Source organism: Enterobacter sp. PL_is514 (assembly GCF_055816715.1).
This window is the reverse complement of the sequence record NZ_JBVPGN010000029.1, coordinates 1-56,057: the sequence shown is the minus strand read 5'-3', so window position 1 is coordinate 56,057 and position 56,057 is coordinate 1. Positions and strand designations below refer to the sequence as shown.

At 56.8% G+C, this 56,057-nt stretch carries 59 protein-coding genes (1 of these 59 running past the window's edge); 40 read left to right on the top strand and 19 right to left on the bottom strand.

What is annotated here, in order from left to right; all coding sequences use genetic code 11:
* The 5 genes from pckA to AC0TNG_RS08760 form a co-directional block, all read right to left on the bottom strand.
* Positions 1-643, bottom strand: the start of a protein-coding gene (gene pckA, locus AC0TNG_RS08780; RefSeq protein WP_023309493.1) for a phosphoenolpyruvate carboxykinase (ATP). 977 nt of this gene lie to the left of the window's left edge; 643 of the gene's 1,620 nt are visible here — the first part of the coding sequence; it begins with the start codon at positions 641-643; its stop codon lies beyond the left edge, outside the window.
* 359 nt (positions 644-1,002) lie between these two features.
* Positions 1,003-1,887 carry an Hsp33 family molecular chaperone HslO gene (gene hslO / locus AC0TNG_RS08775; RefSeq protein WP_161495995.1) on the bottom strand — a complete coding sequence of 295 codons (885 nt, stop codon included), beginning with the start codon at positions 1,885-1,887 and terminating at the stop codon, positions 1,003-1,005.
* A 17-nt stretch (positions 1,888-1,904) separates the two neighbouring features.
* On the bottom strand, positions 1,905-2,306 hold the full coding sequence (hslR, locus tag AC0TNG_RS08770) for a ribosome-associated heat shock protein Hsp15 (protein WP_023333710.1): 402 nt from the start codon (positions 2,304-2,306) through the stop codon (positions 1,905-1,907).
* Complete coding sequence (gene yrfG / locus AC0TNG_RS08765) at positions 2,303-2,986, bottom strand: GMP/IMP nucleotidase (protein ID WP_045330459.1); 684 nt, start codon at positions 2,984-2,986, stop codon at positions 2,303-2,305. The genes hslR and yrfG overlap by 4 nt, the downstream gene beginning before the upstream one ends.
* A 67-nt stretch (positions 2,987-3,053) precedes the next feature.
* Complete coding sequence (locus AC0TNG_RS08760) at positions 3,054-5,189, bottom strand: intracellular growth attenuator family protein (RefSeq protein ID WP_473701811.1); 2,136 nt, start codon at positions 5,187-5,189, stop codon at positions 3,054-3,056.
* 321 nt (positions 5,190-5,510) lie between these two features.
* On the opposite strand from AC0TNG_RS08760, the gene nudE reads away from it, so the two are divergent.
* The gene (gene nudE / locus AC0TNG_RS08755) at positions 5,511-6,071 is read left to right on the top strand and encodes an ADP compounds hydrolase NudE (RefSeq protein WP_023333707.1); all 561 of its coding nucleotides are present in this window, start codon (positions 5,511-5,513) and stop codon (positions 6,069-6,071) included.
* Positions 6,072-6,151: 80 nt separating this feature from the next.
* On the opposite strand, the gene mrcA is transcribed toward nudE, so the two are convergent.
* Positions 6,152-8,704, bottom strand: coding sequence for a peptidoglycan glycosyltransferase/peptidoglycan DD-transpeptidase MrcA (mrcA, locus tag AC0TNG_RS08750; protein ID WP_473712960.1), 2,553 nt, complete (start codon positions 8,702-8,704; stop codon positions 6,152-6,154).
* Between the two features lie 120 nt (positions 8,705-8,824).
* Here mrcA and AC0TNG_RS08745 point away from each other — a divergent pair, with 120 nt between their 5' ends.
* From AC0TNG_RS08745 to trpS, 12 genes are all read left to right on the top strand, one after another.
* On the top strand, positions 8,825-9,601 hold the full coding sequence (locus tag AC0TNG_RS08745) for a DNA utilization protein HofM (protein ID WP_473712959.1): 777 nt from the start codon (positions 8,825-8,827) through the stop codon (positions 9,599-9,601).
* Entirely contained in the window at positions 9,598-10,092 is a 495-nt protein-coding gene (locus AC0TNG_RS08740; protein ID WP_032648332.1) for a PilN domain-containing protein, read from the top strand. The genes AC0TNG_RS08745 and AC0TNG_RS08740 overlap by 4 nt, the downstream gene beginning before the upstream one ends.
* A gap of 3 nt (positions 10,093-10,095) precedes the next feature.
* Positions 10,096-10,551: a HofO family protein gene (locus tag AC0TNG_RS08735; RefSeq protein ID WP_032645260.1), complete on the top strand. Its 456-nt coding sequence runs from the start codon at positions 10,096-10,098 to the stop codon at positions 10,549-10,551.
* Positions 10,541-10,945 carry a HofP DNA utilization family protein gene (locus tag AC0TNG_RS08730; protein WP_032645261.1) on the top strand — a complete coding sequence of 135 codons (405 nt, stop codon included), beginning with the start codon at positions 10,541-10,543 and terminating at the stop codon, positions 10,943-10,945. The genes AC0TNG_RS08735 and AC0TNG_RS08730 overlap by 11 nt, the downstream gene beginning before the upstream one ends.
* Entirely contained in the window at positions 10,857-12,095 is a 1,239-nt protein-coding gene (gene hofQ / locus AC0TNG_RS08725) for a DNA uptake porin HofQ (protein WP_473712956.1), read from the top strand. The genes AC0TNG_RS08730 and hofQ overlap by 89 nt, the downstream gene beginning before the upstream one ends.
* Positions 12,096-12,381: 286 nt before the next feature.
* A complete protein-coding gene (aroK, locus tag AC0TNG_RS08720) occupies positions 12,382-12,903 on the top strand; it encodes a shikimate kinase AroK (RefSeq protein ID WP_003861630.1) in 522 nt (173 codons plus the stop codon).
* A gap of 57 nt (positions 12,904-12,960) precedes the next feature.
* Positions 12,961-14,049, top strand: coding sequence for a 3-dehydroquinate synthase (gene aroB, locus AC0TNG_RS08715; protein ID WP_473712954.1), 1,089 nt, complete (start codon positions 12,961-12,963; stop codon positions 14,047-14,049).
* A 92-nt stretch (positions 14,050-14,141) separates the two neighbouring features.
* Complete coding sequence (gene damX / locus AC0TNG_RS08710; protein ID WP_061716371.1) at positions 14,142-15,458, top strand: cell division protein DamX; 1,317 nt, start codon at positions 14,142-14,144, stop codon at positions 15,456-15,458.
* 67 nt (positions 15,459-15,525) lie between these two features.
* On the top strand, positions 15,526-16,338 hold the full coding sequence (gene dam / locus AC0TNG_RS08705; RefSeq protein ID WP_024907922.1) for an adenine-specific DNA-methyltransferase: 813 nt from the start codon (positions 15,526-15,528) through the stop codon (positions 16,336-16,338).
* Positions 16,339-16,379: 41 nt separating this feature from the next.
* Complete coding sequence (gene rpe, locus AC0TNG_RS08700; protein WP_024907923.1) at positions 16,380-17,057, top strand: ribulose-phosphate 3-epimerase; 678 nt, start codon at positions 16,380-16,382, stop codon at positions 17,055-17,057.
* Positions 17,050-17,811, top strand: a complete 762-nt coding sequence (gph, locus tag AC0TNG_RS08695) for a phosphoglycolate phosphatase (protein ID WP_024907924.1) — start codon at positions 17,050-17,052, stop codon at positions 17,809-17,811. Before rpe ends, gph begins: the two co-directional genes overlap by 8 nt.
* Positions 17,804-18,808, top strand: coding sequence for a tryptophan--tRNA ligase (gene trpS / locus AC0TNG_RS08690; protein WP_148769869.1), 1,005 nt, complete (start codon positions 17,804-17,806; stop codon positions 18,806-18,808). The genes gph and trpS overlap by 8 nt, the downstream gene beginning before the upstream one ends.
* 143 nt (positions 18,809-18,951) lie before the next feature.
* Here the strand turns inward: trpS and AC0TNG_RS08685 are convergent, their stop codons facing one another.
* The 4 genes from AC0TNG_RS08685 to nirB all read right to left on the bottom strand — a co-directional run bounded on the left by AC0TNG_RS08685 (position 18,952) and on the right by nirB (position 23,640).
* Complete coding sequence (locus AC0TNG_RS08685) at positions 18,952-19,122, bottom strand: YhfL family protein (protein WP_008503029.1); 171 nt, start codon at positions 19,120-19,122, stop codon at positions 18,952-18,954.
* A 143-nt stretch (positions 19,123-19,265) separates the two neighbouring features.
* On the bottom strand, positions 19,266-20,639 hold the full coding sequence (gene cysG / locus AC0TNG_RS08680; protein WP_024907926.1) for a siroheme synthase CysG: 1,374 nt from the start codon (positions 20,637-20,639) through the stop codon (positions 19,266-19,268).
* 134 nt (positions 20,640-20,773) lie between these two features.
* Positions 20,774-21,100, bottom strand: a complete 327-nt coding sequence (gene nirD / locus AC0TNG_RS08675; protein ID WP_008503027.1) for a nitrite reductase small subunit NirD — start codon at positions 21,098-21,100, stop codon at positions 20,774-20,776.
* A complete protein-coding gene (gene nirB / locus AC0TNG_RS08670; protein WP_233396107.1) occupies positions 21,097-23,640 on the bottom strand; it encodes a nitrite reductase large subunit NirB in 2,544 nt (847 codons plus the stop codon). Before nirB ends, nirD begins: the two co-directional genes overlap by 4 nt.
* 239 nt (positions 23,641-23,879) lie before the next feature.
* Between nirB and AC0TNG_RS08665 the strand changes: the two genes are divergently transcribed.
* Complete coding sequence (locus AC0TNG_RS08665; protein WP_024907928.1) at positions 23,880-25,181, top strand: cytosine deaminase; 1,302 nt, start codon at positions 23,880-23,882, stop codon at positions 25,179-25,181.
* Between the two features lie 18 nt (positions 25,182-25,199).
* On the opposite strand, the gene tsgA is transcribed toward AC0TNG_RS08665, so the two are convergent.
* Entirely contained in the window at positions 25,200-26,384 is a 1,185-nt protein-coding gene (gene tsgA, locus AC0TNG_RS08660) for an MFS transporter TsgA (RefSeq protein WP_021242206.1), read from the bottom strand.
* Between the two features lie 278 nt (positions 26,385-26,662).
* Between tsgA and ppiA the strand changes: the two genes are divergently transcribed.
* The 4 genes from ppiA to argD all read left to right on the top strand — a co-directional run bounded on the left by ppiA (position 26,663) and on the right by argD (position 29,827).
* Positions 26,663-27,235 carry a peptidylprolyl isomerase A gene (gene ppiA, locus AC0TNG_RS08655; protein ID WP_023309471.1) on the top strand — a complete coding sequence of 191 codons (573 nt, stop codon included), beginning with the start codon at positions 26,663-26,665 and terminating at the stop codon, positions 27,233-27,235.
* Positions 27,236-27,341: 106 nt separating this feature from the next.
* Positions 27,342-27,926, top strand: coding sequence for a putative adenosine monophosphate-protein transferase Fic (locus AC0TNG_RS08650; protein WP_048989692.1), 585 nt, complete (start codon positions 27,342-27,344; stop codon positions 27,924-27,926).
* 30 nt (positions 27,927-27,956) lie between these two features.
* A complete protein-coding gene (gene pabA / locus AC0TNG_RS08645) occupies positions 27,957-28,520 on the top strand; it encodes an aminodeoxychorismate synthase component 2 (RefSeq protein WP_048989691.1) in 564 nt (187 codons plus the stop codon).
* 86 nt (positions 28,521-28,606) lie between these two features.
* Complete coding sequence (argD, locus tag AC0TNG_RS08640) at positions 28,607-29,827, top strand: bifunctional acetylornithine/succinyldiaminopimelate transaminase (protein ID WP_473712951.1); 1,221 nt, start codon at positions 28,607-28,609, stop codon at positions 29,825-29,827.
* Here the strand turns inward: argD and AC0TNG_RS08635 are convergent.
* Together AC0TNG_RS08635 and crp are read right to left on the bottom strand one after the other, a co-directional pair.
* Positions 29,824-31,911 (bottom strand): YccS/YhfK family putative transporter, encoded by a 2,088-nt coding sequence (locus tag AC0TNG_RS08635; RefSeq protein ID WP_473712991.1) that lies wholly within the window; start codon positions 31,909-31,911, stop codon positions 29,824-29,826. The genes argD and AC0TNG_RS08635 overlap by 4 nt on opposite strands.
* A 57-nt stretch (positions 31,912-31,968) precedes the next feature.
* Positions 31,969-32,601 carry a cAMP-activated global transcriptional regulator CRP gene (gene crp / locus AC0TNG_RS08630; protein ID WP_000242758.1) on the bottom strand — a complete coding sequence of 211 codons (633 nt, stop codon included), beginning with the start codon at positions 32,599-32,601 and terminating at the stop codon, positions 31,969-31,971.
* 311 nt (positions 32,602-32,912) lie between these two features.
* Here crp and AC0TNG_RS08625 point away from each other — a divergent pair, with 311 nt between their 5' ends.
* Entirely contained in the window at positions 32,913-33,317 is a 405-nt protein-coding gene (locus AC0TNG_RS08625; RefSeq protein WP_008503018.1) for an OsmC family protein, read from the top strand.
* Between the two features lie 66 nt (positions 33,318-33,383).
* On the opposite strand, the gene AC0TNG_RS08620 is transcribed toward AC0TNG_RS08625, so the two are convergent.
* From AC0TNG_RS08620 to AC0TNG_RS08610, 3 genes are read right to left on the bottom strand one after another with little or no spacing between them, the layout of a single operon-like run.
* Positions 33,384-34,253, bottom strand: a complete 870-nt coding sequence (locus tag AC0TNG_RS08620; RefSeq protein ID WP_008503017.1) for a phosphoribulokinase — start codon at positions 34,251-34,253, stop codon at positions 33,384-33,386.
* 30 nt (positions 34,254-34,283) lie between these two features.
* The gene (locus AC0TNG_RS08615; protein WP_008503016.1) at positions 34,284-34,502 is read right to left on the bottom strand and encodes a YheU family protein; all 219 of its coding nucleotides are present in this window, start codon (positions 34,500-34,502) and stop codon (positions 34,284-34,286) included.
* Entirely contained in the window at positions 34,499-35,521 is a 1,023-nt protein-coding gene (locus AC0TNG_RS08610; RefSeq protein ID WP_024907935.1) for a hydrolase, read from the bottom strand. The genes AC0TNG_RS08615 and AC0TNG_RS08610 overlap by 4 nt, the downstream gene beginning before the upstream one ends.
* Positions 35,522-35,749: 228 nt before the next feature.
* Here AC0TNG_RS08610 and mdcA point away from each other — a divergent pair, with 228 nt between their 5' ends.
* From mdcA to mdcH, 8 genes are all read left to right on the top strand, one after another.
* Positions 35,750-37,405 (top strand): malonate decarboxylase subunit alpha, encoded by a 1,656-nt coding sequence (gene mdcA / locus AC0TNG_RS08605; protein WP_032648362.1) that lies wholly within the window; start codon positions 35,750-35,752, stop codon positions 37,403-37,405.
* A complete protein-coding gene (locus AC0TNG_RS08600; RefSeq protein ID WP_024907937.1) occupies positions 37,405-38,262 on the top strand; it encodes a triphosphoribosyl-dephospho-CoA synthase in 858 nt (285 codons plus the stop codon). Before mdcA ends, AC0TNG_RS08600 begins: the two co-directional genes overlap by 1 nt.
* Before the next feature lie 9 nt (positions 38,263-38,271).
* Positions 38,272-38,571, top strand: coding sequence for a malonate decarboxylase acyl carrier protein (mdcC, locus tag AC0TNG_RS08595; RefSeq protein WP_024907938.1), 300 nt, complete (start codon positions 38,272-38,274; stop codon positions 38,569-38,571).
* Positions 38,564-39,397, top strand: a complete 834-nt coding sequence (locus AC0TNG_RS08590) for a biotin-independent malonate decarboxylase subunit beta (protein ID WP_024907939.1) — start codon at positions 38,564-38,566, stop codon at positions 39,395-39,397. Before mdcC ends, AC0TNG_RS08590 begins: the two co-directional genes overlap by 8 nt.
* The gene (mdcE, locus tag AC0TNG_RS08585) at positions 39,397-40,197 is read left to right on the top strand and encodes a biotin-independent malonate decarboxylase subunit gamma (protein WP_148768917.1); all 801 of its coding nucleotides are present in this window, start codon (positions 39,397-39,399) and stop codon (positions 40,195-40,197) included. Before AC0TNG_RS08590 ends, mdcE begins: the two co-directional genes overlap by 1 nt.
* A gap of 128 nt (positions 40,198-40,325) precedes the next feature.
* On the top strand, positions 40,326-41,285 hold the full coding sequence (locus tag AC0TNG_RS08580) for an AEC family transporter (protein ID WP_024907941.1): 960 nt from the start codon (positions 40,326-40,328) through the stop codon (positions 41,283-41,285).
* A 2-nt stretch (positions 41,286-41,287) separates the two neighbouring features.
* Positions 41,288-41,905 carry a malonate decarboxylase holo-ACP synthase gene (locus AC0TNG_RS08575; RefSeq protein ID WP_473712950.1) on the top strand — a complete coding sequence of 206 codons (618 nt, stop codon included), beginning with the start codon at positions 41,288-41,290 and terminating at the stop codon, positions 41,903-41,905.
* On the top strand, positions 41,905-42,801 hold the full coding sequence (mdcH, locus tag AC0TNG_RS08570; protein WP_473701817.1) for a malonate decarboxylase subunit epsilon: 897 nt from the start codon (positions 41,905-41,907) through the stop codon (positions 42,799-42,801). The genes AC0TNG_RS08575 and mdcH overlap by 1 nt, the downstream gene beginning before the upstream one ends.
* Before the next feature lie 62 nt (positions 42,802-42,863).
* Here the strand turns inward: mdcH and AC0TNG_RS08565 are convergent, their stop codons facing one another.
* Both AC0TNG_RS08565 and AC0TNG_RS08560 read right to left on the bottom strand, forming a co-directional pair.
* Positions 42,864-43,796 (bottom strand): LysR family transcriptional regulator, encoded by a 933-nt coding sequence (locus AC0TNG_RS08565; protein ID WP_061716386.1) that lies wholly within the window; start codon positions 43,794-43,796, stop codon positions 42,864-42,866.
* Between the two features lie 15 nt (positions 43,797-43,811).
* Positions 43,812-45,716, bottom strand: a complete 1,905-nt coding sequence (locus AC0TNG_RS08560; RefSeq protein ID WP_061716387.1) for an ABC transporter ATP-binding protein — start codon at positions 45,714-45,716, stop codon at positions 43,812-43,814.
* A gap of 138 nt (positions 45,717-45,854) precedes the next feature.
* Here AC0TNG_RS08560 and kefG point away from each other — a divergent pair, with 138 nt between their 5' ends.
* From kefG to slyD, 4 genes are all read left to right on the top strand, one after another.
* The gene (kefG, locus tag AC0TNG_RS08555; RefSeq protein ID WP_014885493.1) at positions 45,855-46,406 is read left to right on the top strand and encodes a glutathione-regulated potassium-efflux system ancillary protein KefG; all 552 of its coding nucleotides are present in this window, start codon (positions 45,855-45,857) and stop codon (positions 46,404-46,406) included.
* Positions 46,406-48,211 carry a glutathione-regulated potassium-efflux system protein KefB gene (kefB, locus tag AC0TNG_RS08550; RefSeq protein WP_024907946.1) on the top strand — a complete coding sequence of 602 codons (1,806 nt, stop codon included), beginning with the start codon at positions 46,406-46,408 and terminating at the stop codon, positions 48,209-48,211. The genes kefG and kefB overlap by 1 nt, the downstream gene beginning before the upstream one ends.
* Before the next feature lie 13 nt (positions 48,212-48,224).
* A complete protein-coding gene (locus AC0TNG_RS08545; protein ID WP_010436300.1) occupies positions 48,225-48,425 on the top strand; it encodes a YheV family putative zinc ribbon protein in 201 nt (66 codons plus the stop codon).
* A 94-nt stretch (positions 48,426-48,519) separates the two neighbouring features.
* A complete protein-coding gene (slyD, locus tag AC0TNG_RS08540) occupies positions 48,520-49,104 on the top strand; it encodes a peptidylprolyl isomerase (protein ID WP_473712948.1) in 585 nt (194 codons plus the stop codon).
* Between the two features lie 51 nt (positions 49,105-49,155).
* On the opposite strand, the gene AC0TNG_RS08535 is transcribed toward slyD, so the two are convergent.
* On the bottom strand, positions 49,156-49,374 hold the full coding sequence (locus AC0TNG_RS08535) for a protein SlyX (RefSeq protein WP_473712990.1): 219 nt from the start codon (positions 49,372-49,374) through the stop codon (positions 49,156-49,158).
* Positions 49,375-49,612: 238 nt separating this feature from the next.
* Between AC0TNG_RS08535 and fkpA the strand changes: the two genes are divergently transcribed.
* The 9 genes from fkpA to AC0TNG_RS08490 all read left to right on the top strand — a co-directional run.
* The gene (fkpA, locus tag AC0TNG_RS08530; protein ID WP_023309460.1) at positions 49,613-50,431 is read left to right on the top strand and encodes an FKBP-type peptidyl-prolyl cis-trans isomerase; all 819 of its coding nucleotides are present in this window, start codon (positions 49,613-49,615) and stop codon (positions 50,429-50,431) included.
* A gap of 166 nt (positions 50,432-50,597) precedes the next feature.
* Positions 50,598-51,320: a helix-turn-helix transcriptional regulator gene (locus AC0TNG_RS08525; RefSeq protein WP_003861697.1), complete on the top strand. Its 723-nt coding sequence runs from the start codon at positions 50,598-50,600 to the stop codon at positions 51,318-51,320.
* Positions 51,320-51,706, top strand: a complete 387-nt coding sequence (gene tusD / locus AC0TNG_RS08520) for a sulfurtransferase complex subunit TusD (protein WP_048992404.1) — start codon at positions 51,320-51,322, stop codon at positions 51,704-51,706. The genes AC0TNG_RS08525 and tusD overlap by 1 nt, the downstream gene beginning before the upstream one ends.
* Positions 51,706-52,065 carry a sulfurtransferase complex subunit TusC gene (gene tusC, locus AC0TNG_RS08515; protein ID WP_024907950.1) on the top strand — a complete coding sequence of 120 codons (360 nt, stop codon included), beginning with the start codon at positions 51,706-51,708 and terminating at the stop codon, positions 52,063-52,065. Before tusD ends, tusC begins: the two co-directional genes overlap by 1 nt.
* Positions 52,066-52,072: 7 nt before the next feature.
* Entirely contained in the window at positions 52,073-52,360 is a 288-nt protein-coding gene (tusB, locus tag AC0TNG_RS08510) for a sulfurtransferase complex subunit TusB (protein WP_024907951.1), read from the top strand.
* A 124-nt stretch (positions 52,361-52,484) separates the two neighbouring features.
* Positions 52,485-52,859 carry a 30S ribosomal protein S12 gene (rpsL, locus tag AC0TNG_RS08505; RefSeq protein WP_000246815.1) on the top strand — a complete coding sequence of 125 codons (375 nt, stop codon included), beginning with the start codon at positions 52,485-52,487 and terminating at the stop codon, positions 52,857-52,859.
* A 96-nt stretch (positions 52,860-52,955) separates the two neighbouring features.
* On the top strand, positions 52,956-53,426 hold the full coding sequence (gene rpsG, locus AC0TNG_RS08500; protein WP_004106370.1) for a 30S ribosomal protein S7: 471 nt from the start codon (positions 52,956-52,958) through the stop codon (positions 53,424-53,426).
* A gap of 96 nt (positions 53,427-53,522) precedes the next feature.
* On the top strand, positions 53,523-55,637 hold the full coding sequence (fusA, locus tag AC0TNG_RS08495; protein ID WP_008503004.1) for an elongation factor G: 2,115 nt from the start codon (positions 53,523-53,525) through the stop codon (positions 55,635-55,637).
* A gap of 69 nt (positions 55,638-55,706) precedes the next feature.
* Positions 55,707-56,057: GTP-binding protein (locus AC0TNG_RS08490; RefSeq protein WP_171048787.1), on the top strand; the 351-nt coding region annotated here is incomplete at its 3' end.

Genomic DNA, 56,057 nt, shown 5'->3' with positions numbered 1-56,057 from the left:
ACATCCCTTTCTTCATTTCGCCGCCGTACCAGGTACCGCCGATCAGCTGGATACGCTCGGTCAGGTTGAAGGCAACAAAGTTTTCGGAGTTCAGACCCTGCTCTTTCCACTGTGGGTTGGTGCATTTCGCGCCGTTCATCACGATGAAATCAGGGGTGAAGTCCTGCAGCTCTTCGTCGGTTGGACGAATAAACATGTTTTTCACGAAATGCGCCTGCCAGGCCACTTCGGTGATAAAACGTACGGAGAGACGGGTGTCGGCGTTAGCGCCGCAGAAAGCGTCGACAATAAACAAACGCTTGCCGGAAAGTTGATGGGTGACGAGCCCTTTCAGGTGCTGCCAGGTTTCCGGAGAGAGCGGTTTGTTGTCGTTCTTCCCTTTGCCCTTGTCAGCCCACCACAGCGTATCGCGGGTGGTTTCGTCTCGGACGATATACTTATCTTTCGGCGAACGACCGGTAAAGATACCGGTATCGACGGCGATAGCACCAAGATTCGTCAACACACCACGCTCGTATCCTTCCAGTGCTGGATTGAGCTCTTCCTGATACAGCGTATCGTAGTCGGGGTTGTAGACGATTTCCTGGACGTCGTGAATACCATAAGCCTTGAGATCTTGCGGGGTTAAACCAGTAACACGCATATCACTGCTCCTTAGCCAATATGTACTGCCTGAAATTGTAGGGTTTTTCTGGGGTTGTTTACCGCGACGGGGCTCATAGATTCATGCATCTGGACAAAACCCTTACTAACGGAAAACGCTGCGACTCCAGTCACAGCGCAGGCGGATTATCGCAGGAATCGCTTTTTGGGTGGGGAAAATGTTCCGAAAAGGTTAAAGACTGGTGATTTTATCGGAAGGAATGTGAATGTAATCGCATACACGTAAGAAAATTACGTAAGAGTTACACAGGGAAAACGATTCAGCTTGGGTGGAGTTTTTACCCTCACCCCAGCCCTCTCCTCAAAGGGGAGAGGGTTATAGGGTGAGGGGAAAGAGGTTTAGTGAACCTGTGGATCTGCCGGGGAGGCGTTATTGCGGATCTCTGCGATATCCATTGAATTGAACACATAGTGCGTACCGCAGTAGTCACAGTGCATATCAATTTCACCGTCTTCCGCCATGATGCTGTCGATCTCTTCATCCGGGAGGGTTTTCAGTGCGCCAGCGCAGCGTTCGCGGGAGCAGGTGCACTTAAATTCCACGGACTGCGGGTCGTAAACGGTCACTTCTTCTTCGTGGTACAGACGCCACAGCACGTCAGTCGCTGACAGGTTGAACAACTCTTCCGCTTTGATGGTTTCTGTCAGCGTCGCCAGGTGCTCAAAGTCATTGGTCTGTGCGTCCTGCGCAGGCAGAACCTGCAGCAGCATACCGCCCGCAGCAGGCTGACCGTCCACTTCACCGGTGCGGATGAACAGGCGCGTCGGCAGCTGTTCAGAACGCATGAAGTAATCTTCCAGGCAGGCCGCCAGGGTATCGCCTTCCAGACCCACCACGCCCTGATAGCGCTCACCTTCCTCAGGGGAGATGGTGATCACCAGGTAGCCATTACCCACCAGCGTTTTGAGGTCTGCATTTTCAGGCACGTCGCCCTGAACGCGCGCGACGCCGCGCATCTGCTGCTGGTTATTGCCGTTGATGACCGCCAGCGTCATCGGGCCGTCACCCTGCAGCTGCACGGTGATATCACCGGCAAACTTCAGCGTCGCCGTCAGCAGGCTGGTGGCAACCAGCAGTTCGCCCAACAGGGTCTTCACCGGCAGCGGGTAGTTGTGGTTTTCCAGAATCTGTTTCCAGGTTTCAGATACGGTGACCAGCTCGCCGCGCACGGCGAATTGTTCAAACAGATAGCGGTGTAATTGGTCGTGTTGGGCCATTTTCATCTCTCGTGCGGGTGAGGTTATTCAGTCTCACCGTGTTTAAATTTCATCAGGTCGCGGCGCTCTTTTTTATCCGGTCGCCGGTCCGGGTGAGGCATCGTCAGCGCGTTCATTTTGCGCGCCAGCGCGGTCTTCTCGCGCTTTTCAATGCTCTCCGCCGTCTCTTCATAAAGCAGTACGGCTTCCGTTGCGGGTCGACGTTGTTCGGTAATGGCTTTAATCACTACCGTACGTTCATCGTTGCCCTGACGCAGCGTTAAGGTGGCATTCAGCTCAACCAGCTTGCTCGGTTTGCTGCGCTGGCCGTTGTAATGCACTTTTCCGCCGTCAACCATCTCGCGGGCAAGGGCGCGCGTTTTATAAAAACGCGCCGCCCACAGCCATTTATCCAGTCTTACCCCGTCAGAGGGTTTTTCTTTCATGGCGTCTCCTTCACGGTCAGTGAGGGGATCATCTGGCGATAGTCGTTCAGTCCAGGGTGGCGCAGATAGCTTTTTTCAGCCAGGCCAGAGTCAGGATTGGTAACGCCCAAACAGTAGCGGATGCCAAACTTTGCCGCGGAATCCAGAATGGGCTCGCTGTCATCAATGAACAGCGTACGTTCTGGCTGCAAACCCGTCTCTTCCTTCACCGCATGCCACAACCGCTGATCCTCTTTCGGATAACCAAATGTGTGGGTGGAAAGTAATAAATCAAGGTGCGACGCCAGACCCGTATGCTCCAGCTTCACCGCCAGATTATGTGGATGCGCGTTGGTCAGTAAAATACGGCGCTTGCCGCTTGCTTTCAGCGCATCCAGGAACGGAACCGTATCCTCGCGCAATACGGCGCGTGGACCCTGGGCGGTGGTCATGGCACAAATATCCAGACCGAGGCGTTCGCTCCAGTAGTCAAGACAGTACCAGTTTAGCGTATGTTGGACCGCGCTATATTGCGAACGAATGAATGCCTGCGCTTCTGCCGGGGAGATCCCCTGCTGCTCGCCATAGGTTTCAGGAACCAGCGTTTGCCAGAAATAGTTATCAAAGGCGAGATCGAGCAGCGTGCCGTCCATATCCAGCAGAACGGTATCAACCTCCTGCCAGGCGATATCAAGGTGCATAAGGGGGAACTCCAGCCAGAAGAAACGTGCGCGACAGGGTAGCACATCTTGTCGCGCAACGACGTTATCAGATCAGGCTCTCAGACGAGGGGATCAGCTTAGGATTGAGGCAGTTTTCATAATACTGCTGGATGTCGGCAAGCCGGGTGCGCGAGCGCTGGTAGCGGCGCAGGGCCATAAAACCGTTCCAGAAAATGGCAATCAGCATCACGGTCATCAGCAAAGAGGTGCCAACGTAACGCCACAGCCCTGCGCTATCCGGCATCCGGTGCAGGCCGATATGGCGAGTGCCGTTGGCATCGGTGTACAGGCTTGTGACAATCCCTTCGGCGCTGAACGGCGTTTGCATCAGCATCTGTGCCAGGCGCTGGAATTGGCTCCACTGCTCCTGCGCCGGGTAGTCATAAAGCGCAACCTGCGGGTAAGGCTGATCGACCAGGTCGCTGCCTTCATCGCTGACGATCACAAACCCGCCCGGTGCCGGGCTGTTCAGCGCCTGAGCCGCACGGGTGGTCTCGCGCATCATGAACGGCGAGGTGGAGGTGGCGACCAGGTTATCCAGCGATTCAGCGCTCACCGGACGCAGCAGCACGTTAACACCGTCCAGTCGTCCCGCTTCGGCGCGTTTCACCAGCGAGTCCCAGTCTTTACTGTTACCCAGGTTTACCAGGGCGTTTTTAAGACGTATACACTCATCCTGAGAGGAGCATAAATCCTGCGTTTTCAGGACGATGTCACCAAAATCATCCAGCAGAACCATGCCTGATTTCTGAATGGCCGAGCGCAGCGCGGGGCTGACGCGCGAGTCATCGTCCGTTTTCGGGTGCAGCTGGCGGTTCACCGTCTGGGTAAGGGCCGTGGCTTTATTCACCACTTCGGATTCCGGCAGCGGCAGCGGCGGCGCGTCGTTCCAGATAATTTGCGAGCAGTCGAACGGCATAAACGGCGAATTCTGGCGGGTGTTCCACGCCCCCGGGGTGTGAATATTACACATCCCGGTACCCTTCAGGCGCAGCGTGTCCCCCACGCGCACACCGGCTTCATCCAGCTTGTTGACGCTGGTCGCTTCGATGGTTTGCGCCCCTTTGATCCACGACAGGGTGAATTTGATGGGCATATCCAGCGGCACGAAAAGCAGCAGCATGACTAAGACCAGCGCCGCGCCTCCGGCAATGACCGTGCTGCGAAGCCAGTGCTGAAGCGGGAAATTTTTCACTTCATCATGCAGGGACAAGAAGCGCCCCTGACGCACAACATGTCGGTCAAGGTAAATATCAATATCGGTTTTCTGACCCAGGTCCTGCGCAATCCACGGTTGCCAGTGGCGCGGGTAGATCAGGTCGATAATACCGAGCGAAATATTATTGAGATGTTCCTGATCGTTTTCACCGAACAGGCCCCAGCGCTTTGGCGTACCGCGCAGGCAGTGGATCTCACGCAACGAGGTTTTGGCCGGTGGGGCAAAGAGACCCCAAAGCCCGGCCGCCAGCAGCAGCACCGCGCCTCCCGCCAGCCAGGGGACAAACACATCCGGCGTCAGCAGGCAGACAAAAAAGAGCAGGAAGGCGGAGACGATCAGAAGCGCTTCACGAATGCCGTCCGGGCGGCTCAGGGCGTACTCTTCATGCGTCTCCTGGCGAATATTCAGCAGTTCGATCTGCTCAGTCTCTTCGCCACGAATGGAAGCCTGCGTTGAACTCGCACGTTCCAGCGCAAAACGCGGGGCTTCCTGAAGGTATTCATTCAGCGTGTGGCCGTTAAGCGAGATAACCAGGGGCAACGAATCGGTGTGAATCAGCTCAACGCTGTTTTCGTCATTAATGTATTGCTCCCAGGACGGAGGGAGATGCACTTCGACGGAATCCAGGTAATAGCGCCATTTGTTGGGGTCATCAGTGGTGATGCCATAGCGCGTGATGGAGCGCGTCACGCAGAGCACGGTATCACTTTGCGCATTGAGCTTTAGCGCGACGGGTGCGGCGGTAGCTCCCGTTGGCCCAGGCGTGAGCTGAGAACGGTTCAGGATTTCGAGATAGTTTTCAACTGCATCGCGCTCGTCTTGCGTGAGTTTACGCGTGGTCGCGCCCGCAAATGCATTTAAAAAGGGCAGACGATAACGGCGCTGTACGCGGCGCCTGTACATCCACCCTGCAACCAATGCGCCGGCCAGCATAGCAGCGAGAACAATCAAAATGGTGCTCATGCTTTCCCCATCTTACTTATCTTACAGGTGTAGTCAGTAGCACCTTTACATTGAATGAGTGTCTGTGGTTGGCTATCGGCAAGTATGGAGTCGAACTTGAGCATTCTGAAGCGCATCCCAGTGACCGGTGATGATAGCAAAGCCTGTTATGGCGCGATATCAGCAAATTCCTGGAAACATTTCAACCTCTTGACATTTGTTTTGAATTGAGGATTGATTCCTGCTACGTTGCACAAATGTAAATACAGAACAATTGACATTGCCGAAACCGTGCGGCGTATCGCACAATAACCCCAGTTCTCACTGCTAAGACCCATCACGATGAGCAAACCACTACAAAAACCCACCATTCTGAATGTTGAAACTGTCGCCAAATCGCGGCTGTTTAATGTTGAAAGTGTGGACCTGGAGTTCAGCAACGGTGTGCGTCGCGTTTATGAACGTATGCGCCCCTCGTCGCGCGAAGCGGTGATGATTATTCCCATTATCGACGATCATCTGATTTTGATCCGCGAATACGCTGTGGGAACGGAATCTTACGAGCTTGGGTTCTCGAAAGGGCTTATCGATCCGGGTGAAACCGTCTTTGAAGCGGCAAACCGCGAGCTGAAAGAAGAGGTCGGTTTCGGGGCGAATGAGCTTTCATTCCTGAAAAAACTGAGCATGGCGCCGTCTTATTTTTCCAGCAAAATGAATATTGTGGTCGCTGAAGATCTCTATCCTGAATCGCTCGAAGGGGATGAGCCGGAGCCGCTGCCGCAGGTTCGCTGGCCGCTGGCGCATCTGATGGACCTGCTGGAAGACCCTGACTTTAACGAGGCTCGCAACGTGAGCGCGCTGTTCCTGGTTCGGGAGTGGCTGAAGGGGCAGGGGCGGCTGTAGGCCATAAAAAAAGCCGGGTGACGGCTTCGCCTTACCCGGCCTACGATGCTTTGCCCGGTTTTTACCGGGCATTTTTATGTTTAGAACAGCTCGTGCGTTTCGCCGTTGTCAATGATCTCTGTACCCACCTCGTGCACCGCCTGTGTGGTTGGCTGGGTGCCCTCAATGAAATACTCTTCGCGACTGTTACCGCCGTTGGCGAGCTGACCCGTACTGCGGTCGATATTGACCGTCACCACACCTGGCGGTGGCGTCAGCGGCTGCTCCGGCACGCCTTCAAGAACGAACTTCATATAGGCGTCCCAGGCTGGTTGCGCGCTCTTCGCTCCGCCTTCGTAGCCGGAAATCTGATCTTTAATCGCGCCGGAGGCCGTGGTACGACCTAAGTCGCGGCGGTGATCGTCGAAGCCGATCCAGACCGATGTCACCACGCCCGGCCCGTAACCGGAGAACCACGCGTCTTTCGAGCTGTTGGTTGTCCCCGTTTTACCGCCGATATCATGGCGCTGCAAATCACGTCCTGCACGCCAGCCGGTACCCTGCCAGCCCGGTTCACCGAAGATGTTGGTGTTCAGCGCGCTTTTGATCAGGAACGACAGCGGCGTGTTGATCACATGCGGGGCATACTGCTGCGCACCGGTCTGCGCCACCAGCGCCTGGTTCGCCTGTTCCAGCTGCGGCTGCGGCACAACGCCGTTCTGCTGCTCCTGCGACACGGCCGGGTCTTCCATGTCCTTGTTTTCAAGCACGTCGGATTTCGGCGTATTGCCATAAATGACTGGAATATCGCAGTCAGGGCAGGCAATTTTCGGCTTCGCTTCAAACAGCACGCCGCCCTGGTCGTTCTCGATCTTGCTGATGAAGTACGGATCAATCAGGAAGCCGCCGTTGGCCATCACCGAGTACCCGCGTGCAACCTGAAGCGGCGTAAAGGAGGCTGAGCCCAACGCCAGCGACTCGGTGCGAACGATATTCTGCGCCGGGAAGCCGAAGCGCTGCAGATACTCTGCGGCATAGTCGACGCCCATCGCGCGCATGGCACGCACCATCACCACGTTTTTCGACTGTCCCAGGCCCTGACGAAGACGAATAGGACCGGCATACTCCGCAGGGGAGTTCTTCGGCTGCCAGTCGGAACCGGCACCGGCATCCCAGCGGGAAATTGGCACGTCGTTCAGGATGCTGGCGAGGGTCAAGCCCTTATCCATCGCTGCCGTGTAGAGGAACGGTTTGATATTGGAACCGACCTGGCGCAGCGCCTGGGTGGCGCGGTTAAATTTGCTCTGGTTGAAATCAAACCCGCCGACCAGGGCCAGGATGGCGCCGTTCTGCGGGTTGATAGAGACCAGGGCCGAGTTGACGTCCGGCACCTGCGCCAGCCACCAGGATTCACCTACCTTGCGCACCCAGATTTGCTGCCCGGTTTGTACCGCATCGGTCACTTTACGCGGCGTTGCGCCCTGCAGCGTATCCGAGCGGTACGGACGCGCCCAGCGGATACCGTCTATACGCAGGGAGACGGAGGTTCCGTCCGCGAGCGTTGCAACGGCTTCCTGGGGATCGGCCTGCGTCACCACGGCAGGAAGGAGCGGGCCATAGGTTGGCAACGCCTTCAGCGTACTGGTGATTTTTTTGCTGTCCCACGCGCTTTCGCCCACTTTCCACAGCACGTTTGACGGGCCGCGATAACCGTGACGCATATCGTAGTCCATCACGTTGTTGCGTACCGCTTCCTGCGCCGCCTGCTGCACTTTACGGGTGACGGTGGTGTACACGCGATAGCCATCTTCATAGGCCTTGTCGCCATAACGATTCACCATCTCCTGGCGAACCATCTCGGTCAGGTAAGGGGAGGCGAAGGCGATCTCAGGGGCGTGGTAGTTAGCGTCAATGACATCGTTACGCGCCTGCTCGTACTCGCTCTGGCTGATGTAGCCTTCGCTCAGCATACGTGACAGGACGACGTTCCGACGCGCGGTGGCGCGATCGAGCGAGTAGAGCGGGTTAAACGTGGACGGCGCTTTTGGCAGACCGGCAATGGTTGCCATTTCGCTTAAGGTGAGTTGCTCAACAGGCTTACCGAAGTACACCTGTGCGGCAGCCCCCACGCCATAAGCGCGGTAGCCCAGGTAGATTTTGTTGAGGTACAGCTCAAGGATTTCGTCTTTGCTCAGCAGCTGTTCAATACGGATCGCAAGGAACACCTCTTTGATCTTACGTATCAGCGTCTTTTCAGGGCTGAGGAAGAAGTTACGCGCCAGCTGCTGCGTAATGGTACTCGCTCCCTGAGAGGCGTGACCAGAGAACAGCGCAATGCTCGCGGCGCGGAAAATCCCCACAGGATCGACACCGTGGTGCTCGTAAAAACGGCTGTCCTCCGTGGCGATAAAGGCTTTCACCATCACGGGGGGAATTTGGTTTAAGGTCAGCGGAATACGACGCTTCTCGCCATACTGCGCCATGAGCTCGCCATCGGCGCTATAGACTTGCATCGGGATCTGGAGTCGCACATCGCGAAGCGTGGCGACATCAGGTAGCTGTGGCTCAATATATTTGTACAAACCGTAAATCGAGCCTGCTCCCAGCAGAATGCAACAGACTGCAAGGATGAATAAATACTTTACGAACTTCACCGGAGATTTCCCATTTGGTTTCACTTGGGCAGTTTCTAAACAATCGCGCGGTAGTATAAAGGCAAGCCTGATTCATTGATATAGCCGTCAGGGTGACGGGCGATAAGGAGATCGTGAAGCATGGCTTTCAAAACATGGCAAACGGGCATTCATATTCAACAGGATAGGGTACTGATCGTCGCACTGGCCCGGGAGAAGTCCGGCTGGTGTTTGCGGCGCTGGTGGGCAATCCCGCTGGCTGAAGGCATCATTCGTGACGGCAAAATTTATCAGCCAGAACAGCTGGTTGATGCGTTACGCGACTGGCGAAAAACGCTGCCGCACTACCACCGGGCGTTCCTCTCTTTCCCGACAGCCCGCACCCTGCAGCGGTCGCTTGCCCGCCCGACCGTTGCGCTGCGCGACAGCGAGCAGCTCTCATGGCTTGGCGCCGCGCTCGCCCGCGAACTGGAGATGTCTGCCGATACGCTCTGTTTCGATTACGTGCAGGATACGTTCAGCAATACCTTTCAGGTGACAGCCGCACAAAACAACGAGGTCGACACCCTTCTGGCGCTGGCGAAGACGCTGCGTTTGCGGCTGATGACCATTACGCCGGATGCCAGCGCTCTGGCGAATCTTCTTCCTGCGGTGACACCAGCGACGTGCATCGCCTGGCGGGACGAGCGGCAGTGGCTCTGGGCAATGCGCCACCAGTGGGGACGACGCTTTACCACAGAAGCAGACAATGTGGCTGAGCTGTCGGCACTGCTGGCGCTTGGTCCGGATGACATCGCGCTGTTTGATAGCCGACGTGACCCGTGGGAAATCCTCGAGCGCTGCCATGCCCCGCTGCCGGACTGCGGCGCTGATTATACCGTAGCGCTGGCGCTGGCCATGAGCGAGGTGCCCGGATGAGCATCATGAACTTTCTGCCCTGGCGTCAGCAGCGACGCGCGCGATGCCTGCGTTTCTGGGGCGCAATGTGTGTCGGCACCGTACTGTTAATCTTCATGGCCATTTTCTGTCTGCGGATGAACCCTCTTATGAGGCTGCACGCTCTGCAAACGGATCTGACGGGCATGCAGGCCGTGCAGCATGTGCTTCTCTCCCGGCAGAGACTCGCCTCACAGGCGCAGCTGCCAGCGCAGGAAATTCAACGACGTGCATGGCAACCGGTGCTGGAAGCCCTTTCCCGCACCATTCCGGCACAGGTCTGGCTGACAGAGCTGCGCTATCAGCCTCCTGCTCTGATGCTGAGCGGGTATGCCATAACCCTGCCGGCCCTGTCTGCTCTGCGCGATGCGCTTGGCCAAATAGCGGGTTTTACGCCCGGGACGGCGGGTGAGCTTCGGCGGGACAGCCAGGGGCGCTGGATGTTCACGCTTCAGCTTAAAAGCGAGGGGTAACGCGTGGATACCCTGTTAGAACGCTGGTGCGAAAGCCGTCCCTGGTATCGGGTGCTCTTCTGGTGTCTGGGGAGTCTCCTGGCAGGACTGGCCGCGTGGGGTACCTTGCTCAGACCGGTAGACAGGCAGTGTGCTGAACGACAGCGCCAGCTGATTCAGGACACGAGAGCTAACGCAGCGTTATGGCCTGCCGTCAGAAAGGTGCCGTTTCGTCCTGAAACGCCGGAATCACGGGAATTGATATCTTTTTCCCCGCTCGATTTTCAGGGTGATAACACGACGCTGATTCACTGGAAGCCGCTGCAGAACGGAGGGGAACTGATGCTGGAGGTTGAGTGGCAGGCGCTTCCGGCGCTTTTTTCCCGGCTGGCGCAGCGGGATGTGCAGATCGCCGCTTTTGCGATTGTGCCACAAGGCACGGCGTTGCGCCTGCGGCTGGAGCTGGCACATGCGAAATAGCGCGCGATATTTGCTGGTTTGCTCAGCGCTGCTATTGACCGGCATGCGCGATCCGTTTCACCCCCCGGACGATCCCTGCGCCATTGGCGAGCTGGCGCAGTGGCACTATCGCGGCATGGTGGGAGGACAGCAGGCTATCGGCATTTTACAGGATGGGCAAAAGCGCTGGTACCGGCTGAAAACGCATGAGCGCTTCCCGGCAGGCTGGACGATAACAGCCATCAATGCAACGGAACTGGTTGTTGATGTGGGTGACACATGTGAACCAGAAAAATGGACGTGGCAACGAGAAGGAACGGATAAGAATGAATTTACGGATAATGCTGTGGCTGCTGGCGTTCAGCCATCCGCTGTGGGCCGCCGCGCCAAAACCGGTCACGCTGGTGGTGGATGACGTTCCTGTGGTCCAGGTGTTACAGGCCCTGGTCGCACAGGAGAACCGTAATCTGGTGGTCTCGCCTGATGTCAACGGCACGATTTCGCTCAACCTGATGCGCGTCCCCTGGCGGCAGGCGTTACGGACGGTAGTCTCCAGTGCCGGACTTGTCCTGCGCGAGGACGCGGGCATTTTTTACGTGCATACCGCCGCCTGGCAGCGTGAACAGCAGGAACGTTCAGAACAGGAGCGGGCGCGTCGACAGCTTGATGCGCCGCTGGTGTCTCACACTATCCCTTTTTCCTATGCCGATGCCGGAGAGCTGCAAAAAGCCGCGGAAAAACTCCTGAGCCCGAAGGGGAGTTTATCCGTCGACAAACGCACCAACCGCCTGCTGATCCGGGATAACCAGACGGTGGTGGAGACGCTGCAGCGCTGGGCCGCTCAGATGGATATTCCCGTCGAACAGATCGAGCTGGCGGCGCACATTGTGACCATTAATGAAAAAAGCCTGCGTGAGCTGGGAGTGAAGTGGAATCTCGCCGACGCCACCGACGCGGGCAAGGTTGGCCAGTTCACCACGCTTGGCAGCGATCTTTCCGTCGCCAGCGCCACCAGCCACGTGGGTTTTAACATCGGACGGATCAATGGTCGGCTGCTGGATCTGGAGCTCTCTGCGCTGGAGCAAAAACAGCAGGTCGATATCATCGCCAGCCCGCGGCTGCTGGCCTCGCATATGCAGCCGGCCAGTATCAAGCAGGGGAGTGAGATCCCGTATCAGGTCTCAAGCGGTGAAAGCGGCGCCACCTCCGTTGAGTTTAAGGAAGCGGTATTAGGGATGGAGGTCACGCCGGTGGTGTTACCGGGAGGGCGCGTGCGCCTGAAATTGCACATCAGCGAAAATATGCCGGGACAGGTTCTGCAGCAGGCGGACGGCGAAACGCTGGCGATTGACAAACAGGAGATAGAAACCCAGGTGGAGGTAAAAAGTGGAGAAACGCTGGCGTTGGGCGGAATTTTTTCGCAGAAGAACAAAACCGGCAGTGACAGCGTGCCGGGGCTGGGAAAAATCCCCTGGATTGGTCAGCTTTTTCGCCATGACGGGAAAGACAACGAACGGCGTGAGTTAGTGGTGTTTATTACACCACGTCTGGTCGGTATTCGCTGACGGGTAACGATCCCCGCAATGAATTTGCATTCAGTTTGTTGCAGATGTTTGACGTGGGGCATGAATTAGCATACAAGGAGTACCGATTTGAGTTGGACTTACGTCTTATTACCATATGCGCCCGGCGCGGTGATTTAATCAGTTGCCAAACAAGCCGGAGTATTGAGATAATTTTTAGTCTGACTCTCGCTCTATTGCATATGAGGTTTCAGTTCATGTCCTGCTACGCCGGGTGTCTGCGCAGCGGGGATTACCATTAACGAATAGTCTTAGTAGTACCGATAAAATGGCAGAGAAACGCAATATCTTTCTGGTTGGGCCTATGGGTGCCGGCAAAAGCACTATTGGGCGTCAGTTAGCTCAACAACTCAATATGGAATTTTACGATTCTGATCAAGAGATTGAGAAACGAACCGGAGCTGATGTGGGCTGGGTTTTCGACGTAGAAGGCGAAGAAGGTTTCCGTGACCGAGAAGAAAAAGTGATCAACGAACTCACGGAAAAACAGGGCATCGTTCTGGCAACAGGCGGCGGCTCTGTGAAATCTCGCGAAACCCGCAACCGTCTCTCCGCCCGTGGCGTAGTGGTCTATCTTGAGACGACTATCGAGAAACAGCTGGCACGTACGCAGCGCGATAAAAAGCGCCCGCTGCTGCAGGTTGAAACGCCACCACGCGAAGTTCTGGAAGCGTTGGCCGATGAACGCAATCCGCTGTATGAAGAGATTGCCGATGTGACCATTCGTACTGACGACCAGAGCGCTAAAGTGGTTGCAAACCAGATTATTCATATGCTGGAAAGCAACTGATTCTGGCTTTATATACACTCGCCTGCGGGTAAAAGCATTAAAGGTGGATGTCGCGTCATGGAGAGGATTACAGTTACTCTCGGGGAACGTAGTTACCCTATCACCATCGCGGCTGGTTTGTTTAACGACCCAGCTTCCTTTTTACCACTGAAAGCGGGTGATCAGGCGATGCTGGTCACCAATGAGACGCTGGCTCCGCTTTATCTCGACCGCGTACGCCACCTGCTTGAGCAGGCGGGCGTAAAAGTCGACAGTGTGATTCTCCCCGATGGCGAGCAGTATAAAAGCCTGACGGTACTGGATACCGTCTTTACCGCATTGCTGCAAAAACCACACGGTCGCGATACAACACTGCTTGCCCTGGGCGGCGGTGTTGTTGGCGATATGACCGGTTTTGCGGCCGCAAGCTATCAACGTGGCGTCCGTTTTATTCAAATCCCGACCACGTTGCTGTCCCAGGTCGACTCCTCTGTCGGTGGCAAAACGGCAGTCAACCATCCGCTCGGTAAAAACATGATTGGCGCCTTCTACCAGCCCGCATCGGTGGTGGTGGATCTCGACTGTCTGAAAACGCTGCCGAAGCGCGAGCTGGCTTCTGGTCTGGCGGAAGTGATCAAATACGGCATTATTCTGGATGGCGAGTTCTTTAGCTGGCTTGAAGAGAATATGGATGCGCTGCTGGGCCTGGATGAGGCTAAACTGGCATACTGCATTCGTCGTTGCTGTGAGCTGAAAGCAGAAGTTGTTGCCGCAGACGAGCGTGAAACGGGCTTACGTGCTTTACTGAATCTTGGGCATACGTTTGGTCACGCGATTGAAGCCGAAATGGGCTACGGTAACTGGCTGCACGGTGAAGCCGTTGCGGCCGGCATGGTGATGGCGGCTCGCACCTCCGAACGTCTCGGGCAGTTCAAGCCGGAAGAGACGGCACGCATCATTGCGCTGCTTGCGCGTGCAGGTTTGCCGGTAACCGGGCCGCAGGAGATGTCGGCGCAAGCGTATTTACCCCACATGATGCGCGATAAAAAAGTATTGGCAGGCGAGATGCGTCTTGTACTCCCGCTTGCAATAGGGAAGAGTGAAGTGCGCGGCGGAGTGCCGCACGATGTCGTTCTTGGCGCTATCGCTGACTGTCAGCAGGCGTAACAACTAGAAAGGTCAGGCCACTGTCGCAGGTGGTCGTTTAGCTTCAGGTGAAATGCAAAGTCGTTGGCATAAGCCTTTGAGTGGGGTGTTAAATGGATGAATTCAAACCAGAAGACGAGCTGAAACCCGATCCCAGCGATCGTCGTACTGGTCGTTCTCGTCAATCTTCAGAACGTGATAACGAGCCGCAGATCAACTTTGACGATGTTGATCTGGATGCAGACGATCGTCGCCCTTCGCGCAGCCGCAACGCGCACGAGGAGCGAGCAGAAGAGGATTATGAGTCCGAAGAAGATTCAATGGACGAACAGCCTGTAGAGCGTCGCCCGCGTAAACGTAAAAAAGCCGCTACGCCTAAACCGGCGTCCCGCCAGTACATCATGATGGGCCTTGGCGTTCTGGTGCTTGTGCTGCTGATTGTCGGCATTGGCTCCGCGCTTAAAGCACCATCAACGAACTCAACCGAGCAAACGGCTTCCGCTGAGAAGAGCATCAACCTGTCCGGTAACGATGCGTCCAATCAGGCGAATGGTGCGCAGCCTGCTCCGGGTACCACTTCCGCAGAGCAGACCGCAGGGAACACCACAGCGCCGCAGGATGTTTCTCTGCCGCCTGTTTCTTCAACCCCTGCTCAGGGTCAGTCACCTGCTACGCCTGAAGGCCAGCAGCGCGTAGAAGTTCAGGGAGACCTGAACAATGCGCTGACGCAGCCGCAGAACCAGCAGCAGGTTGATAACGTCGTGGTTAACTCTACGCTGCCAACTGAACCTGCAACCGTTGCCCCGGTTCGCGGTGGTAACGCTCAGCCGCAAGCGGCCGCGACGGAAACCAAGCCGCGCCAGACGCAGACTGCGGCACGTCCTGAACGTAAGCAGGCGGTGATTGAGCCTAAGCGTGAAACCAAACCTCAGGCAGTCGTTAAAGCGCCTGAAGTGAAAGCCGTACCGGCACAGCCGAAACATACCGAAACGGCCGCGGTGAGCGAGCCAGCTAAAGCGCCCGTCACGCAGACTGCGCCGAAAGCCACGGCGACCACCACGGCACCGGCTGCCACAGCTGCGCCTGCAGCAACGGCTCCAGCAGCCACGGCAACAGCCTCCAGCAGCGCAGCAGGTAAAACTGCAGGTAACGTTGGCTCGCTGAAGTCTGCGCCATCCAGCAACTACACGCTGCAGCTGAGCAGTTCGTCTAACTATGACAACCTCAACAGCTGGGCGAAGAAATCAAATCTGAAAAACTACGTTGTTTATCAGACGACCCGTAACGGTCAGCCGTGGTATGTGCTGGTGAGCGGTGTTTATTCGTCCAAAGATGAAGCAAAACGTGCCGTAGCGGCGCTGCCAGCTGATGTTCAGGCGAAAAACCCATGGGCGAAGCCGATTCATCAGGTTCAGGCCGATCTGAAGTAATGTTTAAAGCGCAGGATGCTGTCGGAGCTTTCTCCACAGCTGGAGAAGGTGTAATCAGTTAGTCAGCATGAAAAAAAATCGCGCTTTTCTGAAATGGGCAGGGGGGAAATACCCCCTGCTCGATGATATTAAAAAGCACCTGCCTAAAGGCGAGTGTCTTATCGAACCTTTCGTGGGTGCAGGATCGGTGTTCCTCAACACCGATTTTTCTCGTTATATCCTGGCGGATATCAACAGCGACCTTATCAGCCTCTATAACATCGTTAAGCTGCGTACCGATGAGTATGTCGCCGAGGCGCGCAAACTGTTTACGCCCGAGAACAATAACCCGGACGTTTACTACCAGTACCGCGCGGAGTTTAACCAGAGCCAGGACCCGTTCCGCAGAGCCCTGCTGTTCCTCTACCTCAACCGACATGGTTACAACGGCCTGTGCCGGTATAACCTGCGCGGGGAATTTAACGTGCCTTTTGGCCGCTATAAGCGCCCGTATTTTCCGCAGGACGAGCTGTATCACTTTGCCGAAAAAGCGCAGAACGCAGAGTTTCATTGCCTCTCCTATGAAGAGTGTATGGAACTGGCAGGCGTAAACTCGGTGGTTTACTGTGACCCGCCTTACGCGCCGCTGTCTGCGACGGCGAACTTCACCGCCTATCACACCAACAGCTTCAGCCCGGCCGAACAGGCTCGTCTGGCGGAGATGGCGGAAAAGCTGGTCAGCAAAAGAATTCCGGTGTTAATTTCGAATCACGATACCCCTGATACGCGCGAATGGTACAAAGCCGCGAAGCATTTTCAGGTTAAGGTGCGGCGTAGCATTAGCAGCAACGGCGGCACACGTAAAAAGGTGGACGAACTCCTGGCTCTTTATCGCCCCTGAGCCGTTTTGCCCGCCGGTAAACACATTTCAAGGAGAAGCGGATGAAACAGTTTTTGATTGCTCCCTCAATTCTGTCGGCCGATTTTGCCCGTCTGGGTGAAGATACCGCCAAAGCTCTCGCGGCTGGCGCAGATGTCGTCCATTTCGACGTGATGGATAACCACTACGTTCCGAATCTGACCATTGGTCCAATGGTGCTCAAGGCATTGCGTAACTATGGCATTACCGCGCCGATCGACGTTCACCTGATGGTGAAACCGGTTGACCGCATCGTGCCTGACTTCGCCGCGGCGGGTGCCAGCATCATCACCTTCCATCCGGAAGCCTCTGAACACGTCGACCGCACGCTGCAGCTGATCAAAGAGAACGGCTGTAAAGCAGGTCTGGTGTTTAACCCGGCCACGCCGCTGAGCTATCTCGACTATGTCATGGACAAGCTGGACGTGATCCTGCTGATGTCCGTTAACCCGGGCTTTGGCGGCCAGTCGTTTATCCCCCACACGCTGGATAAGCTGCGTGAAGTCCGCCGTCGTATTGACGAGTCAGGCTACGATATTCGTCTGGAAGTGGACGGCGGTGTGAAAGTGAATAACATTGGTGAAATTGCGGCAGCGGGCGCGGATATGTTCGTTGCCGGTTCAGCCATTTTCGACCAACCGGATTACAAAAAAGTCATTGATGAAATGCGCCGCGAGCTGGCGAAGGTAAGTCATGGATAAATTACAGGCTATTCGGGGTGTGGCATTCGACCTCGACGGTACGCTGGTCGACAGCGCGCCGGGCTTAACGAGCGCCGTAGATCAGGCGCTGTACGCACTTGAGCTGCCCGTTGCAGGTGAAGAACGCGTGGTAACGTGGATTGGCAACGGCGCCGATGTTCTGATGGAGCGTGCGCTGACGTGGGCTCGCCAGGAGCGCGCGTCGCAGCGTTCCGCGCAGGGTAAACCGAGCGTCGATCACGCGGATATTCCTAAGGATGAGCAGCTGCGTATTCTGCGCAAACTGTTCGATCGTTTCTACGAAGAGACCGTCGAGGAGGGCAGTTTCCTGTTCCCGGACGTTCAGGAAACGCTGAGCGCGCTGCACGCGAAGGGCATCCCGCTGGGGCTGGTGACCAACAAGCCAACCCCGTTCGTTGCGCCTCTGCTGGAAGCGCTCGATATCGCGAAGTATTTCTCCGTGATTGTGGGCGGCGATGACGTGCAGAACAAAAAGCCGCATCCGGAACCGCTTTTGCTGGTGGCAGGAAAATTATCCTTAACGCCCGCGGAGCTGCTCTTTGTCGGGGATTCGCGCAATGATATTCTGGCTGCCCGAGCGGCAGGGTGTCCTTCCGTCGGATTAACCTATGGCTACAACTACGGTGAGGCCATCACGCTAAGTGAGCCGGATGTGGTCTTCGACCACTTCAAAGATTTGTTGCCCGCACTCGGGCTTTCGCACAGTGAACATCAGGAATTGAATAATGACTAAGCCCATCGTTTTTAGTGGCGCACAGCCTTCAGGTGAATTGACCATTGGTAACTACATGGGTGCGTTACGTCAGTGGGTCAGCATGCAGGATGACTACCATTGCATCTACTGCATCGTCGATCTCCATGCGATTACCGCGCGTCAGGATCCTGAGAAGCTGCGCAAAGCCACTCTCGATACGCTGGCGCTCTACCTGGCCTGCGGCATCGATCCTGAGAAAAGCACCATCTTCGTTCAGTCTCACGTGCCGGAGCACGCGCAGCTGGGCTGGGCGCTGAACTGCTACACCTATTTCGGCGAGCTGAGCCGCATGACCCAGTTCAAGGATAAATCCGCGCGCTACTCTGAAAACATCAACGCCGGTCTGTTTGACTATCCGGTGCTGATGGCGGCAGACATCCTGCTGTATCAAACCAACCAGGTGCCGGTGGGTGAAGACCAGAAGCAGCATCTTGAGCTGAGCCGCGATATCGCCCAGCGCTTTAACGCGATCTACGGTGATGTGTTCAAAGTGCCAGAGCCGTTTATTCCAAAATCCGGTGCGCGCGTGATGTCGCTGCTGGAGCCGACCAAAAAGATGTCCAAGTCTGACGATAACCGCAACAACGTTATCGGCCTGCTGGAAGACCCGAAATCCGTCGTCAAAAAGCTCAAGCGTGCGGTCACCGACTCCGACGAGCCGCCGGTAGTGCGTTACGACGTGCAGAACAAAGCGGGCGTCTCCAACCTGCTGGATATCCTCTCCGGCGTGACCGGCCAGAGCATTCCTGAGCTGGAACAGCACTTCGAAGGCAAGATGTACGGCCACCTGAAAGGCGAAGTGGCAGACGCCGTTTCCGGGATGCTGACCGAGTTGCAGGAGCGCTATAACCGCTATCGCAACGACGAAGCCTTCCTGCAGAAGGTAATGAAAGAGGGCGCGGAAAAAGCCAGCGCGCGCGCGTCCGAAACCCTGAAAGCGGTATACAACGCGATTGGGTTTGTGGGTAAACCTTAAGTAAAAGCAAAACGGTAACCACGTTACCGTTTTTAGGGTTTGTTCCCTCTCCCTGTGGGAGAGGGTCAGGGTGAGGGCATCAGGCCGCACTTCCCTAAACAAAAAAACCGGGACATCCCGGTTTTTTTACGCCTGTAAAACGCTTACTGCTGCGCCGCCGGGCCGCAACCGCCGATGATCTTCGAAATGGAGATCGCCGGGTGCAGCAGATAATCGTAGCTGCAGTTATTTTTGGTGTTCTGTACGTGACCGGTGCAGGCAGTCAGCGTCGATAACAGGCCAACCAGAACGGCGGCTTTTGCCAGTTTGAACATACGCATTCCTTGTCTTAAAAACGAAAATTGGATGTAACTCAAGGGAATAAAGGGAAAAGTTCCACTTCGGGGCGGTATGTTATCGACAGCGGTAAGAGGGGAGTAGTCCGCTTAAGGACTACTCCGGGAAGGAAGAATATGCGTTAGTGATTCGAGAACCAGTTCAGCCTGTCGCGCAGTTCAACCACGCGGCCCACCACAATCAGCGCCGGGCTTTCAATCTGCTGCGCCAGCTCACCGAGCTGCGTCAGCACGCCATCCACCACGCGCTGCGTAATGGCGGTGCCGTTTTCGACCAGCGCGACGGGCATATCCGCATTCATACCGTGCTCCAGCAGCTTCGCCTGGATCGTGGCGGCCTGGTTCAGCCCCATGTAGAACACCAGCGTCTGCTTTTCGGCGGCCAGATTATGCCAGTCCAGCTCGCTGCCGGTCTTCAGGTGGCCCGTCACCAGACGCACGCTCTGGGCGTAATCCCGGTGGGTCAGCGGAATGCCAGAGTACGCTGAGCAGCCGGATGCTGCCGTAATGCCCGGCACGACGGAGAACGGAATGCCCGCGTCGCACAGGGTTTCCAGCTCCTCGCCGCCGCGACCAAAGATAAACGGATCGCCGCCCTTAAGGCGCACTACGCGCTTACCTTTCTGCGCCTCGCGCAGCAGGATCTGGTTAATCTCCTCCTGCGGCACGCAGTGGTAGCCCGCCCGTTTGCCCACGAAGACGCGGTCGGCATCGCGGCGTACCAGGTTCATGATGTCATCGGAGACCAGACGGTCATAGACCACGATATCCGCCTGCTGGATCTGCTGTAGTCCTTTCAGCGTCAGCAAACCCGCATCTCCAGGGCCTGCGCCTACCAGCACCACTTCACCGCGATGGTCCAGCGGTTCGCTCAGCAGCTGTTCGGTCGTCTCTTCAACGGCTTTGGTATCCTGATTCGCCAGCGACTGCGCCAGCCTGTCGTTCACAAAGAATTTTTCCCAGAAGCGACGGCGCTCGCCCACTGTCGAGAAGGTTTGCTTCACGCGGGAGCGGAGTTGCCCGGCATAATGCGCAATCTGACCAAGATGCTGGGGCAACAGGGCTTCCAGTTTTTCCCGCAGCAGACGCGCGAGAACCGGTGAACGCCCCCCGGACGATACCGCAATCATCAGCGGCGAGCGGTCGATAATCGACGGCATGATAAAGCTGGCCTCTTTCGGCGCATCCACCACGTTGCAGAAGATACGGCGCGCTTCGCAGGCATCGCTCACGCGCTGGTTCACTTCATCGTCATCCGTCGCGGCAATGGTCAGCCAGCAGGTATCCAGCAGGGATTCATTAAACGCGCCCTGTTCCAGCGTGAGCATCCCTTCCTGAGCCCAAACCTCAAACTGGGGGGCGAAGGACAGGGCATTCACGGTCAGGCGGGCGCCAGCCTCTAACAGCAGGCGCGCTTTGCGCTCGGCCACGTCGCCGCCGCCCACGAGCAGGCAGTCGCGGTTGCGTAATTGACAAAAAATCGGCAGGTGATCCACGACGTTACCTCACAGCATTCATGGCGGGGGAAGAATTGACGTCAGGATAACAGCAGGAATCGTACAGAACATACGGTTTTTCCTGCCGTTACCCATAAGGGGTCATAAGCCTTTCCTATTGAAAAGGCGAGGGGTTACGCTTTCAGCTGCACCTCGCCGTCCTTCACGCGGACGTCGTAGTGTTTGACCGAGAAGCTTTCATCTTCCATGCAGAGTCCGTCGGTTAAGCGGAAACGCTGCTTTTTCAACGGGCTGGCGACCCACAGTTCACCCTGGTGCTCGGCAATCAGTCCGCGGGAGAGCACGCTGGCCTCGAAGAACGGGTCGATATTGCTGATGGCAAAAACCTGTTCATCGTGACGAGGGCGGAAAATCGCCACCTGCTCGTTGCCCAGCAGCGCACAGACGCCGGTGGCGGGGAGAATGTCGTTAATATTGCAGATGTTTACCCACTGGCTCATGCGTTTTCCTCCACCAGCGTGACCGGAATACGTTCATACGGCGTCGCCGGACGATGCTGTTCGCGCTCCGGCACAACCTGTACGTTCGGGTCGCGCTGGGTGCTGTTGATAAAGTGTTTGAAGCGCGTCTGCGCCGCCGGGGTGTTGACGGTTTCCGTCCACTCGCAGATCACCGCCTCGCGCAGGCGCGCCATTTCCGCTTCCAGATGCTCGTTCAGGCCCAGCTTGTCGTCGATGATGACCGATTTCAGGTAGTCGATGCCGCCCTCGAGGTTATCGAGCCATGAGGCGGTACGGGTCAGCTTATCGGCGGTACGGATGTAGAACATCATGAAGCGGTCGAGATACTGAATCAGCGTGTCGCGATCGAGATCCGCCGCCAGCAGGTCCGCATGGCGCGGTTTCATCCCGCCGTTGCCGCACACATACAGGTTCCAGCCTTTCTCGGTGGCAATAATACCCACGTCTTTACCCTGCGCTTCCGCACATTCGCGGGTGCAGCCGGAGACACCAAACTTCATTTTGTGCGGGGTACGGATGCCTTTGTAGCGGTTTTCCAGCTCCACGCCGAAGCCCACGCTGTCGCCGACGCCGTAGCGACACCAGGTGCTGCCCACGCAGGTTTTCGCCATGCGCAGCGCTTTGGCGTACGCGTGGCCGGTTTCGAAGCCCGCTTCAATCAGCTGACGCCAGATTTCCGGCAGATCGTCCTTCTGCGCGCCGAACAGGCCGATACGCTGGGAGCCGGTAATTTTGGTGTAAAGGTTAAATTCACGTGCGATACGGCCCACCGCGACCAGCCCTTCCGGCGTAATTTCACCACCGGCCGAGCGTGGAATCACGGAGTAGGTGCCGTCTTTCTGGATGTTGGCCAGGAAGTTGTCGTTGGTGTCCTGCAGCGGCGTGTGCTCCGGCTTGAGCACGTACTCGTTCCAGCAGGAGGCCAGCAGGGAGCCGACGGTCGGTTTACACACTTCACAGCCGTAGCCCTGGCCGTGCTTCGCCAGCAGTTCGTCGAAGGACTTAATGCCTTCCACGCGGATCAGGTGATACAGCTCCTGGCGAGAATACGCGAAGTGCTCGCACAGGTTGTTGTTCACTTCGATGCCCTGTTTCGCCAGTTCGGCGTTCAGCACCTGAGTGACCAGCGGAATACAGCCGCCGCAGCCGGTACCGGCTTTGGTTTCCGCTTTCAGCGCCGCAACGGTGTGGCACCCTTTGTTGATCGCGGAGATCAGCATACCTTTGGTCACGTCGAAGCAGGAGCAAATCTGCGCGCTGTCCGGCAGTTTATCCACGCCGATGGACGGCTTGCCGCTGGAGGCGTGCGCCGGGAGGATTAGCGCGTCCGGGTTTTCCGGCAGTTCGATGGCGTTGAGCACCAGCTGGAGCAGATTACCGAAGTCGCTGGTGTCGCCCACCAGCACCGCGCCGAGCAGGGTTTTGTTGTCCTGGCTGACGATGAGTCGTTTGTAGACCTCTTTGCTTTCGTCCAGATAGACATAGCTGCGGGAATTCGGGGTGCGGCCGTGCGCATCGCCAATACCGCCTACGTCCACGCCCAGCAGCTTCAGCTTGGCGCTCATGTCTGCGCCAGTAAACGCGTTTTCGCTGCCGAGGATATGGTCCACGGCGACCTGCGCCATTTTGTAGCCCGGCGCCACCAGACCGTATACGCGGTTGTTCCAGCTGGCGCATTCGCCGATAGCGTAGATATCCGGATCGGAGGTCTGGCAGGTGTCGTTAATCATGATCCCGCCGCGCTGCGCCACGGCCAGCCCGCACTGGGTCGCCAGCTTGTCGCGCGGACGAATACCGGTGGAGAAGACGATGAAGTCCACTTCCAGCTCGCTGCCGTCGGCAAAGCGCATGGTTTTGCGTGCTTCGGTGCCTTCCTGGACAATCTCTTTGGTGTTCTTGCTGGTGTGAACCTTCACGCCCATGCTCTCAATTTTACGACGCAGCTGGTCACCGCCCATGTGGTCCAGCTGTTCGGCCATCAGCATCGGGGCAAATTCGATGACGTGGGTTTCAACGCCGAGGTTTTTCAGCGCGCCAGCCGCTTCCAGGCCCAGCAGACCGCCGCCGACCACCGCACCGCGCTTGCTGCGGCGTGCGCAGGATTCGATGGCGTTGAGATCTTCAATGGTACGGTAGACGAAGCAATCCTGCGTTTCCGAGCCTTTAATCGGCGGGATCCACGGATAGGAGCCCGTCGCCATGATCAGCTTGTCGTAAAAAACCGTACGCCCGGCGCTGGAGTGGATCACTTTTTCCTGACGGTTGATGGTGATAGCGCGTTCGCCCACCAGCACTTTTACGCCATGCTTCTCGTAAAAACCTTCACGCACCAGAGAGAGCTCTTCGGCGGTATGATGGGAGAAATAGGAAGAGAGGTGCACACGGTCGTACGCCTTGCGGGGTTCTTCACAGAACACGGTAATATCGAACTGCTCAGCATCGGCCTTATCGAGAAGATCCTCGATAAAGCGGTGGCCGACCATGCCGTTACCGATGATAGCGAGTCTGACTTTGCTCATTATTGCCTCGATTTCTTTTCTATTATTGCCTACCTTAACGATTCAGCAGGGGCGCTTATTGATGCAAATCAAATACGCCTTCGCCTACTCCTTAGGTGGTATATAACTGATTTGTCAGGGTTTTTATAAGTGGCGGAAATCACAGGCTTTTCGTGTTCGTTGAATTTGTGTACAACTCAGGGGCGGTTTTGCCAGAATTAATACGCCTGAATATCAGCGGCGTTTTTTAGGGGAAAGGTATGTCTACAGCACCGTTATGGCTTGTTCAGAATGTTCGTTTACCGGGTCGGGAAGGGCTGTGGCAGCTCGCTATTGAGAACGGGCGATTTGGTGACATCACCCCGATGGACGAAACCCATGCCGAAAGTTATGAAGTACTGAATGCGCGCGGTGGGCTGGCTATCCCGCCTTTCATTGAGCCGCATATCCATCTTGATACCACCCAGACGGCGGGCGAGCCGAACTGGAACCAGTCCGGCACGCTGTTCGAAGGCATCGAGCGCTGGGCGGAGCGCAAGGCGTTGCTCAGCCACGAGGACGTTAAAGCGCGCGCCTGGAAAACGCTGAAGTGGCAAATTGCCAACGGCATCCAGTTTGTTCGCACCCATGTGGATGTCTCCGACCCGACGCTCACCGCCCTGAAGGCGATGCTGGAGGTGAAGCAGGAGGTGGCGCCGTGGGTAACGCTGCAAATTGTCGCGTTTCCGCAGGAAGGTATTCTCTCTTACCCGAACGGCGCGGCGCTGCTGGAAGAGGCGTTAAAGCTGGGGGCCGACGTGGTGGGGGCGATCCCACACTTCGAGTTCACCCGCGAGTATGGCGTCCAGTCGCTGCACATCGCGTTCGAGCTGGCGAAGAAGTATGACCGTCCGCTGGATATTCACTGCGACGAAATCGACGACGAACAGTCGCGGTTTGTCGAGACGGTGGCCGCGCTGGCGTATGAGGCCGGTATTGGGCCGCGCGTGACGGCCAGCCACACCACCGCCATGCATTCCTACAACGGCGCTTACACCTCGCGGCTCTTCCGCCTGCTGAAAATGTCGGGGATTAACTTCGTCGCTAACCCGCTGGTCAACATCCACCTGCAGGGGCGCTTTGATGATTATCCGAAGCGTCGCGGCATCACCCGGGTGAAAGAGTTGCAGGAGGCGGGCATAAACGTCTGCTTCGGTCACGACGACGTCTTCGACCCGTGGTACCCGCTCGGTACCGGCAACATGCTGCAGGTGCTGCATATGGGGCTACACGTCTGCCAGATGATGGGCTATCCGCAAATCGACAGCGGCCTGAATCTCATCACCCACAACAGCGCCCGGACCTTTGGCCTGAGCGATTACGGTATTGAAACGGGAAACCCGGCAAACCTGATTATTTTGCCTGCGGAGAGCGGGTTTGAAGCGGTGCGCTGCCAGGTGCCGGTGCGCTGGTCGATTCGTCAGGGACGGATCATTGCCACCACGCAGCTGGCGCAGACCTGGATCCAGATGGATACCGGAGGAGAAGAGGTAAGTTTCGCCAGAAACAGCCCCTCTGCCTAATGCAAAGGGGCGCAGGGTTTAGTGCGATGCCGCTGCCGCGTTGTGCTGGCGGTGGCGGGTCACAAAGCCCAGGATGAAGCACATGATGAACACCACGGCGTACAGACCGTTCGCGGTATGCAGCGCGGCCAGCGGGCCGCTGTGGGCAACGATCGGGCCCGTCACCACGAAGGTCAGCATGGTGCCGATGGTGCCACAGGTCAGAACGAAGTTAACCAGCTTCGGCGAGGCCACTTTGGTCTGCAGGGAGCCCAGGGTGATGATCGAGGTGTAGATCGCGCTGGAGAAGAAGCCCAGGGTCAGAATGAACCACGGCATATGTTCCGGGGAGCCGTTGATGAACAGGTACATCAGCACGGTCGCCAGACCTGCCAGTACGGTCAGAATGCGCTGCAGGTCGAAGAAGCGCAGGATGAAGCTAAACGCCCACATGCCGAACATGTAAGACATCCAGAAATCGCTCACCAGTTTACCCGCATCGTTCAGGCTCATGCCCAGACCTTTGGCGTATTCCGGTACCCAGGAGATAAAGCCCAGCTGGCCCAGGATATAGCACAGGGCGGCGATGGAGAGGAACAGCACGCCGATACCCCATTTCTCTTTCGCGACGGGTTCTGCGGTGGTTTGCGCTTTCTTGCCCAGCACCGGGAATTCACAGCCGAAGGTCAGAATGAAGATGGCAACGTAGACCAGACCAATGCAGGCATAGACCCAGTACCACTCGATGCTGCGCGCCAGCAGAACGGCCGCGACCATCGGGAAAATCATTCCGGCCATGCTGAAGAAGGAGTCGGTAAACAGCAGGCGCGCGCCGCGCTGGCGGCCTTCATACATATGGGTAATCAGGAACGTACCGATCGACATGGTGATCCCGCTGACCAGACCAAGCACGAACATCGCGGCTGAGAACAGCGCGATGCTGTGGCTTAGCATCAGGCCAGCCACGGCGGCGACCATCAGCACAAAGCCAAAACGCAGCTGGGTTTTCAGCGGCACGATTTCCATCAGCCAGGCATTCAGGAAAATAGAGATCAGGATCCCTGCGTTGAGGAAGGTGAAGGTATTACTCATGCTGGAAACGGGCAGCTGGAAGTAGTCTGCGATATTTCCCATCACCATCCCGGTGACGATCACCAACGCGCCGGTCAGGGCGTAGGAGAAGAAGCTGATCCATGTGAGCTTGATGCGATTGCTGTTAGTCATGTCTGGCCTGTTCAGAAAAAGAAAAGCGCCCAGGGGGCGCTGAGAGCGGGCAGATTTTAGACATTAAAGTGATCTATTCATATCTTTTAAGAGAAATTAGAACTTCATTGCATGTTTTTGTGTGATCTTGATCACACAAAAAGACCCTAAAGCCAACCGTTTGCGTGGTTACAACTGTTTCAATTTCGTAAAATTAGGTAAAAGGCTGGTCTCCGTTCATACTGCTCTTTAGAATCAAGCCATTCGCTTTTTATACTGCGCTTTGTTAAGGAATTCTCATGCTCAAATCAACACTGGCGGCTGTCGCAGCTGTGTTTGCTCTTTCTGCCGTTTCCCCTGCTGCGCTGGCAGCCAAAGGGGACCCTCACGTTCTGCTGACCACCTCCGCCGGGAACATTGAGCTGGAACTGAATAGCCAGAAAGCTCCGGTTTCTGTGAAAAACTTCCTCGACTACGTGAACAGTGGTTTCTATAACAACACGACCTTCCACCGCGTGATCCCTGGCTTTATGGTGCAGGGCGGCGGCTTCAACGAGCAGATGCAGCAGAAGCAGCCGAACCCGCCTATTAAAAACGAAGCGGACAACGGCCTGCTGAACAAGCGCGGCACCATCTCCATGGCGCGTACCGCAGACAAAGACAGCGCGACCAGCCAGTTCTTCCTCAACGTGGCGGATAACGCCTTCCTCGACCACGGCCAGCGTGACTTCGGCTATGCGGTCTTCGGTAAAATCGTGAAAGGGATGGACGTGGCCGACAAGATTTCTCAGGTGCCTACTCACGACGTCGGTCCGTATCAGAATGTGCCGTCAAAACCTGTCGTGATCCTCTCCGCAAAAGTTCTGCCGTAATTCTTCTGAACGCGGGCTTCTCATGCCCGCGTTATGTCGCCCTCCCTGCGAAAGCGCGTTTTGCTGCTTATACTTGTGGCAAACGGACTATTCAGGGAGGCGTTAAGTGAAAAAACTCACCGACAAGCAAAAATCCCGTCTCTGGGAGCAGCAGCGTAGCGTCAACTTTCAGGCCAGTTGTCTCCTTGAGAAAGGTAATGGTCCATCGGATCCCGACATTGAGACCCTTGAGCTTGGGCCTTCCGCGCCCGGGTTACCCCATCTGTGCCTTATTCACCGCCATCTCTACCGCAGAGAGATGAAGCGGGCAGGCGAGTTCCGTACCGATGATATATTCAAGGGTGATATTCCCTTCTGCCATTTCGAATACATCGAAAAAATGGGTAATGAGCTGATGGCGGCGCTGGAAAGCGAAAAGTATCTCGTGGGTCTTGAGAAAGCGGCGTTTGTTGACCGGGTTAGCCACTATTACTGCGAAATCAACATGCTGCATCCCTTCATGCGCGGCAACGGTATTGCCCAGCGCGTTTTCTTCGAGCAGCTGGCGCTCCACGCGGGCTACGCGCTGGACTGGCGCGATATCGATCCCGAACAGTGGGTGGCGGCTAACCGCAGCGGCGCAACGGGTGATTTAACCGCGCTAAACGCTATCTTTGCCAAAGTAGTGAGCGAAGCGCGGGAATCTGAGTAGAATAGGGCGGCATTTTTTTCGGGAGCCGCCATGATTCTGCTGATTGATAACTACGATTCCTTCACCTGGAACCTTTACCAGTATTTTTGTGAACTGGGTGCAGAGGTGGTTGTTCGTCGCAACGACGAGATCGATCTCGCCGATATCGAGACGCTGGCTCCTCAGAAAATCGTTATTTCACCGGGGCCCTGCACCCCGTCGGAGTCGGGTATTTCACTGGAGGTTATCCAGCACTATGCCGGCAGGCTGCCGATCCTGGGCGTCTGTCTGGGCCATCAGGCGATTGCCCAGGCGTTTGGCGCCACCATCGTGCGCGCCGCCAAAGTGATGCACGGTAAAACCTCGCCGGTCACCCACACGGGCACCGGAGTGTTCACGGGGCTCAATAATCCGTTAACCGTGACGCGCTACCATTCCCTGGTCATTGACCCGTCGACGTTGCCCGACTGCTTTGAGGTCACCGCCTGGAGCGATACGCAGGAGATCATGGGGATTCGCCACCGCGAATGGGATCTCGAAGGCGTGCAGTTCCATCCGGAAAGCATCCTCAGTGAACAAGGGCACGCGCTGCTGGCAAATTTCCTCCATCGCTGAATAACTGTTGCCTTGCTGTGATTTTTTATGCATATTTTGTGATTATATTTTCACAATCACTGTGACATAAAATGGATGGTCATGACATGGCAACTGAACAACCAGCAATTACCCGCGCGACATTCGATGAAGTGATCCTGCCGATTTATGCACCGGCTGAGTTTATCCCGGTGAAGGGGAAAGGCAGCCGCGTCTGGGATCAGCAGGGTAAAGAGTATGTGGATTTCGCGGGCGGTATTGCGGTCACGGCGCTGGGTCATTGCCATCCCGCGCTGGTGGAGGCGCTGAAAACCCAGGGGGAAACCCTGTGGCACACCAGCAACGTGTTCACCAACGAACCGGCGCTGCGCCTGGGCCGCAAGATCATTGATGCGACCTTTGCCGAGCGCGTGCTGTTTATGAACTCCGGCACCGAAGCCAACGAAACCGCTTTTAAGCTGGCGCGCTACTACGCGACAACGCGCCATAGCCCGTACAAAACCAAAATCATCGCCTTCCACAACGCCTTCCACGGACGCTCCTTCTTTACCGTCTCCGTTGGCGGCCAGCCGAAGTATTCCGACGGGTTTGGCCCGAAACCGGCTGATATCGTCCACGTGCCGTTTAACGATCTGCACGCGGTGAAAGCGGTAATGGACGACCACACTTGCGCAGTTGTTGTCGAGCCGATCCAGGGTGAAGGCGGCGTGACTGCGGCAACCCCGGAATTCCTGAAAGGGCTGCGCGCGCTGTGCGACGAATATCAGGCGCTGCTGGTCTTTGATGAAGTGCAGTGCGGAATGGGACGTACCGGGGACCTGTTTGCCTATATGCACTACGGCGTGACGCCGGATATTCTGACCAGCGCCAAAGCGCTCGGCGGTGGATTCCCGGTAAGTGCGGTCCTGACGACGCAGGAGATCGCCTCCGCGTTCCACGTCGGTTCTCACGGCTCAACCTACGGCGGTAACCCGCTGGCGAGCGCCGTAGCGGGCGCCGCGTTCGACATCATCAACACGCCGGAGGTGTTGAACGGCGTTAGCGCGAAGCGCGAGCTGTTCGTAAAACACCTGCAAAAGATTGACGAGCAGTACGACGTGTTCAGCGAGATCCGCGGGATGGGACTGCTGATTGGCGCTGAGCTGAAGCCGCAGTACAAGGGACGCGCGCGTGATTTCCTGCATGCCGCCGCTCGCGAAGGGGTGATGGTGCTGAACGCCGGGCCGGACGTGATGCGCTTTGCGCCGTCGCTGGTGGTGGAAGATAAAGACATCGAAGACGGGTTAACCCGCTTTGCCGCCGCGGTCGCGAAGATCGTAAAAGGTTAATACGCCGTCCGCTTCAACCTGCGGGTTAGCCAAATCCCGTGATGCGGACGCTGACGCCATGCCACCGAAGAAATGGTGTGCATGGTGTTCAGATGCCCCAGTACGCGCTGCAAATGCTGCTCCAGGGTGCTCATTGGCCCGTGGGTTAACGTTTCCGGCGCTTCCAGAATGTTCGAATCTCCCGACTCACCCGGCGAGTCATATTCCAGACGCTGCTGACAGCGCTGCAGCGCAATTTCACACGACTGCAGGTAGCGCTGCGCCAGATCCGGCGTCAGCATCGTGTGCTCGCGCGCCAGCGTGGTCATGGCGTTAATATGCTCGACGATAAACTGGCTGTGCGTCACCCAGAGCTTCATGTCTGCCAGATAGTGCGAGTTAAAGCCCGGCTCCTGCATTGCCTGGTTGAGTGAGTTGAACAGGGCGTTGTGCGCCTGGTTGACCTTCATGCGCTGATAAGCCAGCGGAGAGGGCTGCGGGTCGTCGCTCAGGATCAGGCGAATGGCCTGCTGGTCGGCCTCCAGCGCGTCGTGGGCATTCTGGCGCAGCAGTCCGCTTTGCCACTGCGGCCAGAGCCAGACCATACCGCCGAAGGCAATCAGGCAGCCGATCAGGGTATCGATCAGCCTGGCGACAATAAACTGTTCGCCATTGAGCGTGAGTAGCTGCAGGGTGTATACCGCCGTCACCGTGAAGCCCACCATCGCCCAGCCGTAGTTTTTGCGGATAATCAGGTAGCTCACCAGCGTGATCGCCAGCATCCCTGCCAGGGTGTAGCCTTCCGGCACGTGGAAGTGCAGCGTCACGCCCGCGATGATCAGCCCGGCCATCGTTCCGCCAGCCCGATGCAGAATACGCACCCGCGTGGCGCCGTAGCCGTTCTGGGTGACAAACAGCACGGTCATTAAGATCCAGTAGGGTTTCGGCAGATGCAGCGCCATGCCCATCAGGCTGGCGGTACTGAGCATCACGCTAATTCGTGCGGCGTTGCGCAGGGCGGACGATTTAAGCGACAGATAGCTCCTGAGCGCGGGCAATAACGGCAGGCGTTTTTGCTTATCCGCCATCAGATCGCGCGGATAGAGCGGGCGCTGGGTGCGTAGCACGCGGGCGATGCGGCTGAAGTGCCAGGCGGCAAACTGGCCGACCGGGTTATCCGGATGCTGACGGGCGATTTTCTCCAGCGCGCCCAGCTGTTTTTCCATGTTAAAGCGTGTGGGGTAGCGGTGGTAAAGAATATCGTCTGCCAGCACCCGCAGACGTGCCGAGACGGTCTGCGCGTTCCAGCGGATCACCGCTTCGGCGTGGCTGCGCTCGACCAGCTTTTGCACCTCCTGCGGGTGGTGCAGGCTCACGGAGATATGCTCCTGCAGATCCAGGCCTACCTGGAAGGTGCGCAGCAGCCGTTTGTATTCGTGGTTCTTGTTGGCGGCGAGCATATGCAGCTGCTGATAGCACTGGCTTATCAGATCCACCACCTTCTGCTGGCGCGTCAGCAGGGGCGGTAAGGATTTTTCCGGATCGGTATGCTGGGTCAGCAGGGTGTATTTGGCTTCGCAGTAATCCGCAAGCTGCACATAGAGCAGGCTCAGGGATTCACGCAGCGGCTGCTCCCGCCACAGCCAGAACCAGAACCAGTTAAACAGGCCGTACCATAATGTCCCCAGGGCGTAGATCAGCAGCGGCTCCCACACCGGCATATTCCCGGCGAGGCTCAGCGTGAAAATGGCCGCAATCAGCGACGCGGGAAGCAGGCGGGCGTGCAGAGAACTGATTTCCGCCGTGACGCCGAGGGTCATCGCCAGCACGGTCAGGATCAGCGGCAGCGGAATATCACGAGCCAGTAAAAGCTGTACGGCGAGGCTACAGCCCGCAAACAGGCAGCCGCCGATAATCAGGCGTTTGAAAAAGCGCTTATGCGGCGTGTCCAGACCGGCGATGTTGCAGCAGGCAGGCACGAGGGAAAACAGCAGACCTTGCTGAAGATGTCCGAGGATCAGGCCTATGGCCACAGGAAGACACAACACCAGCGTTTGTCGCAGTGCGTAGTTAACTTCCGGGTGATAGATCAGCCTGCGCCACATGGGGAGTAGAGACAAAAACGGCGTGACACCTTGCGATGGCACGCCGTTTAAGCGGAATTAACGCGTTCCGTAAACCACGATGGTTTTACCGTGGGCAGAGATCAGGTTTTGATCTTCCAGCATTTTCAGGATACGGCCCACTGTTTCACGGGAGCAACCGACGATCTGACCAATTTCCTGACGGGTAATTTTAATTTGCATGCCGTCCGGGTGGGTCATAGCGTCTGGCTGTTTCGCCAGGTTCAGTAGGGTCTGTGCGATACGGCCTGTCACGTCCAGGAAGGCGAGGTTGCCCACTTTCTCTGAGGTGACCTGCAGACGGCGCGCCATCTGGGAAGAAAGACGCATCAGGATGTCAGGGTTAACCTGAATCAGCTGACGGAACTTCTTGTAAGAAATTTCAGCCACTTCACATGCTGTCTTTGCACGAACCCAGGCGCTACGTTCCTGGCCCTCTTCAAACAGGCCCAGTTCACCGATGAAATCGCCCTGGTTCAGATAAGAAAGGATCATCTCTTTCCCTTCTTCATCTTTGATCAGCACTGCCACCGAGCCTTTAACGATGTAATACAACGTTTCCGCTTTTTCACCCTGGTGAATCAGCGTGCTCTTTGATGGGTACTTATGAATGTGGCAATGAGACAAGAACCATTCGAGAGTCGGGTCTGTTTGCGGTTTGCCAAGCACCATGCGCTGTTATCCTCTGTTATAAGCTGTCACCAGAGTCATCAGATGCATCCGGACTCTGGGGTTGCAATCGAATTCTTACCCATACCCTGGGAAGTCGGCTACCGTAACGTTTCGCAGCCAGTAAAGTTTGATGTCCTCTGCATACATGTGTAACGTCAATGTATTACTGTAGCATCCAGAGTGTTTTAGCATAGCTTTCGCCGCGTGTCTCCTGGTGTCTCGCTTCAGCATGATGCAGGTCGCCTTCCATTGCGAGAAATGTAACGCACGCGTAATCTGTCACCAAAAATGCAACGTTGGAGTTTAAGAATATGCAAGCGCGCGTGAAATGGGTTGAAGGTTTAACGTTCCTGGGCGAGTCCGCGTCAGGACACCAGATTTTGATGGACGGTAACTCCGGCGATAAAGCGCCAAGCCCAATGGAAATGGTGCTGATGGCGGCAGGGGGATGCAGCGCCATTGACGTGGTGTCGATTCTGCAAAAAGGTCGTCATGACGTGACGGATTGTGAGGTTAAACTCACGTCAGAACGTCGCGAAGAGGCGCCACGCCTGTTCACCCATATTAATCTGCACTTTGTGGTCACCGGTAAAGAGTTGAAGGACGCAGCGGTCTCGCGTGCGGTGGATCTGTCTGCGGAGAAGTACTGCTCTGTGGCGTTAATGCTGGAGAAAGCGGTAAAAATCACGCATTCGTATGAAGTGATCGAGGCTTAATTATTGGGGCATCGTGCGTGTTGATGCCCTCACCCTAACCCTCTCCCACAGGGAGAGGGAACATGTTCACGCGATCTGCTTCCCTTCCATCAGTCGCTCCACCAGCGGCGTCATGATGAGCTCCATCGCCAGCCCCATTTTTCCGCCCGGCACGACTAACGTATTCATGTGCGAAATAAACGAGCCCTGCAGCATGGCCAGTAGCCAGGGGTAATCAATGCCTTCGAGATTGCGGAAATGGATCACCACAAAGCTCTCATCAAGGGACGGGATACTTTTGGCGGCAAACGGGTTGGAGGTGTCCACCGTCGGCACCCGCTGGAAGTTGATATGGGTGCGGGAGAACTGCGGTGTCAGGAAGTTGATGTAATCTTCCATGGAGCGCACCACCGAGTCCATCACCGCCTCTCGTGAATGGCCGCGCTCGCTCATGTCGCGCGTCAGCTTCTGGATCCACTCCAGGTTAACGATAGGGACCACGCCGACCAGCAGGTCCACGTGGCGCGCCACGTCGTGTTGAGGAGTGACCACGCCACCGTGCAATCCTTCGTAAAACAGCACGTCGGTGGGTTCCGGCAGCGGTTGCCACGGGGTGAACGTCCCCGGCACCTGATTCCAGGGAACGGCTTCATCATAGGTATGCAGATACTTGCGGGACTGCCCTTTGCCGCTCTGACCGTACTCTATAAAGGTTTGTTCCAGCAGGCCGAAGTCATTGGCTTCCGGGCCGAAATAGCTGATGTGTTTACCCAGATCGCGCGCTTTACGGATGGCCATATCCATCTCCGGACGCGTGTAGCGGTGAAAGCTGTCGCCTTCGACCTCCGCCGCACGAAGATTCAGCTGGGCGAAAATCTTGCGAAAGGCGAGGCTGGTGGTGGTGGTTCCCGCACCACTCGACCCCGTAACGGCAATAACCGGATGTCTGGCAGACATAGCAACTCCCTGACTGAAAAGGGTGGAAGATCAGCCGTGAAACGCGTTGCGGGGCATGATATTGACCGTCTCATGCAGTTCTGACCACACCAGCACCACGTCGCCGCTTTTCAGCTGGCGCTTTACATCGTTGACCTTTTGCTCAAGCGAGCGTTCCTGTTCACCATAATCGGTGCCTTCGCGTAATACAAAGCTTTCAATCAGATTATCGAGCGTTTCGGGAGCCAGATCCTGCCAGGGAATAATCATTTTGCACCGTCCAGATAAGGGGTTAGCCAGTCAGGAATACGCGTCTCAAGCCACATTTTCGGGCGGCGCAGCGTACCGCCGATAAACCCGACGTGGCCGCCGTGCTCGGTCAACTGATAGTGAACGTTGTCGGGCAGGAATTCCTGAGCGGGGATCGAGTGATGATCCATAAACGGGTCATCTTTGGCATGAATGATCAGCGTCGGCTGCGTGATCTTGCTGAGCAGCGGCATGGCGCTGCACTGACGATAATAGTCAATCGCATCGGCGAAGCCGTGGATTTTCGCGGTGATCAGGTCGTCGAACTCGCGAATACGGCGCACCTTTTTCAGCTGACGCAGGCTGACCGGCAGGGTATCCGGATAGGCTTTCAGCTTACGCGCCGCGTTGGCCTTCAGCAGGTTGAGCAGGTAGCGCTGATAGACGCGGGAAAAGCCTTTATCCATGTGGTAGCTGCACTGCTCCAGCATAAACGGTGCGGAGACAATGACGGCGGCATCCAGCGGGACGGTTTCACCCTCTTTGGCCAGCAGGCAGGCCAGCATATTGCCGCCCAGCGAGTAGCCCACCGCGGCGGTCGGCACGGTGCCAAAGTTGTCCCGCAGCCAGTGTAAAAACCACGTTCCGTCTTCGGTTTCACCCGAGTGATAAATGCGTTTCTGACGATTCGGTTCGCCGCTGCAGCCGCGAAAATGCATCACCACGCCGAGCCAGCCGCGCGCTTTTGCCGCCTCAATTAACCCGTGTGCATATGGGCTGTGCAGGCTGCCTTCCAGACCGTGAAAGACCACCAGACGCGGCTTATGGCGGGCCTGCTCCGGCGCTTCGCTCCAGGCGAGATCCAGAAAATCACCGTCTGGCAGGTCAAGCCGCTGCCAGTGTGGGGTGAACTGAACCTTGCGGCGGATCAGTCGCGGCAGCATGGTCTGCAAATGGCGATTGGCCACGCCGCGCATAGGCACGAACTCAGTGCTGTCTTCGGCCGCAATGTCGAAGTCTGATGGAATGATTTGGGTCATAAGGGCGATGCTGATTCTTGTCAGAAATTTACGGTACTTTCCGAATTGTACCCCGTTTAGCCTGGTTTTCCGAAACATGAACTGATCCCGATCACAAATCTTTACCTTGATTATTACTCTCAGGCTAATGATTCCACTCTACGCTTAATTGATGCCTTTCTCACCAGAGCGCACACTTTACTCAACGTTAAGCAAATCAAAATGATTAGCTGAATCAGGAGGTTAATAATGTTATCTGGGCAAACACCCACCCGGCAATGGAACACGCGACGCAGCGAAAAAGCGCGTCGCCTGGCGTCCGTACCGGTGCAGGGCAAGGTACTGCCAACCGGCGATCTTGTCGCCATGCTGGAAAAACTGATCGCGCCTGGCGACAAGGTCGTTCTGGAAGGTAACAACCAGAAGCAGGCGGATTTCCTTTCCCGCTCGCTGGCCGAAGTGAACCCGCAAATTGTCCACGACCTGCATATGATCATGCCGAGCGTCGGCCGCAGCGAGCATCTGGATATCTTCGAGAAAGGCATCGCCCGCAAGCTGGATTTCTCCTTCTCCGGAACGCAGAGCCTGCGAATCTCCCAGCTGCTGGAAGACGGTCAGCTCGAAATCGGCGCAATTCACACCTACATCGAACTTTACTCACGTCTCTACGTCGACCTGTCGCCCAACGTGGCGCTGATTGCCGGCTTTAAAGCCGACCGCAAAGGCAACCTCTACACCGGGGCGAGCACCGAAGATACCCCGGCGCTGGTGGAAGCCGCTGCGTTCCACGACGGCATCGTCATCGCGCAGGTGAACGAGCTGGTGGACGACGAATGCGAGCTGCCGCGCGTGGATATCCCGGGCTCCTGGATCGATTACGTCGTGGTTGCCGACAAGCCGTTCTTTATCGAACCGCTGTTCACCCGCGACCCGCGCCTCATTAAACAGGAACATATCCTGATGGCGATGATGGCCATCAAAGGCATCTACGCGGAGCACCAGGTGCAGTCCCTGAACCACGGTATCGGCTTTAACACCGCAGCGATCGAGCTGCTGCTGCCCACCTACGGCGAACAGCTCGGCCTGAAGGGCAAAATCTGTAAACACTGGACGCTGAACCCCCATCCGACGCTGATCCCCGCCATCGAAAGCGGTTGGGTGGAGAGCGTGCACTGCTTCGGCGGCGAGCTGGGGATGGAAGAGTACATCCGTGCTCGTCCGGACGTCTTCTTTACCGGTGCCGACGGCTCTATGCGTTCCAACCGTGCCTTCTGCCAGCTGGCAGGTCAGTACGCGGTGGATATGTTTATCGGCTCTACGCTGCAGGTAGACGGTTACGCCAACTCCTCAACCGTGACCCGCGGTCGTCTTTCCGGCTTCGGCGGTGCGCCAAACATGGGCCATGACCCGCACGGTCGCCGCCACGCCACGCCGGCCTGGCTGAACATGATCACCGAGCCGGACCCGATGCAGCGCGGTAAAAAGCTGGTCGTGCAGATGGTCGAAACCTTCCAGGCAGGCGTGAAGCCAACCTTCGTGGAAAAACTCGATGCCGTAGACGTGGCGAAAGCCTCCGGCATGCCGCTGGCACCGGTGATGATTTACGGAGATGACGTGACGCACGTGCTGACGGAAGAGGGGATTGCCTACCTCTACCGGGCGAAAGATCTGGAGGAGCGTCGGGCCATGGTTGCCGCCGTCGCGGGGATCACCGACATCGGCCTGGGCGTGGACGCCAAACGCGTGGCGGAACTGCGCCAGAGCGGCAAGGTTGTGTATCCGGAAGATATGGGGATTCGCCGCACTGACGCCACCCGCTCTCTGCTGGCTGCGGGCAGCGTGTCTGACCTCGTTGAGTGGTCCGGCGGTTTGTATAACCCACCTGCGAAATTCCGGAGCTGGTAATGAAACTTCTCCCCCAGATTCAGGTTGAAGGCGGTGCCGAATGGCTGGCGCGAACCGCCACGCAGTGTCTGATTGACGAAGCACGTTTAAGCCCGAAACCCGGTCTGGTGGACAGTCGGGGGAACGGCGCGCACCACGATTTATCCCTTGCGCTGATGGAGCGCTCCGCGCACAGCCTGACCTCCACGTTTCAGGCGCTGGCGCAGCAAAGCTGGCAGCGTCCGGCAGATATTGCGCTTCGGCAAACCGTCGGGCGACTCGGTCGCGAAGGCGAGCAGCAAATGATGTCCGCAACCGGGGGCGTAAACACCCATCGCGGCGCGATTTGGGCGCTGGGGTTGCTGGTCAGCGCGGTGGCGATGCTCGGCGGTGATGCCAGGGCGCAAGATGTCGCCCGCACCGCCGCGCAGCTGGCAAAGCTACCGGACGAGGCGGCGCCCAAAGTGTTCAGCAAAGGCCTGCGCGCCACGCACCGCTACCGCGTGCCGGGCGCACGCGAAGAGGCGCAGCAGGCGTTCCCGCACGTTATGCAGCGCGCATTGCCGCAGCTTCGCCTCAGCCGTCTCAACGGCAGCAGCGAAACGCATGCCAGGCTCGACGCGCTGATGGCGATCATGACGTCGCTCACCGACACCTGCGTGCTGTCGCGCGCCGGAATGGAGGGGCTGGACGCCATGCAGAGCGGTGCCCGTGCGGTACTGAACGCCGGAGGCTGTGCAACGGCGGCGGGCCAGCAGGCGCTGGCGAGCCTGGACCGTCAGATGCTGGCGCTTAACGCCTCACCGGGCGGCGCTGCCGACCTGCTTGCCGCCACGCTGTTTCTCGACCGCGTCGAAACGCCTTATTCAAAGCATTAAGAGGATGTTATGGAAAAAATTACATTGACCGTGCCCGCCAGTCGCGAAGTAAGCGGCAGGGCGCTGGCAGGGGTTGTCGGCTCCGGGGATATGGAGGTGTTGTTCGCCGCCGAACCGGGCCAGACCTTAACCATTGATATCACCACTTCAGTAGACAATAGCCGTGGCCGCTGGGAGGCACTGTTCAACCGTCTGCAGACGGTCAGCAGCCTGCCGGCAGGCAAACTGACCATTCATGACTTCGGCGCGACGCCGGGCGTGGCGCGCATTCGCATCGAACAGGTTTTTGAGGGGGTGAGCCATGCGTGATGACAGCAGCTTTATCGAACTAAAAGCGCGCCAGCGCGCGCAGGCCCTGCTGGATGACGGCAGCTACCGCGAACTGCTGGATCCGTTTGAAGGCATTATCTCTCCGTGGCTTGGGCCGCAGGGGATTGTTCCTCAGGCCGATGACGGCATGGTCGTCGCAAAAGGCACCATCAACGGCAAGCCTGCCGTCGTCGTGGCGATTGAAGGCGCGTTCCAGGGCGGCAGCATGGGCGAAGTGTCCGGTGCAAAAATGGCGGCGGCGCTGGAGCTGGCGGCGGAAGATAACCGCAACGGCATTCCGACTCAGGCGGTGCTGTGCCTCGAAACCGGCGGCGTGCGCCTGCAGGAAGCGAATCTCGGCCTGGCGGCGATTGCCGATATCCACGCCGCGATTGTTGACCTGCGCCGCTACACCCCGGTGGTGGGAATTGTGGCCGGGACCGTGGGCTGCTTCGGCGGGATGTCCATCGCGGCAGCGCTGTGCAGCTACCTGATTGTGACCCGCGAAGCGCGTCTTGGCCTCAACGGCCCGCAGGTTATCGAGCAGGAGGCAGGCATTGAGGAGTACGACTCCCGCGACCGTCCGTTTATCTGGAGCATGACCGGCGGCGAAGTGCGCTATCAAAGCGGGCTGGTGGACGCGCTGGTGGGCGACGGCGTAAACGCGGTGAAAGCGGCGATGAACGACGCGATTGCGAAAGGCGTACCGGCGAAACACCGCACCGATAACTACGACGATTACCTGAACCGTCTGACGAATTTCGACACCCGCAAGCAGGCCGATGCCGAACAGATTAACGCGCTTTTTGCCCGGGAGGTGAAATGATGAGTAATTCAAAAAGCCGTGGCGAGCTCTGGCTGGAAACCCTCGCCCCGAATGCCAAACGTATCGAAGGGCTCTGCCCGTCCGTGCAGGCGGCAGACGGCGAGCTGAACGGTGAGGCGGTGCGCTTTGTGGCCGTGGTGCCGGATGCCCACAACCACTTCCCGCGCGCGGCGCAGGGCGAAGTCGGTCTGCTGGAAGGCTGGACGCTGGCGAAGGTGGTCAGCGAAACCGTCGCGGCGGATGCCGATAAAGCCGTCAAACGCCCGATTGTGGCGGTGATCGACGTCCCAAGCCAGGCCTATGGCCGTCGCGAAGAGGCGTTTGGTATTCATCAGGCGCTGGCCGGTGCGGCGGCAGCCTATGCTAACGCGCGCCTGGCCGGTCACCCGGTGATTGGGCTGATCGTCGGCAAGGCAATGTCCGGCGCGTTCCTGGCGCACGGCTACCAGGCCAACCGTCTGATCGCCTTTAATGACAAGGGCGTGCTGATCCATGCGATGGGCAAAGAGTCCGCGGCGCGCATCACGCTGCGAACCGTCGAGGCGCTGGAAAAACTGGCGGCGACCATTCCGCCCATGGCGTACGACATCGGCAACTACGCCACGCTGGGGCTGCTCTCTAACCTGCTGGATATCAGCAACCCGGATGCCCCCTCCGATAACGATCTGACGCTGGTGAAAACCACCCTGCAACAGGCCATCAGTGACGCTCGTCAGGACACCACCCTGAAAAACCGTCTGGGTGCTGACAACCGCCGCAGCTCGGCGCTCGTACGCGAACGTATGCGAGCCAGCTGGTAAGTAAAAAAAAAGACCTGCCAGAGATGCAAACCCCGTGGGCGCGCCCGCTGCGCCCGCGCGGGAGCCTGCATCCTGAAAAATAATAAACATCGCACCAGTGCTAAAACTTTTTTTACTACAGGTGATTTATGACTTACGTAATTGTTCATGCTCTTGCACCGATTTTCGTCATCATGCTGCTGGGATTCTGGGCCGGTAAGGCAAAGATGGTCGATAACAAAAATGTGTCCCTGCTCAATATCTTCGTGATGGATTTTGCACTGCCTGCCGCGCTGTTTAGCGCCACCGTGCAAACGCCGTGGACCGGCATCGTGGCGCAGTCGCCGCTGATTCTGGTTCTCACTCTGGCGATGTGGATCACCTATGCGGCCATCTATTTCCTCGCCACGAAAGTCTTTAAGAAATCCCCGCAGGATGCGGCCGTGCTGACCCTGACGGTAGCTTTACCGAACTACGCAGCGCTGGGCCTGCCGATTCTGGGCAGCGTGCTGGGCGAAGGATCGTCCACGTCGCTTTCCGTTGCGGTCTCTATTGCCTGCGGTTCGGTGCTGATGACCCCGTTCTGCCTGCTGATCCTGGAGCGGGAAAAAGCGCGCGCCGAGGGGAATAACTCGGGCTCAACGCTCTCCATGTTGCCGGTGCTGATGTGGCGCTCCATTAAAAAACCGATCGTGATGGGCCCGCTGCTGGGCGTGATTCTGTCCGCCATCGGGATCAAAATGCCGGAACTGGTTCTTGCGGCGATTAAACCGCTGGGGCTGTCCGCCACCGCTGCCGCGCTGTTCCTGACCGGGGTGATCCTCTCTGCCCGTAAGCTGCAGATCAACACCATGGTGATTACGTCAACCATCGCCAAGCTGCTGATTCAGCCAGCGATTGCCTGGGGTATTGTGCTGATCTTCGGCCTGCATGGCTCCGTGGCGATCACCGCTATCCTGATGATTGCACTTTCTGCGGGCTTCTTCGGCGTGGTGTTCGGTAACCGCTTTGGCGTGCAGTCGCCGGATGCTGAAGCCGTGCTGCTGTTAAGCTCCGTACTGTGTATCCTGTCGCTGCCGCTGTTTATCTCGCTGACTTCAGGAATGTAATCATGACCACAACATTACGCCCGCACGACCTCATCTGGCTTACCGCGCGCAACGCGCTGGAAGGCATCACCGAATCCTGGGTGGAGGCGGCCTGGCATACCGGCCTGCCGGTGGTGGTGCGGCGTGATGTTGACAGTGAAGGCCGGATCCCCGTTGGCGTGCGCGGACTGCGCCGCGACCAGCGGGCGGCCGGGTGGGTGAAGCCGGAAAACGTGTTACGCGTGGTTTCACCGGAAGACCTGAGCGTTGCGGCCGATCTGCTGCGCTCGCCGTTTGTTACCCAGCCACCCGTTCAGGTGGCGCTGCAGCTTTCTCAGCAGGCGTGGCCGTGGACGTGGGGCATTACCGGCAGCACCGGCTACGCGCTGGCGACCAGTATTCCGGTTCTTCATGCCGACAGCGATCTTGATCTGCTGATCCGCGCCCCGCACGCCGTTTCCCCCGATGCGTTTGCTGGCTGGCAGTCTCAGCTTAGCCGGGCGCTGTGTCGGGCGGATACGCAGGTGGATACCCCCGAGGGTGGCTTTGCGCTGGCAGAGTGGCTGCGCGACGGCAAAACGCTGCTGAAAACCCACCGCGGACCGCGCCTGGTGGCGGATCCGTGGCGCAGGGAGGAGTAATGAAAATACTGTTTACCTTTCCGGGACAGGGCACGCAGCACGAAGGTATGCTGCAAAACCTGCCGGGAACGGAACTGGCTCAGGCGCATGAGGTGCTTGGCGCCGAAGTGGATACGCTGGATAGCGCAGACGCATTAACCCACACCCGCGCGGTTCAGCTTTGCCTGCTGATTTCAGGCGTGGCCTGGGGGCGAGAGCTGGAGCGGCGCGGCGTGACGGCGGATATCGTTAGCGGGCTGTCCATCGGCGCTTATCCTGCGGCGGTTGTCGCAGGCGCACTGGACTTTACGGACGCGCTAAAGCTGGTGGCGCTGCGTGGCGATCTGATGGAGCAGGCGTATCCGCACGGCTACGGCCTGACGGCAATTATGGGGCTCACCCTGCCGCAGGTGGAAGACCTTATCCAGGGCACCGGGACCTACATTGCCAACCTGAATGCCGAAACGCAGATCGTGATTGCCGGAAGCGATGACGGGATGGCGCAGGCGGCGGCACGCGCGCTGGCGAAAGGGGCGAGCAAGGCCAAACGGCTGGCGGTCAGCGTGCCGTCCCACTGCGAACTGCTGACAGCACCCGCGCAAAAGCTGGCAACGGCGTTTGAATTGGTCACGCTTTCACGCCCACGCTGCGCCTACCTGAGCGGCAGCACCGGGCGCGTGCTGTGGCAGCCGGAAAAGATCGCCGACGATCTGGCGATGAACATGGCGCGTACGGTGCGCTGGCAGGAGGCGATGATTTCAGCGAATGAACGCGAAGCCCGGCTGGCGATTGAAATGCCGCCTGGCGGCGTACTGACCTGCCTGACGCGTCAGGCGCCGTGGGAAGGAGAGACGATTTCACTGGAGCGCAGCGGGGTGGACGTGGCGGTGCATCTGGCGCGTCGGCTTCGCGGGTGAGTTTTTAGTCCGGTGGCGGCTACGCCTTACCGGGCCTACGGGTTCGGTTGCCTTGTTTTGTATCACGTACTTTCCTGCAGGCTGCGCGCATACATCCGCCCTTCGGCGGCTAATGCCCGCAGGCTCGGGTCCTGCTCGCGGTTGCGGGCAAAGACGATCGCGATCAGCTGCTGCATCTGGTACGGCTCCGCCAGCTTCAACAGCTGCACGGAATTCTCATACACTTTCTTCATCCTGCCCGGCATTAGCGTAAATCCAACACCTGCCTGCACCAGGCTGAGCATCGAGAAAATGTCATTCACCCGGGTAACTATCTCCGGCTCGAACCCGGCGATATGAAAGGCTTCCTGAAACCCTGCATAGGTGGCGAACCCTTCTGCAAGAGCGACAAATTTCTGGTCTTTGTAATCACGCAGATCCGCGGGTCCGCGGGTATTCAGCGTGGCGGAAGCCGGTGCGGCAAGGAAAATGTCGTCGTGGAACAGGGGCAGCACTTCAAGGCTGTTACGGTCAATGTCGCTTTCGGAGATGGAGATAAGAATCGCGTCCAGCGAGCCTTCATCCAGCATGTGCAGCAGGGTGTCGTTGGAGCCCATCGTCAGATCCATCTCCAGATCCGGACGGCGCAGCTTCATGCCCATGATCAGGCGCGGCACGGTTTCCAGGGTGAGCGAGTAGAGCGTCCCGACTCGCAGCCGCCCCTGACCGATCCCGGCAATTTTGCGCGACGCTTCCAGCCCGCGCTCCATCACCTGCATCACCTCCTGGCAATACTCCAGCAGCGTCCAGGCGGAAGGCAGGGCAATCAGGTTGCGCCCCTTGTGGGTGAAGAGCGGGCAGCGCACGTTCTCTTCCAGGGTGTGCAGCGCACGGTGCACGCTCACGCCGCTCAGGCCCAGAGTTTCGGCGGTACGCGCAATATTCCCTTTCTCCATAAACGTCATGAAGATGCTGAGCTTGCGGAACGTAATCTCGCTCGTGATATCGAAACTCATAGCCCTCCCGGCGTGTTATTCAGCCTGCAGCATCGCTTCCAGCTGTTCCTGCGCGTCGAGCCACGCCATTTCGCACTCTTCGAGGCTGGATTTGGTCTTCGCCTGCGTTTGCAGGCAGTCCGTCAGCTCAGCCTTGCGGCTCTGGTCATACAGACCGCTGTCGCCGAGCTTCTCTTCAACAGCGGCAAGCGTGGCGTTGAGTTTTTCCATCTCTTTTTCGAGACGGGTAATCTCTTTACGCAGCGGCTGCGTCTGGGTGCGCAGCTCCGCTTCACGACGCTTCTGGTCTTTACGTGCCTGCGCGCTGTTGGCGTTGTCTTTCGCCGACTCCTCCGGTTGGTTCTCCTGCTTCTGCACGTCCGTCAGCCACTGCTGGTAATCTTCCAGATCGCCGTCGAACGGTTCGACTTTGCCATCGTGCACTAAGTAGAGATCGTCCGTGGTGGAGCGGATCAGGTGACGGTCGTGCGAAACCACCACCAGTGCGCCTTCGAACTCAATCAGCGCTTCGGTCAGCGCCTGACGCATATCGAGATCCAGGTGGTTGGTCGGTTCATCGAGCAGCAGCAGGTTCGGGCGCTGCCAGACGATCAGCGCCAGCACCAGACGGGCTTTTTCACCGCCCGAGAAACGCTCGGTGTTTTCGGTGACCTTATCGCCCTGGAAGCCGAAGCCGCCGAGGTAGTCGCGCAGCTTCTGCTCCATCTCCTGCGGCGCCAGACGCGCGAGATGCTGAATCGGGGATTCATCCGCGCGTAAAAATTCCAGCTGATGCTGGGCGAAGTAGCCAAGCTTGATGCCCTTCGCCAGGCCGATTTCACCGCTGACCGGGCTAAGCTCGCCCGCCAGCAGCTTGATTAGCGTCGATTTACCGGCGCCGTTACGCCCCAGCAGGCCAATGCGCGAACCCGGCACCAGGTTGAGCTTGATGGAGTCGAGAATAATGCGGTCGGCATAGCCCGCGCTGACCTTCTCCATCTTCAGCAGCGGGTTCGGCAGACTTTCCGGCTCGCGGAAGCTGAAGTGGAACGGGTTATCCACGTGCGCCGGGGCAATCATCTCCATGCGTTCCAGCATTTTTATGCGGCTCTGGGCCTGCTTGGCTTTTGAGGCTTTGGCCTTAAAGCGATCCACAAAGCTCTGCAGGTGCGCCACGCGCTGCTGCTGGCTTTCGTACATGGACTGCTGCTGGGCAAGGCGCGTCGCGCGCTGACGCTCGAAGGAGCTGTAGTTGCCGGTGTACTCGAACATCGTTTGCTGTTCGATATGAATGATTTTATCCACCACCGGGTCGAGGAAGTCGCGGTCGTGGGAGATCAGAATCAGAGTGCCCTGATAGCTCTTGAGCCACTTCTCCAGCCAAATAACCGCATCGAGATCGAGGTGGTTGGTCGGTTCATCGAGCAGCAGCAGGTCAGAGCGGCAGATCAGCGCCTGCGCCAGGTTGAGGCGCATGCGCCAGCCACCGGAGAAGTCGCTGACCGGGCGTTCCAGCTGTTCATTGCTGAAGCCCAGGCCGTGAAGCAGGCTGGAGGCGCGGGAGCGAATGGTCCACGCGTCAATGGCGTCCAGCTTGCCGTGAACGGTGGCGATGGCGTGACCGTCGTTGCGCTCGTTAGCGGCGTTAAGTTCCGCCTCGAGCTTACGGTATTCCCGGTCGCCGTCGATAACATAGTCGAGTGCCGGTTCGCTCAGGGCTGGCGTCTCCTGGTTTACCCAGGCGAGCTGCCAGTTCCCCGGGAAGGTGAAGTTACCGCCATCCGCGCTAATCTCGTTTTTCAGCAACGCCAGCAGCGTGGATTTACCACAGCCGTTTTTGCCGACCAGACCCACTTTTTGGCCCGGGTTGATGGTAGCAGTGGCGTTATCCAGCAGGACGCGCACGCCGCGACGAATTTGTAACGAGGAGAAAACAATCATAGAAGCGCCGTATGTTCCGACTATGTTAATTTGTCATTATGATAATGTAAGGTGTGGGCCATTTTCCGCACCGGGCCGCCATGGTAGCCCAAAACAACAACGATACACAAAAACAGAAACAAGACCGGGAGGGGAATGATGTCTCAGACAGCAAAAGTGCTGCTGCTGTATGCCCATCCGGAATCTCAGGACTCGGTGGCAAACCGGGTGCTGCTTAAGCCGGCCACACAGCTCAGCAACGTGACGGTGCACGATCTCTACGCGCACTATCCTGATTTCTTTATTGATATCCCTTACGAGCAGGAACTGCTGCGTCAGCATGACGTCATTGTGTTCCAGCATCCGCTTTACACCTACAGCTGTCCGGCGCTGCTCAAAGAGTGGCTGGACCGCGTGCTGAGCCGGGGCTTCTCCAGCGGGGTGGGGGGCAACCAGCTGGCGGGAAAGTACTGGCGTAGTGTGATCACCACCGGAGAGCCGGAAAGTGCTTACCGCCACGACGGGCTGAACCGCTATCCGATGAGCGATATTCTGCGGCCTTTCGAGCTGACGGCGGCGATGTGCCGTATGCACTGGATGAGCCCGATTATTGTCTACTGGGCCCGACGCCAGGATCCGAAAGAACTGGCCAGCCACGCCAGAGCCTATGGTGAATGGCTGGCGTCACCGATTCCGGCAGGAGGTCGTTAATGGAAGGATCGAATTTGCTTCTCGCCGGGGTGCTGTTTTTATTTGCGGCCGTCGTCGCGGTGCCGCTTGCGGCACGCATTGGTATCGGTGCGGTGTTGGGGTATCTGCTGGCGGGGATCGCGATTGGCCCCTGGGGACTGGGATTCATCAGCGATGTAGATGAGATTCTCCATTTCTCCGAACTGGGCGTGGTGTTCCTGATGTTCATCATCGGGCTGGAACTGAATCCTTCGAAATTGTGGCAACTCCGACGCTCTATCTTTGGCGTGGGCGCCGCGCAGGTGATGTTCAGCGCCGCGATCCTGGGTGGCCTGTTAATGCTGACCAACTTTTCATGGCAGGCGGCGGTGATTGGCGGGATAGGCCTTGCGATGTCGTCGACGGCGATGGCGCTGCAGCTGATGCGCGATAAAGGGATGAATCGCAACGAAGCCGGCCAGCTGGGCTTTTCGGTGCTGCTGTTCCAGGATTTGGCAGTCATCCCGGCGCTGGCGCTGGTGCCGCTGCTGGCGGGGTCCGGGGACGATCATTTTGACTGGGCGAAAATCGCCATGAAGGTGCTGGCCTTCGCGGGCATGCTGATTGGCGGTCGTTTCCTGTTACGTCCCGTATTCCGCTTTATTGCCGCGTCGGGCGTTCGCGAGGTATTTACCGCTGCGACGCTGCTGCTGGTGCTGGGGTCGGCATTGTTTATGGATGCGCTGGGGCTTTCGATGGCGCTCGGGACCTTTATCGCCGGGGTGCTGCTGGCGGAAAGTGAATACCGGCACGAGCTGGAAATTGCCATCGATCCCTTTAAAGGGCTGCTGTTAGGCCTGTTCTTTATTTCGGTGGGGATGGCGCTCAACCTTGGCGTGCTCTATACCCATCTGCTGTGGGTTGTGGTGAGCGTCGCCATCCTGGTGGCGGTGAAAACGCTGGTGCTGTACGTCATGGCGCGTATTTATGGCTTGCGCAGTTCGGAACGCATGCAGTTTGCCAGCGTGTTAAGCCAGGGGGGCGAGTTCGCGTTTGTGCTGTTCTCTACCGCCTCCTCCCAGAAGTTGTTTAAAGACGATCAGATGGCGCTTTTGCTGGTAACGGTCACGCTGTCGATGATGACCACGCCGCTGCTGATGAAGCTGGTGGATAAACTGCTGTCGCGCCGCCTGAATCCCACTGACGATGAAGACGAAGCGCCGTGGGTGGAAGACGACAAGCCGCAGGTGATTGTGGTGGGCTTTGGTCGTTTTGGACAGGTTATCGGGCGTTTGCTGATGGCGAACAAAATGCGCATTACGGTGCTGGAGCGGGATATCAGCGCGGTTAACCTGATGCGTAAATATGGCTATAAGGTTTACTACGGCGACGCGACCCAGCTTGAGCTGCTGCGCTCGGCGGGGGCGGAAGCGGCAGAGTCCATCGTGATTACCTGTAACGATCCGGAAGATACGATGAAGCTGGTGGAGCTGTGCCAGCAGCATTTCCCGCATCTGCATATTCTGGCGCGTGCGCGGGGACGTGTTGAAGCTCACGAATTATTGCAGGCGGGTGTGAAACACTTCTCCCGTGAGACGTTCTCCAGCGCGCTGGAGCTGGGGCGCAAGGCGCTGATCTCGCTTGGCATGCATCCGCATCAGGCGCAGCGTGCTCAGATGCACTTCCGCCGGCTGGATATGCGGATGCTGCGCGAGCTGATGCCGGTACATACCGATACGGCGCAGATCTCCCGCGTGCGGGAAGCGCGTCGCGAGCTGGAGGAGATCTTCCAGCGCGAGATGCAGCAGGAACGACGCCAGCTCGATGGCTGGGATGAATTTGAATAAAGGGTAACGAAAGATGGCTGTACGTAAACGCTTTATCGCGGGTGCAAAATGCCCGACCTGCCAGGCGCAAGATACCCTGGCGATGTGGCGGGAAAATAATATTGATGTTGTTGAGTGTGTTAAGTGCGGTCACCAGATGCGTGAGGCCGACAAAGAGGCCCGCGATCACGTTCGCAAAGAAGAGCAAGTTATCGGGATTTTTCATCCGGACTAGCGATATGCCCTGAGTTTTTTTAAGCTAAAGGGTACACAGGTGCAGATTTCCGCTACAATCTGCGCCAGCAATTTTCCCACGCTCAGGAGATATCATGAAAGTAGCAAAAGACCTGGTGGTCAGCCTGGCCTATCAGGTACGTACAGAAGACGGTGTGTTGGTTGATGAGTCTCCGGTGAGTGCGCCGCTTGACTACCTGCATGGTCACGGTTCCCTGATTTCCGGCCTGGAAAACGCGCTGGAAGGTCATGAAGTTGGCGACAAATTTGACGTTGCTGTAGGCGCGAACGACGCTTACGGTCAGTATGACGACAACCTGGTTCAGCGCGTTCCTAAAGACGTGTTCATGGGCGTTGACGAACTGCAGGTTGGCATGCGCTTCCTGGCTGAAACCGACCAGGGTCCGGTTCCTGTTGAAATCACCGAAGTGGAAGATGACCACGTCGTGGTTGACGGCAACCACATGCTGGCTGGCCAGAACCTGAAGTTCAACGTAGAAGTTGTTGCGATCCGTGAAGCGACCGAAGAAGAGCTGGCTCATGGCCACGTTCACGGTGCGCACGGTCACGACCACGATCACGGCCACGACGGCTGCTGCGGTGGTCACGGCCACGACCATGGTCACGACCACGATCACGGTAAAGGTGGTTGCGGTAACGGCGGCTGCGGTTGCCACTAATTCCGTCATGCGGAAAATAAAAAAGCGGGATAATCCCGCTTTTTTTACGCCTCAATAATGAGGAGGTGGCGTCTCTTCTGACTGAGAGGCAATGTTTGACGGCTGCGTGGCCTTCAGCTTTTCCGTCAGCAGGCGCATATGATCCCGCAGTTTTGCCATTTCGAGCTCATGTGCGGTCACGGTCTGGTTTAGCTCTTCGATGGTGATGTCCTGAAAAGCCAGGCGGCTTTCCAGCTCAGCCATTCTCGCTTCTAATGCTGTTTCCTTCATCATTCACCTCGTTTATTTCAGATTCGCCATATTGGTCCTGCGGCGGCGCAGTTTAACTGAGTTTATCCTTAAGTACAGTCCGCATCCCCTTGGCAGGAAACTTATTTAAACAAAAATAGTCTGAAAAGTGGCGAGAATTGGAAGTGTCTGTCTGTAGATTTCTTCCGCAACGTTTTATAGTACGTAACTCATTTACGTTTAACGCTGGGGTGAGAGTCCCCAGGCCCTGGAGATATGGATGAAATCACTGTTTAAAGTAACGCTGCTGGCGACGACGATGGCTGTTGCGCTGAACGCGCCGCTGTCATTCGCTGCTGATACTGCTGCGAAGCCTGCTGCCACTGCAGACAGCAAAGCGGCGTTCAAAAATGACGACCAGAAATCCGCCTATGCACTGGGCGCATCTCTGGGCCGTTACATGGAAAACTCTCTGAAAGAACAAGAGAAACTGGGCATCAAACTGGATAAAGCTCAGCTGATCGCGGGCGTTCAGGACGCATTTGCAGATAAGAGCAAGCTGTCTGACCAGGAAATTGAACAGACTCTGCAGGCGTTTGAAGCGCGCGTGAAGGGTGCCGCGCAGACTAAGATGGACGCGGACGCTAAAGACAACGAAGCGAAAGGCAAAGCCTACCGCGACACCTTTGCTAAAGAGAAGGGTGTGAAAACCTCTTCTACTGGCCTGGTGTACAAAGTTGAGAAAGAAGGCACCGGCGATGCGCCTAAAGACAGCGACACCGTTGTTGTGAACTACAAAGGTACGCTGATCGACGGTAAAGAGTTCGATAACTCTTACACCCGCGGTGAGCCGCTCTCCTTCCGTCTTGATGGTGTGATCCCGGGCTGGACTGAAGGCCTGAAAAACATCAAGAAAGGCGGCAAGATCAAGATGGTTATCCCACCGGATCTGGCCTATGGCAAAACCGGCGTGCCGGGTATCCCTGCCAACTCTACGCTGGTCTTTGACGTAGAGCTGCTGGACATCAAACCAGCACCGAAAGCGGATGCCAAGGCAGACGCGCCGGCTGACGATAAAGCCGCTGCTGCTAAGAAGTAATGCTGAAAAAAAACCGCCGCCTTTAAGGCGGCGGTTTTTTATTGTGGGGCAGATATAATTAACACTGGAAAGCGTTAGGCACGCTGTATTAATTTAGTTGTCCGTGTAGATAATGAGCCTGCCCTGAAAACCTAACGACAGGCTCCTGAAAAGGAGTGTTTTTTTCATGTCCAGGTCGCTTTTAACCAACGAAACCAGTGAACTTGATTTGCTGGATCAACGTCCTTTCGATCAGACCGACTTCGATATTCTGAAATCCTATGAAGCGGTAGTGGACGGGTTAGCGATGCTCATTGGCTCCCACTGCGAAATCGTATTGCACTCCCTGCAAGATCTGAAGTGCTCCGCCATCCGCATTGCGAATGGTGAGCATACTGGCCGTAAAATTGGTTCGCCAATTACCGACCTTGCATTGCGTATGCTGCATGACATGACCGGCGCGGACAGCAGCGTCTCCAAATGCTATTTCACCCGCGCCAAAAGTGGCGTGCTGATGAAATCTGAAACCATCGCGATTCGAAACCGCGAGCATCGTGTTATTGGGCTGCTGTGCATCAACATGAACCTTGATGTGCCATTCTCGCAAATCATGAGCACCTTTATTCCGCCAGAAACGCCGGACGTTGGCTCTTCTGTTAACTTTGCCTCCTCCGTTGAAGATCTGGTGACGCAGACGCTTGAGTTTACGATTGAAGAGGTGAATGCCGATCGCAACGTCTCGAACAACGCCAAGAATCGTCAGATCGTGCTCAATCTCTATGAAAAAGGGATTTTTGATATTAAAGACGCCATCAACCAGGTGGCCGATCGTCTGAACATCTCCAAGCACACGGTCTACCTCTATATTCGTCAGTTCAAAAGCGGCGATTTCCTGGGACAAGACAAGTAATGCGTTTTGCGTTAATGGTGACAGGCCCGGCGTATGGTACTCAGCAGGCCAGCAGCGCGCTGCAGTTTGCGCATGCGCTACTGGCGGCTGGACATGAGCTGGCGAGCGTCTTCTTCTATCGGGAAGGGGTGTATAACGCGAATCAGTTTACCTCACCGGCGAGCGATGAGTTTGATCTGGTCCGCGCCTGGCAGGCATTAAACGAAAAGCAGGGCGTAGAACTGCACATCTGCGTGGCGGCGGCACTGCGCCGCGGCGTGACCGATGCAACCGAAGCCGCGCGTTCTGGTTTATCGGGTTCTAACCTGCAGCCCGGTTTTTCGTTGAGTGGTCTGGGTGCACTGGCACAGGCGGCATTAACCTGCGACAGAGTGGTGCAATTCTGATGAAGCGCGTGGCATTTGTTTTTACGTCTGCGCCGCACGGCAGCGCTTCCGGCCGCGAAGGGCTGGATGCGTTACTTGCGACGTCCGCGCTGACCGAAGATATCGGCGTCTTCTTTTTGGGGGACGGGGTGTTTCAGCTTCTGGCGGGTCAGCAGCCACAGGCCATTCTGGCGCGGGATTACATCGCTACCTTCAAAGTGTTGCCGCTGTACGACATTGAAAACCTTTATGTCTGCGCCGACTCGCTGGCCGCTCGCGGTTTGGATGAGAAGACGCCTTTCGTGCTGGATGTGACCGTCCTGTCTTCTGCTGCATTGCGCGAACACCTTTCCCACTACGACACCGTTCTGACTTTCTGAGGCCGCCATGCTCCATACTCTGAGCCATTCACCGTGGCAATGTGATATCGACGCGTTACTGAGTATGCTGCGCGAAGGTGACGATCTGCTGCTGATTCAGGATGGCGTGCTTGCCGCACTGGAAGGCAGTCGTTTCGTTGAAATTCTCACGAACGCCCCCATAACAGTTTCTGCGCTGAAAGACGATCTGGATGCGCGGGGTCTTTCTGGTCAAATTTCAGCCAAAATTGACGTGGTTGGCTATACTGATTTCGTCAATCTTACTGTGACGCACGCCAGTCAAATGAACTGGTGATCTGAGATCGCTGTATATTTCTTGACACCTTTTCGACGTAGCCCTAAAATTTCGCGTCCTCATATTGTATGAGGTCGATTTATTACGTGTTTACGAAGCAAAAGCTAAAACCAGGAGCTATTTAATGGCAACAGTTAACCAGCTGGTACGCAAACCACGTGCACGCAAAGTTGCGAAAAGCAACGTGCCTGCGCTGGAAGCCTGCCCGCAGAAACGTGGCGTATGTACTCGTGTATATACCACCACTCCTAAAAAACCAAACTCCGCACTGCGTAAAGTATGCCGTGTGCGTTTGACTAACGGTTTCGAAGTGACTTCCTACATCGGTGGTGAAGGTCACAACCTGCAGGAGCACTCCGTGATCCTGATCCGTGGCGGTCGTGTTAAAGACCTTCCGGGTGTTCGTTACCACACCGTTCGTGGTGCGCTGGACTGCTCAGGTGTTAAAGACCGTAAGCAGGCTCGCTCCAAGTACGGCGTGAAGCGTCCTAAGGCTTAATGGTTCTCCGTTAAGTAAGGCCAAACTGATTTATCTTAATGTCACACTAAACTCTTTGAGTTTTGGACAATCCTGAATTAACAACGGAGTATTCCCATGCCACGTCGTCGCGTCATTGGTCAGCGTAAAATTCTTCCAGATCCGAAATTCGGATCAGAACTGCTGGCAAAATTTGTAAATATCCTGATGGTAGATGGTAAAAAATCTACTGCAGAAGCAATCGTATACAGCGCGCTTGAGACCCTGGCTCAGCGTTCTGGTAAAAATGAACTGGAAGCTTTCGAAGTCGCTCTCGACAACGTTCGCCCAACTGTAGAAGTTAAGTCCCGCCGCGTTGGTGGTTCTACTTATCAGGTTCCAGTTGAAGTTCGTCCGGTTCGTCGTAATGCCCTGGCAATGCGTTGGATCGTTGAAGCTGCTCGTAAACGCGGTGATAAATCCATGGCTCTGCGTCTGGCGAACGAACTTTCTGATGCTGCAGACAACAAAGGTACTGCAGTTAAGAAACGTGAAGACGTTCACCGTATGGCAGAAGCCAACAAGGCGTTCGCACACTACCGTTGGTAATCCCTTCGGAGTCTTAGTCACCAGGCGGGCGCTTCAGAGAAGCCGCCCGCTCTGGGTAACTTAACTGAACGCCTAAAGATATAAACGAGGAATCAAATGGCTCGTACAACACCCATCGCACGCTACCGTAACATCGGTATCAGTGCGCACATCGACGCCGGTAAAACCACTACTACCGAACGTATTCTGTTCTACACCGGTGTAAACCACAAAATCGGTGAAGTTCATGACGGCGCAGCCACCATGGACTGGATGGAACAGGAGCAGGAGCGTGGTATCACTATCACCTCCGCAGCGACTACTGCATTCTGGTCAGGTATGGCTAAGCAGTACGAACCGCATCGCGTAAACATCATCGACACCCCAGGGCACGTTGACTTCACCATCGAAGTAGAACGTTCCATGCGTGTTCTTGACGGCGCGGTAATGGTTTATTGCGCAGTTGGTGGTGTTCAGCCACAGTCTGAAACCGTATGGCGTCAGGCAAACAAATATAAAGTTCCACGCATCGCGTTCGTTAACAAAATGGACCGTATGGGTGCTAACTTCCTGAAAGTTGTTGGTCAGATCAAAACCCGTCTGGGCGCGAACCCTGTTCCGCTGCAGCTGGCAATTGGTGCTGAAGAAGGCTTCACCGGCGTTATCGACCTGGTGAAAATGAAAGCCATCAACTGGAACGATGCAGACCAGGGCGTTACCTTCGAATACGAAGATATCCCAGCTGCAATGCAGGACCTGGCTGACGAATGGCACCAGAACCTGATCGAATCCGCTGCTGAAGCTTCTGAAGAGCTGATGGAGAAATACCTGGGTGGTGAAGAACTGACTGAAGAAGAGATCAAAAAAGCTCTGCGTCAGCGCGTTCTGAACAACGAAATCATCCTGGTAACCTGTGGTTCTGCGTTCAAGAACAAAGGTGTTCAGGCGATGCTGGATGCGGTAGTTGACTACCTGCCATCCCCGGTTGACGTTCCTGCGATCAACGGCATCCTGGACGACGGTAAAGATACCCCGGCTGAGCGTCACGCAAGCGACGAAGAGCCATTCTCTGCACTGGCGTTCAAAATTGCTACCGACCCATTCGTGGGTAACCTGACCTTCTTCCGCGTTTACTCTGGTGTGGTTAACTCCGGTGACACCATCCTGAACTCCGTGAAAGCGGCGCGTGAGCGTTTTGGCCGTATCGTACAGATGCACGCTAACAAACGTGAAGAGATCAAAGAAGTTCGTGCGGGCGACATCGCTGCAGCTATCGGTCTGAAAGACGTGACCACTGGTGACACCCTGTGTGACCCGGATCACCCGATCATTCTGGAGCGTATGGAATTCCCAGAGCCGGTAATCTCCATCGCAGTTGAACCAAAAACCAAAGCTGACCAGGAAAAAATGGGTCTGGCTCTGGGCCGTCTGGCGAAAGAAGACCCATCATTCCGCGTATGGACTGATGAAGAATCTAACCAGACCATCATCGCTGGTATGGGTGAACTGCACCTGGACATCATCGTTGACCGTATGAAGCGTGAATTCAACGTTGAAGCGAACGTGGGTAAACCTCAGGTTGCTTACCGCGAAGCGATTCGCGCGAAAGTTACCGATATTGAAGGTAAACACGCTAAGCAGTCTGGTGGTCGCGGTCAGTACGGTCACGTTGTGATCGACATGTACCCACTGGAGCCGGGCTCTAACCCGAAAGGTTACGAGTTCATCAACGACATCAAAGGTGGTGTAATTCCTGGCGAATACATCCCAGCCGTTGATAAAGGCATCCAGGAACAGCTGAAAGCGGGCCCTCTGGCTGGCTATCCGGTTGTTGACATGGGTGTTCGTCTGCACTTCGGTTCTTACCACGACGTTGACTCCTCTGAACTGGCGTTTAAACTGGCTGCGTCTATTGCCTTTAAAGAAGGCTTTAAGAAAGCAAAACCAGTTCTGCTTGAGCCAATCATGAAGGTTGAAGTAGAAACTCCTGAAGAGAACACCGGTGACGTTATCGGTGACTTGAGCCGTCGTCGCGGTATGCTGCGTGGTCAGGAATCCGAAGTAACTGGCGTTAAGATCCACGCTGAAGTTCCGCTGTCTGAAATGTTCGGATATGCAACTCAGCTGCGTTCTCTGACCAAAGGTCGTGCATCATACACCATGGAATTCCTGAAGTATGATGATGCGCCTAACAACGTTGCTCAGGCCGTTATTGAAGCCCGTGGTAAGTAATCCACAGGATTAAAACCTAAGTCCCGTGCTCTCTCCACAGGGGAGAGCACTATAGTAAGGAATATAGCCGTGTCTAAAGAAAAATTTGAACGTACAAAACCGCACGTCAACGTTGGTACTATCGGCCACGTTGACCATGGTAAAACTACCCTGACTGCTGCAATCACTACCGTTCTGGCTAAAACCTACGGTGGTTCTGCTCGTGCATTCGACCAGATCGATAACGCACCAGAAGAAAAAGCACGTGGTATCACCATCAACACTTCCCACGTTGAGTATGACACCCCGACTCGCCACTACGCACACGTAGACTGCCCAGGCCACGCCGACTATGTTAAAAACATGATCACCGGTGCTGCGCAGATGGACGGCGCGATCCTGGTTGTTGCTGCGACTGACGGCCCAATGCCTCAGACTCGT

Coding starts and splice junctions, on each gene's coding strand:
- hslO (WP_161495995.1), bottom strand. CDS start 1,887: ATGAAAATGGCCCAACACGACCAATTACACCGCTATCTGTTTGAACAA.
- hslR (WP_023333710.1), bottom strand. CDS start 2,306: ATGAAAGAAAAACCCTCTGACGGGGTAAGACTGGATAAATGGCTGTGG.
- yrfG (WP_045330459.1), bottom strand. CDS start 2,986: ATGCACCTTGATATCGCCTGGCAGGAGGTTGATACCGTTCTGCTGGAT.
- AC0TNG_RS08760 (WP_473701811.1), bottom strand. CDS start 5,189: ATGAGCACCATTTTGATTGTTCTCGCTGCTATGCTGGCCGGCGCATTG.
- nudE (WP_023333707.1), top strand. CDS start 5,511: ATGAGCAAACCACTACAAAAACCCACCATTCTGAATGTTGAAACTGTC.
- AC0TNG_RS08745 (WP_473712959.1), top strand. CDS start 8,825: ATGGCTTTCAAAACATGGCAAACGGGCATTCATATTCAACAGGATAGG.
- AC0TNG_RS08740 (WP_032648332.1), top strand. CDS start 9,598: ATGAGCATCATGAACTTTCTGCCCTGGCGTCAGCAGCGACGCGCGCGA.
- AC0TNG_RS08730 (WP_032645261.1), top strand. CDS start 10,541: ATGCGAAATAGCGCGCGATATTTGCTGGTTTGCTCAGCGCTGCTATTG.
- hofQ (WP_473712956.1), top strand. CDS start 10,857: ATGAATTTACGGATAATGCTGTGGCTGCTGGCGTTCAGCCATCCGCTG.
- aroK (WP_003861630.1), top strand. CDS start 12,382: ATGGCAGAGAAACGCAATATCTTTCTGGTTGGGCCTATGGGTGCCGGC.
- aroB (WP_473712954.1), top strand. CDS start 12,961: ATGGAGAGGATTACAGTTACTCTCGGGGAACGTAGTTACCCTATCACC.
- damX (WP_061716371.1), top strand. CDS start 14,142: ATGGATGAATTCAAACCAGAAGACGAGCTGAAACCCGATCCCAGCGAT.
- dam (WP_024907922.1), top strand. CDS start 15,526: ATGAAAAAAAATCGCGCTTTTCTGAAATGGGCAGGGGGGAAATACCCC.
- rpe (WP_024907923.1), top strand. CDS start 16,380: ATGAAACAGTTTTTGATTGCTCCCTCAATTCTGTCGGCCGATTTTGCC.
- gph (WP_024907924.1), top strand. CDS start 17,050: ATGGATAAATTACAGGCTATTCGGGGTGTGGCATTCGACCTCGACGGT.
- trpS (WP_148769869.1), top strand. CDS start 17,804: ATGACTAAGCCCATCGTTTTTAGTGGCGCACAGCCTTCAGGTGAATTG.
- AC0TNG_RS08685 (WP_008503029.1), bottom strand. CDS start 19,122: ATGTTCAAACTGGCAAAAGCCGCCGTTCTGGTTGGCCTGTTATCGACG.
- nirD (WP_008503027.1), bottom strand. CDS start 21,100: ATGAGCCAGTGGGTAAACATCTGCAATATTAACGACATTCTCCCCGCC.
- nirB (WP_233396107.1), bottom strand. CDS start 23,640: ATGAGCAAAGTCAGACTCGCTATCATCGGTAACGGCATGGTCGGCCAC.
- AC0TNG_RS08665 (WP_024907928.1), top strand. CDS start 23,880: ATGTCTACAGCACCGTTATGGCTTGTTCAGAATGTTCGTTTACCGGGT.
- tsgA (WP_021242206.1), bottom strand. CDS start 26,384: ATGACTAACAGCAATCGCATCAAGCTCACATGGATCAGCTTCTTCTCC.
- ppiA (WP_023309471.1), top strand. CDS start 26,663: ATGCTCAAATCAACACTGGCGGCTGTCGCAGCTGTGTTTGCTCTTTCT.
- pabA (WP_048989691.1), top strand. CDS start 27,957: ATGATTCTGCTGATTGATAACTACGATTCCTTCACCTGGAACCTTTAC.
- argD (WP_473712951.1), top strand. CDS start 28,607: ATGGCAACTGAACAACCAGCAATTACCCGCGCGACATTCGATGAAGTG.
- AC0TNG_RS08635 (WP_473712991.1), bottom strand. CDS start 31,911: ATGTGGCGCAGGCTGATCTATCACCCGGAAGTTAACTACGCACTGCGA.
- crp (WP_000242758.1), bottom strand. CDS start 32,601: ATGGTGCTTGGCAAACCGCAAACAGACCCGACTCTCGAATGGTTCTTG.
- AC0TNG_RS08625 (WP_008503018.1), top strand. CDS start 32,913: ATGCAAGCGCGCGTGAAATGGGTTGAAGGTTTAACGTTCCTGGGCGAG.
- AC0TNG_RS08620 (WP_008503017.1), bottom strand. CDS start 34,253: ATGTCTGCCAGACATCCGGTTATTGCCGTTACGGGGTCGAGTGGTGCG.
- AC0TNG_RS08615 (WP_008503016.1), bottom strand. CDS start 34,502: ATGATTATTCCCTGGCAGGATCTGGCTCCCGAAACGCTCGATAATCTG.
- AC0TNG_RS08610 (WP_024907935.1), bottom strand. CDS start 35,521: ATGACCCAAATCATTCCATCAGACTTCGACATTGCGGCCGAAGACAGC.
- mdcA (WP_032648362.1), top strand. CDS start 35,750: ATGTTATCTGGGCAAACACCCACCCGGCAATGGAACACGCGACGCAGC.
- AC0TNG_RS08600 (WP_024907937.1), top strand. CDS start 37,405: ATGAAACTTCTCCCCCAGATTCAGGTTGAAGGCGGTGCCGAATGGCTG.
- mdcC (WP_024907938.1), top strand. CDS start 38,272: ATGGAAAAAATTACATTGACCGTGCCCGCCAGTCGCGAAGTAAGCGGC.
- AC0TNG_RS08590 (WP_024907939.1), top strand. CDS start 38,564: ATGCGTGATGACAGCAGCTTTATCGAACTAAAAGCGCGCCAGCGCGCG.
- mdcE (WP_148768917.1), top strand. CDS start 39,397: ATGAGTAATTCAAAAAGCCGTGGCGAGCTCTGGCTGGAAACCCTCGCC.
- AC0TNG_RS08580 (WP_024907941.1), top strand. CDS start 40,326: ATGACTTACGTAATTGTTCATGCTCTTGCACCGATTTTCGTCATCATG.
- AC0TNG_RS08575 (WP_473712950.1), top strand. CDS start 41,288: ATGACCACAACATTACGCCCGCACGACCTCATCTGGCTTACCGCGCGC.
- mdcH (WP_473701817.1), top strand. CDS start 41,905: ATGAAAATACTGTTTACCTTTCCGGGACAGGGCACGCAGCACGAAGGT.
- AC0TNG_RS08565 (WP_061716386.1), bottom strand. CDS start 43,796: ATGAGTTTCGATATCACGAGCGAGATTACGTTCCGCAAGCTCAGCATC.
- AC0TNG_RS08560 (WP_061716387.1), bottom strand. CDS start 45,716: ATGATTGTTTTCTCCTCGTTACAAATTCGTCGCGGCGTGCGCGTCCTG.
- kefG (WP_014885493.1), top strand. CDS start 45,855: ATGTCTCAGACAGCAAAAGTGCTGCTGCTGTATGCCCATCCGGAATCT.
- kefB (WP_024907946.1), top strand. CDS start 46,406: ATGGAAGGATCGAATTTGCTTCTCGCCGGGGTGCTGTTTTTATTTGCG.
- AC0TNG_RS08545 (WP_010436300.1), top strand. CDS start 48,225: ATGGCTGTACGTAAACGCTTTATCGCGGGTGCAAAATGCCCGACCTGC.
- slyD (WP_473712948.1), top strand. CDS start 48,520: ATGAAAGTAGCAAAAGACCTGGTGGTCAGCCTGGCCTATCAGGTACGT.
- AC0TNG_RS08535 (WP_473712990.1), bottom strand. CDS start 49,374: ATGAAGGAAACAGCATTAGAAGCGAGAATGGCTGAGCTGGAAAGCCGC.
- fkpA (WP_023309460.1), top strand. CDS start 49,613: ATGAAATCACTGTTTAAAGTAACGCTGCTGGCGACGACGATGGCTGTT.
- AC0TNG_RS08525 (WP_003861697.1), top strand. CDS start 50,598: ATGTCCAGGTCGCTTTTAACCAACGAAACCAGTGAACTTGATTTGCTG.
- tusD (WP_048992404.1), top strand. CDS start 51,320: ATGCGTTTTGCGTTAATGGTGACAGGCCCGGCGTATGGTACTCAGCAG.
- tusC (WP_024907950.1), top strand. CDS start 51,706: ATGAAGCGCGTGGCATTTGTTTTTACGTCTGCGCCGCACGGCAGCGCT.
- tusB (WP_024907951.1), top strand. CDS start 52,073: ATGCTCCATACTCTGAGCCATTCACCGTGGCAATGTGATATCGACGCG.
- rpsL (WP_000246815.1), top strand. CDS start 52,485: ATGGCAACAGTTAACCAGCTGGTACGCAAACCACGTGCACGCAAAGTT.
- rpsG (WP_004106370.1), top strand. CDS start 52,956: ATGCCACGTCGTCGCGTCATTGGTCAGCGTAAAATTCTTCCAGATCCG.
- fusA (WP_008503004.1), top strand. CDS start 53,523: ATGGCTCGTACAACACCCATCGCACGCTACCGTAACATCGGTATCAGT.